The sequence below is a fragment of the Vreelandella profundi genome (assembly GCF_019722725.1).
Lineage (GTDB): Bacteria > Pseudomonadota > Gammaproteobacteria > Pseudomonadales > Halomonadaceae > Vreelandella > Vreelandella profundi.
Map to the genome: position 1 here is coordinate 228,898 of NZ_CP077941.1, position 56,887 is coordinate 285,784.

Genomic DNA, 56,887 nt, shown 5'->3' on the forward strand with positions numbered 1-56,887 from the left:
AGGCTACCCAACGGATATTCGCCAGCTTGATGTGAACGGTAGCGATGTGGTGTTTCCGCCGCCCGAGCGTCTCAAGCAAAAAGGCGGGCGTTAATCGTTGGTGATTGGGTCTTGCCGTGATGGCGCCACCCGTTTGCTAAAGCGTCATTAAGTCGTCACAGAAGTGCCTCGCGGCTGTCATCTGAAGGGGGCAGGATATCGCTATCTTCTGACTATGTTTAAGCGCGCTGATGCGTTAAAAAAACCAGGAGCCCCGAATGCGTTTTTCTGATGCAAGTGCCACCACGATTGATTTATTACGCCATGGTGAACCGGTGGGTGGGCGCATGTTGCGTGGTTCAACCGACCATCCGCTGAGTGAGGCTGGGTGGCAGCAAGTGACGGATGCGGTCATGCGCCATACGGTTGAGGGCCATTTACCTTACGATGCGATTGTTACATCACCGCTAATGCGCTGCCGTGAGTTTGCCCTGTGGCTAGGCGAAGAATTTGATCTACCCGTCCAGGTGGAAGACGATCTTGCCGAGCTACACCTGGGGCAGTGGGAAGGTAAAACCTACGCAGAGGTAACCGCCGTAGAAGGCACCGCACGAATGAGTGCGTTTTGGCACAACCCTGCCGAGATCTCGCCCCCTGATGGCGAGACGCTACAAGCATTTGATGCCAGGCTTGCTGAGGTATGGCGGCGGCTACTTCTCCAGCCGCCGGGTCAGCATGTGCTGGTCGTAGCGCATCTGTTTGTCTGCAACGGCCTGCTGCGGCAGGTTCTTGAGCAGCCGCTTTCGCGAGTGCTGGCAATGGATTTGCCCTATGCGGCGATGAGCCGAATGCGTCATGAACGCCATGCGCTTGGTGAAACCAGCTTTATTGAGTGGATAGGGCGTTAACCATTGTTGGCGGCTAGGCATGCTTTGCGCCATCATGAAGGCAGTTAGCTTACCGGAGCGCCTGTCTATGTCATTGGTTCGCCTGTCGTCTTTACCTTATACGGTCGTATCGCGCAGCGGGTGGCTGCTGCCTTGCCTGTTGATGCTTGTGCTGGCGGGCTGTGCCAGCCGCGAGCTGACGCCGATAGATGCGCCACCCGACCGCGCCGGTATTTCTATGGAGCGTGCGCTCATTCTCTCCCATGCCCAGCAGGCCATTGGCACGCCGTACCGCTTCGGAGGCAATACGCCGGAAGGGCTAGACTGCTCGGGCCTGGTGGAAATGACCTATCGAGCGGCGGGTATTCGTGTACCGCGCACTGCCAATGAGCAATTTCAAGCCTTGCCAAAGGCCGAGGCCCCGCGCCCCGGCGACCTGCTGTTCTTTGGTGAGCGCCGCAAAGCGACCCATGTCGGTATCTATCGTGGCAACGGCCAAATGATTCACGCGCCCGGCAATGGCCGTCGCGTGGTAAGCGTGCCGTTAGAAATCGATTACTGGCAGGCGCGCTTTTTAGGCGCAGCCAGCCCCGCCCCTTAAGTAATCATGCTCTCTGCCGATATAGTATGTTGCAGCGTATACAAACGAGTATGAAACACGATGCGAATATATCGATCGGCCACCGTATAAAGATGCATCCGAAAGAGTGCTCTCTTGCTAATTTGACTCCTTATCCATAGTCATAAACGAGGAGTTCAGGGACATAGGTATCCGTCCTTGGATCAACCAAAGGATCTGACTTTGCCAGCTAAGCTCTCCTCAGTCGAACCTCCACTAACGCGCTCGGCGAGCTCTACAGCTTTTACGGGTGCTACCAAGCTACCTGTTGAATCAGTGTTTTTTTACGCCAATGAAGCCATCATTATTACCGATGCGGAAAACCGTGTACTGGAAGTGAACCCGGCTTTTTGTGAGTTAACGGGGATTTCGCAGCGAGCGGTGCTGGGCAAAAAACCTGAAACATTCAGCATTTTACCGCTAGATGATAGCTGTACCACGCGACTGATGCGTGAAGAGCTGCAGCTGCGTGATCGTAGCAAGAGCCAAGTGAGCTATCGCAGTCATGATGGCCAATTTTATCCTGGAATGATGTCTACTCATCGCGTGCGCGATAAGCGGGGTGAAATAGATCATCATGTTATTGTGCTCGCTGATCTCTCGGCCATTCCTGCCCATGCTCGTCATCTCAACCGGGAGGTTTATTTTGACGCGCTAACAGGGCTGCCTAACTTACAGCTGCTGACGCAGCTGATCCAAGAATCCATGCAGCACGTAGACGCTAAGCAGCTAACGTTGGCGGTATGCTCGCTAGACATCGACTTCTTTAAAAATGTTAATGACCGCTTGGGTTCCTTCGTCGGCGATGCGCTGCTATCCGCATTTTCGCAGCGGATCAGCCATCTATTGTTTGGCGATGATGTGCTGGCACGAGTGGGGGGCGATGAGTTCGTTCTACTGCTGCACCATAGAGTAGACGATACTTTTTTTGCCAAACTGCTGGCATCCATCCGACAGCCGCTAATGATTGAGGGACAGAGCGTTCATCTAACCGCAAGTTTAGGGGTTACGCTCTATCCTGATGACTGCGTCCAAGGCGACATGTTGTTACGTCACGCCAATCAGGCGATGTATCGCGCCAAGCAGCGTGGTCGCGACACTTTTCACTTATTTGATCCTGACCATGACCGCTTATTGCAGGTCCGGCATGAGCAGCGTCAGCGCTTTACTGATGCGCTTAATCACCATGAACTGTGTCTTTATTATCAGCCTCAGATCGATATGCGCGGTGGCAATGTGGTGGGTCTAGAGGCGCTGGTTCGTTGGCAGCATCCTGAAGATGGCTTGCTGGTTCCCGGACAGTTTTTATTTACGATCGATACCACGGCGTTAGAAGTAGGCCTGGGTGAGTGGGTAATTGAGGAGGCGTTGCGTCAATGGACTGAGTGGAATAAGCAAGGTATCTCGCTGCCGATCAGTGTGAATATCAGCCCCACGCACCTGTTGGTGAGTAATTTTAGCCATCGGCTAGGCGAACTGTTAGCACGCCATCCCAATGTGCCCCCCACGATGTTGAAGCTTGAGGTGCTGGAAAGTGCTGCGATGCATGATATTCAGCCTGCTCTGCAAAATATGTCGCGCTGTCGGGCATTGGGAGTGAGCTTTGCGATCGATGATTTTGGCACCGGCTTCTCGTCGTTAACTCATCTGCGTCAGCTGCCGGTTAGCCTAATTAAAATTGATCAGAGTTTTGTGCGCGATATGCTGAGTGACCAAGACGATATGGCGATTGTGGAGAGTGTCATTTACATGGCGAATCGCTTTAAACGGCCCATGCTGGCCGAAGGCGTGGAAACCCTTGAACATGCTAAAGCATTAATGGCTCTTGGGTGCGAGCTAGCGCAAGGCTATGGTATTGCAAGGCCAATGTCCGCTGAAGCCTTGCCAGCATGGGTAGCCCATTGGCCATCGCGCGCGGAGTGGCATTCACTAGCGTAGACACTCCATCATGCACCGTAATGTTGCAGAATTCATACATTAACCACAGCGCTGCACTATGCCAACCATTGATGTGGTCATCAATCTCAATTATGACGAGTGTCTAGCCCACTACGAGGGGCGCATTGCCAATGTGCGTACCCGAAGTGTAGATGGCCGCTGGGTAATATTTCCCGCTGAGGCGATTCGCAGAGTGATCAATCGTGACGGTATACGTGGCATCTATCGCTTAAGTTTTTCTGAGCAGGGCCGCTTTATAAGTATTTCCCCCTTAAACAGACGTTAAACGTTTTCCATCAAACATCTATAGATAGCTATCGCGCATCTATCGTTAGGTGTCGCGCATTGCGCGATCAGGCTAATCGTTCTACTCGCAGATTCTCAATGGTAATACTCAAACAGGCATAACATGGCATTAACATTGCTTGTATAATGTGTTTCTTGGACTTTCAGGCTTACCCGCTTGAAAGCAAACAGTCTGCCTACCCGGCCTGCGCTGTCAGCACATTAGGAGATATACCATGTCTGCCTCACCTGTCACATTAATGGTGGCTCGGCGCGTCGAGCGCGGCCGCTATTTCGATTTTAATCATTGGCTTAACGAAGGGCGGGAGCTAGCGGCTGATTTTGCAGGCTATCTTGGCTCTGGCGTATTGGCGCCACCGGTTGACGATGATGAATATCAGATCATATTTCGCTTTAGCAGCAGCGAGACCTTAGCAGCCTGGGAGCACTCCGCTTCACGCTATGCGTGGCTAGAACGCGGGGCAGGGCTCTATGAGGCGCCCCATGAACATCGCGCTACAGGGCTGGATACTTGGTTTCAAACTAGCGTTAGCAGCATACCGCCACGCTGGAAACAGGCGGTGGCTGTCTGGCTGGCGTTTTTCCCTATCTCGCTGCTGTTTCAATTTTTATTTGGCGGCGTATTAGCCGAGTGGGCGCTAGTGCCGCGGGTAGTGGTGAGCACCTTAATGCTGACGCCTGTCATGGTGTTTGTATTTATTCCGCTGTCTATGCGCTTATTAGCGCCCTGGCTGCAGGGCAAATGGTCACCGCTGGATATGCTGGCGCGCTGGCGTCAAACGTCTCGATCATAATAATGCTGGGTATCGCTGAGATGGTGCTAGTCTTGGTCAACAGGTTCTATGTAGGCTGACCTTGATAGTCGTGGTTTCAAGCAATAAGCGCGATGTACTAGCAGAAATATACTGGCAGAAAAGGATCGCTGTCGCTGGTGCAATGCGTGCGGTTAACTCAGTCCCAAGGAGTATTTATGATTCACGTTCACCATCTGGAAAAATCGCGCTCTCATCGTATTCTGTGGCTACTCGAAGCCCTGGAATTGGACTACGAGCTGGTGGTTTACCAGCGCGATGAGAAGACACAGCAGGCGCCAGCATCACTGAAAAAAATTCACCCGCTGGGTAAGTCGCCGGTGATTACCGATGGTGATCTGACCGTGGCCGAGTCGGGAGCTATCATTGATTATCTATTGCAGCGCTATGGGCAAGGACGGCTGCAGCCTGACCAGGACGATATGCATGCGTGGGTAGACTATCGCTACTGGCTGCATTATGCCGAAGGCTCGTTGATGCCGCTGCTGGTGATGCAGCTTGTGTTTGGTCAGATTCCCAAGCAGTCGCCGTGGCTGATAAAACCGCTGGCAAAAGGCATTAGCGATACGGTGAGCAAGCGCTTCCTGGCGCCTCAGATTAAGCAGCATCTCAGCGTTATTAACCAACACTTATCGACGCACGGTAATTTTGGCGGGCCATGGCCGAGCGGTGCCGATATTCAAATGAGCTTCCCGCTGCAGGCCGTTGCTGCCACTCAGTCGCTGGAGAAATATCCGGCTATTGACGCCTTTGTGTCGCGCATTGAGCAAGATGCGGCGTGGCAGCGGGTGGTGGCGCGAGCCGGCCCGCTCACTATGCCGGGCCAGTGATTCGCCGCCATGGGCTTAACGCTGCTTGGGCCGCTAACGTGGATTAATTGAAAAGCACGAAGCTATCAGCATTGATCCACATGTGAACCAAGATACTAACGATATAGCCGAGCAGGATCACCGGCGACCAGCGTAAATGCCCCATAAACGTATATGACCCTCGTGCCTGCCCCATTACTGCCACGCCGGCCGCTGAGCCAATCGATAGCAGGCTGCCGCCAACCCCCGCGGTTAAGGTGATAAGCAGCCATTGGCCGTGGGACATGTCGGGATCCATGGTGAGCACGGCAAACATTACCGGAATGTTGTCGATCACCGCGGAGACAACGCCTAGCGTAATGTTGGCTGCGGTAGGATTCCAGCCGGTATATAGCGCTTCTGACAGCAGGCCGAGATAGCCCATAAAGCCTAGCCCGCCCACGCACATGACAACTCCATAGAAGAACAGGAGCGTGTCCCACTCGGCGCGCGCCACGCGATTAAAAACATCGAATGGCACCACGCTACCCAACTGTGCCAACTTACGGTTGTCGCCTTCCCGGCTGTAAATCTCACGCTTGCGCTGTAGTGAGCGAGGCAAGCTACGGCGCAGGTAATAGCCAAAGAATTGCAAATAGCCCAGGCCGGTCATCATGCCCAGCACTGGCGGCAGGTGAAGCACTACATGGCAGAGTACCGCGGTGATAATGGTCAATAAAAACAGCGCCACGATGCGCCGTGCACCGCGCTTCATCCATATGTCTTCATGAACGCTGGCGGGTTTTTCATCCTTAATAAATAGACTCATGATGGTGGCGGGAATCAAGAAGTTGACTAGAGCCGGAATAAATAGAATGAAGAAGTCTTGAAACGCGACCATGCCTGCTTGCCACACCATTAGCGTGGTTATATCGCCGAAGGGACTAAAGGCGCCGCCTGCATTGGCGGCAACCACAATATTGATACAGGCCATGTTAATAAAACGCTGATCACCTTCGGCGACTTTTGTCACGACGGCGCACATGAGCAATGCGGTAGTAAGGTTATCGGCAATGGGTGAAAGCACGAAAGCAAGGCCACCCGTCAGCCAAAAAAGAGTGCGGTAGTTGAAGCCTTTACGCAGCATCCATGACCGCAGCGCATCAAACACGTGGCGCTCTTCCATCGCATTGATATACGTCATCGCCACCAGTAAGAACAGCATCAGCTCGGTGAACTCTAACAGCGTCATTCTAAACGCGTATTCTGATGCCTCAGACATGCCATTTTGCACATACACCCAGCCGATAAGCCCCCAAATAATGCCGGCAGCGACTAATACGGGTTTTGATTTGCGCATATGAATCTTTTCTTCTGCCATGACTAACGCATATGCCAAGACAAAAATAGCGACGGCTAAAAAGCCCACGAGCGACGTGGTTAAATCTAATTCACCGGTGACTGCAAAAGCGCTAGGACTGATGCATAACAGTAAGGCTGCTAACGAAAAAAGCCAGCAACGATGTAATCGTGGCTGGCAAAAGGGTTTGCTCAACGTAGGCATGTGAGGTTTTTCCCATGGTTAAGTTATTAGAATTTGTTTAAAAGGGACTCCATGTTATCAGCCTGTGTTGCGGCGCAATACGTTATAAAAGCGAACGAAAGTCGACGTTATTAAAAGAATCGGGTCTTTTTTTAGTAAATTAATCTTTTAGGTAATGGTAACTTCAGAAGTAATGGTTCAGTAAAGTAATTCATTATTTTATAAGCATTATACTAAGTGTTAATAGTTAAATTAAATAAATTTTATTTTTCAGCTGGTTTTGCTAATGGCATTTTTAAAACGCGGCGCGCAGCAACGGATGAGGTGGTTTGATAGCCGATGGCGTTGGAGGACATTCGCCAGGGGGAGTGCCCGATTAAGCGCAGTCGTGCTATTTTGAGGCGCGCCACGCTCACGGCTTGGTAAGATAAAAATGAGGCCGGCTAGAAAGCGGCTACTGGACACGTTGAGGAATAAAATAATGCGCAACCCATTTCGCTCCCTGCACCGCACGCTTGGCATGTCAGTAGCGACATTAGCCCTAGCCAGTGCCGCGTTTTCCGCCCATGCCGAAACGCGTGTTACCTATAAGTCGGCTTCTGCAGGGACCGCCTATTACCAGATGGGCGTAGAGCTTTCTGAGGCGATTCGCCAGGGCACGGATGACGACATTATTCTTACGCTGGAAGAAAGCCAAGGCTCCGTACAAAATGTAATGGAAGTCATGGCCCGTCAGGGTAACTACGTTTTCACGACTCCTCCCGCGCTAGTCGAACAGGCGATGACGGGCGAAGGCCCCTTTGCTGAGCGGCAGAACCCTCGCTTCCAAGAGATACGCGGCTTATTCCCGATCCCGTCTATTACCATGCACTTTGTACTTGCGGGTGATGAAGGCGTCACCGATATTTCCGCCCTGGAAGGTAAGCATCTGTTGATTGGCAAAGGCACGTTTGGTGCCCGTGAGGCGGCGCGTTATCTTGAGCTGTTCGGCCTGGCAGACGACGTTCAAATTGCCGATGCTGCTATTGGTAGTGGCCCTGATGCGCTTAAAAATGGCCAGATTGACGGTTTTGTGACCGCTAGTTCCTTCCCGTCCCCCAACGTGATTGAGACGGCTGCCAGCATGCCGGTGTCTATGGTAAGCCTGACCGACGAGCAAATCGAACAGACCGGTGCGCCGCGTCAAACCATTCCGGGCGGCACTTACCCCGGCGTGGAGCAAGATGTTGAAACGACGTCACTGCCGGTCATTGCCTATACCACCACGCAGATGGATGACGACACCGCGTACCTGCTGACGAAGACGTTCTGGGAGCGTCGCGATGCCATGGCCGAAGAGGCCGCCTGGTGGAGCAGCATTACCCCGGGCATGCTCGAAAATATGCTAGGTAAGCTTCACCCCGGTGCATTGCGTTATTACGATGAAGCGGGTATCGATATACCGGATGCCCTGCGCTAACGCTGTTTGATAGCCCTTTTCGATAGACCCTTTCGTTCCTCTTTCCACTGCCACGGCGCTTGTGCCGTGGCAGTGCTGTATTAATAGGCAACTTGGCATGCGTTTTTCCTTTTCGTCGCAAGCAGCGACGCCCTCCGCAGCGGACAACGCTATAGCATCTGGCTGGATAGCGCTTGGTGCGGTCAGCGTTGTGTTCCACCTAGGGCTGATTTTTTACGGCTTAACGCCTGCGCTGGTGAGCCGGCCGCTGCACATGGCGCTGCTGTTGCCGTGGGTGTTGATCTTTATGGCGAAAACGCCGGCTCAGCGCACCAGCGGTTGGCTTTTAACACTGCTGGGCATTGCGGCGTGCAGCTATATCGCCTTTAACGAAGCGGCGTTGGCCAACCAGTATGGCTTTATCGATACGCATCTACAGATGGCGATAGGTGTGTTTTTAATCGCGCTGGCGCTTGAGGCTGCCCGCCGGGCGATTGGCTGGCCGCTGCCGCTAGTGGCCTTGCTGGCACTGATGTACGGAGCCTTTGGCCAGTATGTGCCCGGTGCCTTTGGGCACCCAGGTATGCCGCTGCAGAGCATGGTCGGCACGCTGACCATTGCCGAAGGCGGGCTGTGGGGGTCATTAACCGGCGTGAGCGTCAGCGTTGTCGCCATTTTTGTGATTTTTGGCGCTGTGCTCAATGCGGGTGAAGCTGGGCAGGGCTTTATGAATTTAGCCAGCGCCGTGGCGGGCCGCCTAACGGGCGGAGCTGCCAAAGTGGCGGTGATTTCATCGGCATTGATGGGGTCCATCTCTGGTTCAGCCTCGGCCAACGTGGCCTCGACCGGTGCGATCACCATTCCTTCGATGGTGCGTTTACGTTATCCACGTTCGCTGGCCGGTGCGGTGGAAGCGGTTGCCTCTTCCGGCGGGCAGATTATGCCACCGCTGATGGGCGCGGGTGCATTTGTGATGGTGGAACTTACGGGTACGCCCTACACGCAGATTATGGCCGCAGCCATGCTGCCGGCGGTGCTGTATTTTCTGACCGTTTGGGTGGGCATTAATGCGTATGCGACTCGGCATGATTTACAGCCAGTCGCTGAGAGTGAACGGCCCCATGCCAAAGAGGTGCTGATTACCTCACTGTTTTTCGCGATACCGTTTGTACTGCTGTTAGAGCGCATTTTTCACGGTGGCTATACCCCGCAGTACGCGGCCAGTATCGCGATTTTTGCAGGTGTTGCGCTGCTGTTGTTCAATGTCAAACTACGCTTTTCGCTGCCTGATTTTGCGCATCGCTTAGCGGAAGCGGCGGTTACCGCCGGACGTCAGATCGCGGTGATAGGCGCCATTATTCTGTGTGCGTCGCTGGTAGTTGGAGTACTGTCGCTGACGGGGTTAGGCGTTAAAATTACCTCGGGTATTTTGTCGCTCTCCAACGACGCCCTGTGGCCGGCGCTGCTTTTGACGGCGTTGGCGTGTTTGATTCTGGGCATGGAAGTGCCGACCACGGCGGCCTACGTAATTTGTGTTTCGGTTGCCGGGCCTGCGCTCACCTCTTTGGGTTTAGAGCCGCTCTTGGCGCATCTTTTCGTGTTTTGGTATGCGCTGCTCTCAACCATTACGCCGCCGGTGTGCGGGGGCGTGTTTATTGCCGCAGGCATGGTGGGCGAGAACTGGCTCAAAGTGGCGTTTAAGGCGATGGCGCTGGGTATTGGGCTGTATATCATTCCGTTGGCGATGGTCGCCAATCCAGAGATCATCCAGCTAGCCTTTAACCCTTCGGGCGCCCTGCTTTACGCGCTGAAAGTGGCGATTGGGTTAACGGCCATTTCGTTTGGCGTTATCGCACGCAAAGCGGTGTGGCATCGCGTGGCGTTAGTCGCAGCGGGAATCATCACCATCTTTGTGATCTAGCCGCAGCGGTGAAGAGGCGGGCAGGGGGCTATTCGCAAACATCACCCAGGTATCTAGCGCAGGGCCAAGTAACTGCACAATACGCAGTTGCTCAGGTGCCAGCGCTAGTACTTCTTCGGCACAGATGCCTGCTTCAAAGCGGCCGTCCAACAAACCTTCTGCTACCGCGACGGTAGTAGGCGTCTCAATGATGGCTGGATAGCTACTTAAATCTGCGTAATAGCGCGTTGCTGGCTGCAGCGCGACGTGGGCGGGCTGAGCAATAGCGCGCTGTGCTAGCAGCGCCAGGGGTTTACTGCCGGCAATAAAGGTGTCCACGGGATAGGCTCGGTGCATGTAGCGGCCGACGCAATCGCTGTGCGCCGCATGGGCGGTGCATTGCAGTACGTGGCTTGCTTGCCCCGTCATAAGCGCTTGGAATGCGTCTTCAAACTGCGTAAAAAGAACCACGCTACCCGCGTCTGAGCAGCGCATCTTAAGATAGCGTTTGGCAATCAGTTCGTGATTGTTACCACTCGGCCCTAGCGTCGCGATTCGCACGTTAATAGTTCTCTGTGAAAAGTTGCTTAAATGAATAAGCCAAAAGCACAGGGTGCTTTTGGCTCAGTGCAATCAGCGAGCAGATGCCCTTAGAAGATAGTAAAGCTTAGCGCTAAATAAGCGGCATAGCCTGCCAGTAGGGCAGCGCCTTCCCAGCGGGATAGGCGCATGCCGGTATACAAAAACAGTACCAACAGGCCTGCAGCGCCCAGCATGACCCACTGATCGAACATCGCCACGCGCGGCGCCAGTGTAAGCGGCTGTAAGAACGCTGAGATACCTAAGATACCAAGCAGGTTGAAAATGTTGCTGCCAAGAATATTCCCAACGGCAACGTCGGCATGACGCCGTAGCGCTGCAATCACGGATACCGCCATTTCCGGTAGCGAAGTACCCACGGCGACGATGGTTAGGCCGATCACCGCCTCAGAAATCCCCATGGCCTGGGCCAAACCAATGGCGCCATAAAGGAGTAACTGCGAGCCACCAATCAGCATGCCTAAGCCGACAATCAGCGCTAGGGCCATCATCCAGCCGGTGGTGGGCAGCTTCGTCATTTCCTCCGCTTCGGAGGTATGCATCTCGGTCGCCGGAACATGCTGGCGGCTTTCGCTTACGTAGGCCCAAACGAGATAGCAGACGAGGCCGGCAAGAAAAATCCCGGCATCAACGCGCCCTAATGCCCCGCTAAACGAAAGCGCTATAAACAGCAGGCTGGCCAAAACAACGACCAGCCCATCACGGCGCAGCGCCAAAGGCTGCACGACCATCGGGCAGATCACCGCGCACAACCCTAAAATCAATAAAATATTGCCAATGTTACTGCCTACTATGTTGCCAATAGCAATGTCCGGCTGCTGGTTCATAGCGGCATGGATAGAAACGACCAGCTCAGGCGCCGAGGTGCCAAAGCCCACCACGACAAGCCCTGTCAGTAAGGGCGAGACACCCACTCTTCTAGCGCCTGCCACCGCGCCGCGAATAAGCGATTCCCCTCCTAGGGTAAGTAGCACAATGCCTGCTAACAAACTAAGTCCATATAGCATGTTCAAGACCTCTTCCTGAGTACCTCCCCGACCGCGAATGACGCGGGGTTCGTCGGGTCAGTAAAACGCGCTAGGCGATCGGATTAATAGTGCCCGGCTCACTGGCAAGATTACTGCTATTTTTATGTCTTTGCTCTTTTTTGCTGCTGTCGTCAGAAAGAAAAAGCTGAAAGGCTTTGACCTAGCTGGATATCCGTGGCAAGGTATGCGCAGTAAGTTAGCAAGCAGCATGGTTCCAGAAACATTCGAATTCTTTCGGTAGTCTGTAATTGTATTCCTTGTTCTACTCACTATTTATCTGGGTAATACCAGGATTTTTACAATTCGCAAATTGCGAAAAGGATTTATAACATGGCAACTGGCACAGTTAAGTGGTTCAACGATTCTAAAGGTTTTGGTTTCATTGCTCCGTCTGACGGCAGTGACGACGTTTTTGCTCATTTTTCTGAAATTCAGTCTGATGGCTTCAAAACCCTTCCAGAAGGTGCTAACGTTTCTTTTGACGTTACCCAGGGTCAGAAAGGCCTTCAAGCTTCAAACATCAAGCTGCTTTCTTAATCCTAGCTAGCTAGTGATTATGTAAGTGTTCGAATCTTTTAGATTCGATAATCGGGCCCCACTTCGGTGGGGCCCGATGCGTTTGTGTGTATCTAAAAATAATTTCTTTTCCATTCTGCAATGCCGCTCCTCTAAGATTAGAATTGATAAAGTGCTGAGGTCGATGCCTTGACTTGGCTAGCATTCATTTTATTTATGATCAGACATAAGGGGTATCACTATGCGTTTATCGCCACTCTTTCTTGGTATGGGCTTATTGATCGCAAGCGGTTTCGCGACGGCCAGCGAAGGGTGCGAGAGCCCTACCACGCAGCTGGAAATGACCGAGTGCTCGGCGCAAGCCTATGGAGCAGCCGATACGGAGCTGAATGAGTCCTACCAGATGCTTGTTAGCCAGCTGAAAGATAATGCGCCCGCGTTAGAAAAGCTGAGGACTGCGCAGCGAGCATGGATTGGTTTCCGCGACGCTGAGTGCGCATTTGAAAGCAGCGCCGTTGAGGGTGGTAGCGCACAGCCGATGGTACGCAATGGATGCCTTGAAAAGGTGACTGCGGCACGCATAGAAAGGCTGCATGAGTACGCTAGTTGCGAGGAAGGGGATCTAAGCTGCTCGCACTGAGTGAGTGCTTCAGCGTGGTGGATGATGATTCTCAGAAGCGACAAAAGCACCCGAGGGTGCTTTGTTGAAGGAGTGTCTGGTGGAGGCGGCGTTCCGTGCAAAGTTATACGGTTTCAAAAGTGCCCCCAATTATGCCCCTTCTTTAGGGCGCTACTATGTTTAACCCGTGCTTTGAGCCCAAGTACGGCATTGAGAAGAGTTTTTCTCAATGAGTGGCCGCCTTTTATCCTGCTATTGGCTCTGGGTTATGGTGCGTCAGGTCGTGAAAGTGAATGCCTGTTGCTTTGATAACGGCGGTCATCGTTCGTAACGTTGGATTGCCCTTAGGGGATAGTGCCCGGTACAAGCTTTCGCGTGACACCTTGGCACGTTCCGCAATAGCGGCCACACCACCTTGGGCTTCAACAACATGGCGTAGCGCCATGAGAAAGGCCGATTCGCCTCCCTCTTCGTCCAGTTCATCAAAGGCGATGCGCAAATAGTCCAGCGCCATATTGGGATCGTCGCGCAGCATATCGACAACAGCAGTATCGTGGCTTTTCATGTCCGTGCTCTCCTTCGGTGGTCGATTAAAAACGCCTTGGCTTGCTCTATGTCGGCTTGCTGGCGTTTCTTGGTTCCCCCGGCTAATAACATCACCATACGGCGGCCTACCTTGGCGTAATAAACGCGGTAGCCCGGCCCGTAATCAATCCGTAGCTCTAGCACACCATCGCCCACCGCTTTGGCATCGCCTGCATTGCCTGCGGCTAGTCGGTTAAGGCGTGTCAACACTCGCATTGCGGCCATTCTGTCTTTAGCTTTTACGGCGCTCAACCATGCCTGGAATGGGTCATGACCGTCAGCGGTCAGGTAGTGCGTAAGCTCTATCATCGGCTCATTGTAGCTTAAAAGCTACAATGGTGGCATCAAGCTCCCAAGACAATTTTATAAAGCCCTTGTTTGGCAATAAAAGGGCTGTGGCGCTTCGTGCTGGCTGGCCAACAAGCCGCAGATTTTGTGCCCTGTCTGTTGCCGCATCGCTGCATGCCCCTGGTAGTGCAGTGCCCAAGCTGCTCAATTATCTGCATTAAACCGTGACAAAATTACAGTAACGCCAGCAGCTTGCCGGGCATGGCCAGGTTGCGCCGTTGGTTATGTTGGGTTGGGTTGTTGTATTGCGTACCCCCGGTGTCAGCCAGCGGGCGGCGCTTAATCTGGGAGCGTTGCATGCTTGTAATGCCTCTGGCTCACAATATCGCAAAGCATGCATACAGGCATACAAGCTGCGCAATGCTGTATGGGGGGGCAGTTCACGGGGCGGGCTTTTCAGTGTCATTCAGACCAATGTGGAAGCATCTGAATTAAGGTAGGAGGTGGAGGGAATTGAAACCTAACTTTTTCCTTATATATTAATGTCTTAACCTATTTTTTGCCTAACTGTTGACTGGCGATAACTTATTTCTACTTTTTAAGGGGGCTTTTTGCCATCTTAAACTAAGCCATTCGAATTCTTGATAGGCCGTAGGTGAAGTCTTGCGTACACCTCTAATAAACTGCTGTGAACGTTCGTAAGTCTTTACAAACGTTGAATATTGAGATTTTTTGACCATTCTCTCATCATAGATCTTTTCCTGGATGCCAACGCTAAGCCTTTCAAAATGGTTAAGGAGGTAGCGTAAATCCTGAGCGTCCTGATCATCAGCTTTGTTTTCAAGGCCTAGAGTGAGCATATTAGTATTTTCACAGCTATCCAATTGGCGCAATCGCTGTATGCATTTTTCTAGGCGCGCGTCAGTGCGTAGCTCCATTAAGTATTCAGCGGTTTGCTTTTTTTTTGCGGTGGCTTTGACGCTTATAACTGAAGCAGTAGCTATGGCTATCCCAACAGCAGTAAGGATTGCTTGTAGCCTTGCTGCGGTGAACCAATCAATGAAATTGCTAAACCATTCTGGCACTTTAAATATCCAAGCAAGGTTCTGTGAAACGAAAAGGAGGTGCCGAGGCACCTCCTTGTTAGCTTAGCTAATTGATTAGACGCATGATGGCATGTTACAGCCCATCATTTTCGTCGAGAATTTTTGCGATAGACGCTGTGCAATTGGGTAGGGTTTTCATGATTACGACTCCTTAGTGATATAGGTAACTTCTAAAGTTACGCTGATCTACGTCAGCTACGACACCTATTTGCGTAACGAGTTTCTACCATTTCGGGTACTCAAGCTACACAGACCGTGTAAAAAGACTTTACATCAAAAATGAACGTTATGCGAAATAAGTTACGTTAATTCTTAGGTGCTGTCTGTATATGTTACGTCTGCACAATGTAATTGGTTCCCTTATGTTGTGTATTTATACAGCTTGTATCATCTATATTACCTTTCATTTTACTCCGTAATAGGCTGCCGTAGCTAGCATTCCAGCTTGGCTGGTAGCGGTGGGTATCCACCCTGCATAGATCCTTGCAGTAGTCACCACACTAGCATGCCCCATCTGCTTAGATGCCCATGCTAGCGCCCCGCCTGCACTGACCATCATGCTTGAGTAGGTGTGGTGGGTTTGGTAGGGGCGCCGGTGCCGGACGCCGGCGCTTTAGTACGTGGGTCCATAGCGTTTTGCGTATCGTCTTGTAGCCGCCTGTCTGCGGCTCGCCGGTGCGTGGGTTAATTAACACGAGGCCGCTGGTGTGAGGGTCTTTTTTCAAGGCCTCAGGCGCGCGGGAATAGGTCGATCTTGTGCGGGTGCTGGCGGTGGTCTTGGTAGTTGCTGCCTCTCATCTGGGTGTCTGGGTGAAGGAGGCTTGTAGCCGTTTTTGTCGCCAGTCGATATCCCCACCCAAGGGCCATTAGTTCTGAGGTGCGCAGGCCTGTCCAGAATGCGCGCTAACTCAGTGGCACACTGTCGCTTGACAGGATTGTCAGGGTCGCGGCTTGTCTACATTTTATTCTGTATGCCCAAACTACAGGCACAAAAAAAGCACCCGAGGGTGCTTTTGTCGAAGGAGTGTCTGGTGGAGGCGGCGGGAATTGAACCCGCGTCCGCCAGCACGCGCCTATTGGCTCTACATGCTTAGATTCCGTCATTTAGTTTAGCGCGACTGACTCCGACGGTCAGGATTCAGCAACGCGAGCCTTCTAAAGTTTAACGGTTGGCGAGAAGACACCACCAGCCGCGGTCCTATCAGCTTTGGCTCATATCCCCGCAGAGATGAATAGGCACATCACCTTGGGGCCAGACAAGAAGCTAACAGTTTAAGCTGCTAGCGCGCCTTGAGCGTAGTTTTCGTCATTTGCGACTATTTTTTCGTGATGTGGGATTTACGAGATACATCACGCTCTCGGCATGCACCGCAAGGGTTGTCACCGGCGTCGAAACCATGTCGCCCCCTTATTACAGGTGAGCATTCTAACGTGCTCACTTCCAATTGACCAGTTATGCCTTGGTATGTTCCCGCATGATTCGCCCTTTTTGACGATTCCAGTCGCGATCTTTTTCAGTGGCGCGCTTGTCGTGCAGCTGTTTACCAGTCACGAGCGCCAGTTCGCACTTCACCTTGTTACGTGTCCAGTAAAGCTTTAAGGGCACGCAGGTGTGGCCTTTGTCCTGGGTGATCGAAAAGATTTTGGCAATCTCTTTGCGATGCAGCAGCAGTTTGCGGGTACGCGTTGGGTCAGCAATTTCGTGAGTGCTGGTGGTATTGAGCGGCATGAAATGGCTACCCAATAGGAACGCTTCGCCGTTACGCACCAAGATGTAGGTGTCGGTGAGCTGGGCTTTTCCTGCGCGCAGGCTTTTGACTTCCCAACCAGCCAGCACTAATCCTGCCTCGAAGGTCTCGTCGATATGGTATTCAAACCGCGCCTTCTTGTTCTGGGCGATAACGCCGCTGCCAGATACTTTGCTTTTACCTTTCTTAGTGGCCATGGAACCTCATATTTAATCTGTCAGTGGCATCCCCTTCGTTATTGGGGGAGGCGTGATACCATTTAAGATCTGAAAAATATTTCCCATGATACGCTTTGGGCACTGTGAAGTCAGCGGAGAGGTCAATGCCAACCGTCAATCGTTCCGCCTTAGTGCGGCACACCCCCCAGAAAATGTTCGATCTAGTCAACGACTTTGAGCGCTACCCTGAGTTTTTACCAGGGTGCCGTCAAGCGCGTCTGGTAGAGCATGATGATGTGCATCTCATCGGCGAAATGACCCTTGGTCGCGCCGGTGTTGAACAAACGATTACCACCCGTAATGATCTTTTCGAGCCTGAGCGGATAGAAATGTCGCTAGTAAAAGGACCGTTTAAGCAGCTCAAAGGTCGCTGGATGTTTACTCCTATGGGGGAGGGCGCCTGTAAAGTCAGCCTGGAAATGGAATTCGAATTTGCCAACCGGTTTTTAGGCATGGCCTTTGGAAAGATCTTTCAACAAATAGCGGGGCAGCTCGTTGATGCCTTCACCAAGCGCGCTAACGAGCTATATGGCCGCTGAAACGCTCACGGTTGAAGTAGCCTATGCCTTGCCGCACAAGCAGCGCCTGGTGGCTCTACGGGTGCCTGAGGGAACCACTGCGCGCCAAGCCGTTGAGCGTGCCGATTTGCCCGCGCTGTTTCCCGAGCTGCCCAGCGACACGTTCGCACAAGCGCCGCTGGGTATTTTCGGTAAAGCGCTGCGCAGCCCCGAAAGCCAAGCCCTGCGTGAGGGCGATCGGGTCGAGGTATATCGGCCACTGGCGATCGACCCTAAGGCGGCTCGCCTAGAGCGCGCAAAGCGCCAAGCGAGCGACCAGGGCGCTATCCCCGCATCAAAGCGGTGAGGCGGGCTGCGTGCTTATGGGGGCTACGTTTGGCGTGCTTTCATCAGGCTGCATAAGCATGGGGTTAGACCCTTCGGTTGCGGGCCCCATGTTGCTTTCCACGTCTATTGGCAGCTTTTTGGACAAATCACCTTCTTGCTCAATGTTTGCTAGACGGCCCTGTGGATCGAAAGCAAGGGTGACGCGGCGCTGCTCGACATCGCCATAGGCTTTGTCTACGCGGTATACATAGTCCCATTGGTTAGCGTCGAAGGGCGCTTCCAGCAAGGGTCTGCCCATCACATAAACTACCTGTTCTTGGGTCATGCCCGGCTGAAGCTGGCTGACCATCTCTTGGGTGACCAGGTTGCCTTGGGGGATGTCGCGCTTGTAAACGCCGACGTAGCTGCAGCCACTAACAACGGTAAGGGCGACGGAAAGTGTGATGATTCGAGTCAATTTTTGCATTTGGGCCTGTTCTTCACTATCGTGGTTTCGGTTGATCATACCCGACCTAACCTGTTACTGCGAAGAGCGACCATGGCCGATCAGAACCATGAATTACGCAAAGCCGGTCTGAAAGTGACCCTGCCGCGCGTCAAGATACTTCAAATTCTCGAAAATGTTTCGGGCCAACACCACCTCAGCGCTGAAGAAGTGTACAAAACACTGATTGATGCGGGCGAAGACGTTGGCTTGGCAACCGTGTACCGCGTATTGACTCAATTTGAGTCGGCGGGCTTGGTTATTCGTCATAATTTTGACGGAGGCCACGCGGTATTTGAGATGACTCAAGAGGACCATCATGATCATATGGTGTGCCTTGAAAGCGGCGAAATCATTGAATTTGTAGATGAAATCATTGAGCGTCGTCAGCAAGAGATTGCCGAAGAGCATGGCTACGAGTTAGTAGATCATGCGCTGGTGCTTTATGTTCGCCCGCGCGGGTCTGACGTAACGCGCCAGGACAGTGGCCCGACGAATAGAAAATAATATTCGTAGGTCGGATCTGTTTGTGAAGAGAAAGCACAAGCGCCCTGCCTATTTGGTCGAATTCCCTAAGCATGGAATTCGCCAAGTAGGCAGGGCGCTTTCTTGTTTGTGTAGATTGTTTGTGCAGATTGTTTGTGTAAAGCGTCGCGCTAATGTTGAAAAATGCGTCCGGTTTAAAAAATTAGTGCGGCGGACGCTGGCTGGCGTGAAGCATCTCGCGGGCGTGTGCGAGCGTTTGATCAGAGAGCGTGACACCGCCAAGCATGCGCGCTAGCTCGCTGATACGGCCGCGTTCATCGAGCAGTGCCATTTGAGTGAGAGTGGTGTCGCGTTTTGCCTGCTTTTCGATATGCAAGTGTTGATGCGCCTGTGCCGCCACCTGGGGCAGGTGAGTAACAGTCATTACCTGGCCGTTTTGGCCTAGCTTGCGCAGCAGTTGACCCACAATTTCTGCGGTGGCGCCCGAAATTCCTACGTCTACTTCATCAAACACTAGGCTAGGCACGGTTGAGTGCGTTGCGGCAACCACTTGGATCGCCAAGCTAATCCGCGATAGCTCACCACCGGAGGCCACTTTGGTAAGCGGTCTCGCGGGCTGGCCTGGGTTGGCGCTGATCAAAAACTGCACGCGGTCCAGGCCTTCTGGGCTGGGCGCGTCTTTCGCAATGACGTCTACTTCAAAGCGCGCTTTGCCCATGGCTAAGTAGCCCAGCTGCTGCTGGACCTCTTTGCCCAGGCGAAGCGCGGCTTTTTGACGGCTATCGCTAATTTTCTTGGCTTCTAGGCGATAGCGCTCACGATATTCGACGACTTGAGCGCTTAGGGCTTCAAGATCATTGCCACCTTCATTGAGCTGTGCAACGTCTCGCTGTAAATCAGCATGCAGGGCGCAGAGCTCTTCAGGGGCAACATGGTGTTTGCGGGCAATCCGATGGACGTCGGTCATTCTTTCCTCGACCCAGACGAGCCGTTCAGGGTCTAGCTCGGTGGTGCTGGCGAGGCGATTTAGCTCGCTAGACGCTTCTTCTACCTGAATACGCGCGTCGCTGAGCATGGCGAGCGTATTGGCCAAGGTGCCTTTGTCGCTGCCTGGCAGCGCGCTTAAATGTGCGAAGGCTTGATTTAACAATGACAGCGCGCCGCTTTCATCACCGGCGCAGCAGTCGGCGGCAAATTGCGTTTCGCGCAGGGTTTCTTCGGCATGGGCGAGCGTGTGCTGCTCTTCTTCTAAGGTTGCCAGCTCACCTTCCGCTAACGCCAGCTGGTCGAGCTCTTCAACTTGATAGCGCAGTAGCTGGCGTTTGGCCTCTACTTCACTGCCTTTTTCGCTGAGTTTTTTAAGCTGGCGGCGCGCGTTGCGCCACTCACGAAACGTCTCCGCTAATTGAGAGGTTGCGCTATTTAATCCGGCATAATCATCCAGCAAAGCCAGATGCGTCTCTTCGCGCATTAGCGCATGGTGAGCGTGCTGTCCGTGTATTTGGATAAGCTGCTCGCCGAGCGATTTTAGATCCGAGATAGTGGCGGGATGACCATTGATCCATGCTTTGGAGCGACCGCTGGCGGTCACAACGCGACGCAGCAAGCACTCGTCAGAAGGGAGGTCGCGTGTGGTTAGCCACTCAATGGCGGCGGGCAGGTGCTGAATGTCAAAGCGTGCAGAGAGGTCGGTGCGTTCGCGTCCGTGGCGCACGCTGCCAGCATCGGCACGTTCGCCCAGGCACAGCCCGAGGGCGCCTAAGAGAATCGATTTGCCCGCCCCGGTTTCCCCGGTAATGGCAGTCATGCCACCGGTTAAGTCGAGCTCTAAGTGATCGACAATGGCGAAATCTTGAATAGCTAGCTGAGTGAGCATGACGCCTCCTGAGGCGGTATGGCGCAGAAGCTGGATACTTATCCAATAGTTGTTGATTTATACAGTAGTTAATAACTCACTTCAATGCACCTCTTGAGATGGCGTTTATGGCCCCCATATAGCGTGCATAGCTAATTATGAACTTGTCTCTTTGCGCGCAACTCGGTGTAGAAGCGCCTTACTTTTTAGGAGCACAACATGGCGAAAGAACCGCAAACTCCATTGGATGACGAACTGAACCGCCACGAGCATGAAGCAGACGGCGCTGAACAGGCGGCTGAAAAAGCCGCCGAAGAGCGCTTGCTGGAAGGCGAGCTGGAAGGGCTGATTAACGACGAAGAGCCGTTAGACGGCAGTCTTGATAACCCTGAAGCTGAAATGCTAGCCGCTAAGGTCGATGAGCTAGAGCAAAGCTTAGCCGAGGCTAAAGACCAGGCGCTGCGCGCCGCTGCCGAAGCGCAAAACGTTCGTCGTCGTGCCGAGCAAGAAGCCGACAAAGCCCGCAAGTTCGCGCTCGAAAAATTTGTCAAAGAGCTGCTGCCAGTGGTGGATAGCCTTGAGAAAGCGCTGGAAAACATGGAAGAAGGTGCATCTGATGTGCACCGTGAAGGCGTGTCCATGACGTTAAGAATGCAGCTGGATGCGCTCAATAAGTTTGGCGTTGAGAGCATTGAGCCCCATGGCGAGCCTTTCGACCCTCAGATGCATGAGGCGATGGCCATGGTGCCCAATCCGGAGCTTGATCCTAATACCGTGATGGATGTCATGCAGAAGGGTTATTTGCTTAACGGACGCCTTGTGCGCCCGGCGATGGTCATCGTGAGCCAGAAAGCCAATTAAGCAATTGGCGACACAAGGTGTGAAAAAAACCCCTTGAAAAACTAGCGGCGGCCCCCAGATATAGGGCAACCCCGCGGGGAAACCCGCAGTTATGTTTTAATTTTTTGTTTATAACTACCAAATTCGAGGTTATTGCTATGGGACGTATTATTGGTATCGACCTGGGCACCACCAACTCTTGTGTGGCCGTGCTTGATGGTGACAGCGCTAAAGTTATTGAAAATGCTGAAGGCGGCCGTACTACGCCTTCTATCATCGCCTATACCGACGATGGTGAAACGCTGGTCGGTCAGGCCGCCAAGCGTCAAGCAGTTACCAACCCAGAAAATACGCTGTACGCCATTAAGCGTCTGATTGGCCGTCGTTTTAAAGACGACGTTGTCCAGAAAGACATCAAAATGGTGCCTTACAAAATCGCCGAAGCAGACAACGGTGATGCGTGGGTTGAAGTAAAAGGCAAAAAAATGGCACCCCCGCAGGTTAGTGCGGAAGTGCTGAAGAAAATGAAAAAGACCGCCGAAGACTACCTGGGCGAAGCAGTGACCGAAGCGGTTATTACCGTACCGGCCTACTTTAACGACAGCCAGCGCCAGGCGACTAAAGATGCCGGCCGCATCGCGGGTCTAGACGTTAAGCGCATTATCAACGAGCCGACCGCTGCCGCACTGGCCTACGGTATGGACAAATCGCGCGGCGACAAAACCATCGCGGTTTATGACCTGGGTGGCGGTACTTTCGATATTTCTATCATCGAAATTGCTGATGTTGACGGCGAAACTCAGTTTGAAGTGTTGGCCACCAACGGCGACACCTTCCTGGGCGGCGAAGATTTCGACTTGGCGCTGATTAACTACTTGGTTGACCAGTTCAAAGCGGATAGCGGTATTAATCTTTCCGGCGACAACCTCGCTATGCAGCGCCTGAAAGAAGCGGCTGAGAAAGCTAAAATTGAGCTGTCTAGCGCGCAACATACCGACGTCAACCTGCCGTACATCACGGCTGATAACACCGGCCCGAAACACCTTAACGTTAAAGTGACACGCGCTAAGCTTGAGTCGCTGGTAGAAGATCTGGTTCAGCGTTCGCTTGAGCCGTGCAAAATGGCGCTGAAAGACGCTGGTTTGTCCGCTTCTGAAATCGACGAGGTCATCTTGGTCGGTGGCCAGACGCGTATGCCGATGGTGCAGAAGAAAGCCGCTGACTTCTTTGGTAAAGAAGCCCGCAAAGACGTTAACCCTGACGAAGCGGTTGCCGTAGGTGCAGCGATTCAGGGCGGCGTATTGGGCGGCGACGTTAAAGATGTACTGCTGCTTGACGTGACGCCGCTGACCCTGGGTATCGAAACCCTGGGTGGCGTAATGACGCCGCTGATCGATAAGAACACCACTATCCCGACCAAGAAGACGCAAACCTTCTCGACCGCGGATGACAACCAAACGGCGGTGACTATTCACGCCGTGCAGGGTGAGCGTAAACAGGTCTCGCAGAACAAATCGCTGGGTCGTTTTGACCTTGCCGACATTCCGCCTGCACCGCGCGGCGTGCCGCAGATCGAAGTCGCTTTTGACTTGGATGCTAACGGTATCCTCAACGTGTCGGCGAAAGACAAGGCGACGGGTAAAGAGCAGTCCATCATTATCAAGGCCTCTAGCGGCTTGTCAGATGAAGAAGTCGAGCAAATGGTGCGCGACGCTGAAGCACACGCGGAAGAGGACAAAAAGTTCGAAACGCTAGTGCAGCTGCGCAACCAGGCTGATGGCATGATTCACGCCACGCGCAAAACGTTGGAAGAAGCTGGTGATAAAGCGACTGATGACGAGAAGCAGGCCATCGAGACCGCTATCACTGAGCTGGAAGAAGCCGTCAAAGGCGACGATGTCGATAACATTCAGAAGAAGCTGGATGCGCTGACCGAAGCCTCTGGCCAGCTAGCTCAGAAGATGTACGCCGAGCAGGCAGAAGCGGCGCAGCAAGAGGGCGGTGAAGGCGCTGAAAATGCCAGCACCAAGCCGGAAGATGATGTCGTTGATGCCGAGTATGAAGAAGTTAACGACGATCAGAAAAAGCCGTAAGTAACGTCTTTCTGACAAGCAGTGCGGTGACGCGGGAGCCTACTCCCGCGTTGCTGTTTCCGCAGCCAAGACGCGCGTCGTTAAATGTGTGTTAAAAGGCGCAGTGAAATGCGCAGCTAACCAGGAGGCGTAGGGCCTATGTCCAAACGCGATTATTACGAAGTCCTGGGTGTTGAAAAAGGGGCCGATCAGAAACAGATCAAGCAGGCCTATCGCCGTCTGGCGCAAAAATTCCACCCTGATAGAAATCCGGACGATAACACCTCAGCAGAGAAATTCCGCGAGGTGTCTGAAGCCTATGAAGTGCTCAGCGATGGCGAAAAGCGCGCTGCTTATGACCAGTTCGGCCATGCGGGCGTTGACGGTCAGGGCGGCGGTTTCGGCGGCGCGGGTGCGGGTGCCGGCGATTTCAGCGATATCTTTGGCGATGTGTTTGGCGATATCTTTGGTGGTGGCGGTGGTCGTCGCCGTGGCCCGAACGCACCTGCTCGCGGTTCAGACCTACGCTACAACCTAGAGCTGGACCTGGAAAGCGCGGTGGCTGGCACCACGGTCGATATTCGCGTGCCGCGTCATATTGAATGTGATCGCTGTGATGGCGGTGGCGCTGAGCCCGGTTCTTCTAAAGATACGTGCCCTACCTGTCATGGCCACGGCCAGGTGCGCATGCAGCAGGGCTTCTTTGCCGTGCAGCAAACGTGCCCGACGTGTCACGGCTCTGGTCAGCACATCAAGGTGCCCTGCCATAAATGTAATAGCGAAGGGCGCGTGCGTGAAACGCGGACACTCTCCGTTAAGATTCCGCCCGGCGTAGATACCGGCGACCGCATTCGTTTAAACAGCGAAGGCGAAAGCGGCGTCAACGGTGGGCCGCCAGGCGATCTTTACGTTCAGGTATCGATTAAGCCGCACCATATCTTCCAACGTGACGGTAAGCACCTACAGTGCGAAGTGCCGATCAACTTTGTTGATGCTGCGCTAGGCGGCGAGCTTGAAGTGCCGACGCTCAATGGTCGTGTGAAGCTGAAGATTCCGCCTGAGACTCAAACCGGAAAGCTTTTCCGCTTGCGCGGTAAAGGCGTTAAGCCGGTACGTGGCGGCGTCGCTGGCGACCTGCTGTGCAAAGTGGTCGTGGAAACACCGGTGAAACTCAACGATGAGCAGCGTGATTTACTGCGCCAGCTTCAAGAGAGTTTCGACGGCAGCAACCGACATAGCCATTCACCTAAGAAAAGCGGCTTCTTCGATAGCGTGAAAAGCTTCTTCGAAGATATGAAGCCCTAATCTGAGATGATGGGTCTACGCTAGGTATCTGGTTCAAAAACCCTCGGTTCGTCCGGGGGTTTTTGCTGTTTAGGAAATGCTACGCGTCATGGATAATCTTCAAGATAAAGTTTCTCTGGGCATCTGGCTGAGGATTCTCTCAGGCATGCTGTTCACGGGAATGCTGGTGTGCATTAAAGCCGTGAGTGATGACGTGCCGGTAGGGCAGTCGGTATTTTTCCGCTCGCTGTTTGCATTACTCCCCGTGGTGATTTTTCTCATGCTGCGGCGGGAATTTCCCCGGGGGCTGGCCACGCGCCGCCCACTCGGCCATGCACTGCGTTCAGGGTTGGGGGCGGCGGCAATGTTTGCCTCTTTCGCCGCCGTTGCGCTACTGCCCGTGGCTGAGGCGACGCTGCTGGCCCAGCTTACGCCGGTCTTTATGGCGTTAGGTGGCGTGCTGCTACTGGGTGAACGGTTCTCGCTCTATCGTATGGGGGGCGTGGCGTTAGCACTTGCCGGGGTGGCGGTGCTTATCCTGCCTGGGCTGAATGCAAGCGCCGGGGGTGGGCAGGCGACCGGATATGCGTTAGGCGCGCTCGGTGCGCTGTTAACGGCGGGAGCGCTATTAACCGTCCGGCGAATTTCGCGAACCGAAAGTGCGGCTTCGATTGCATTCTACTTTATTGTGGTCGCGACGCTGGCTGGGCTTGCCACGCTTCCGTTGGGGTGGGCCGCATTGACGCGGGTGGAATTTGTGCTGTTAGTGCTGTCGGGCCTGTTTGGCGGCGCTGCCCATATCGCGATGACATTAGCGCTGCGCTATGCCGAGGCGTCGCGGTTGGCGCCTTTTGAATATATTGCCCTGGTGTGGCCTGTGCTCGCCGACTGGGTGCTGTTCTCAACGCCGGTATCCAGCGGCTTTTTGATAGCGCTACCGCTGATGTTAAGCGGGGTAGCGCTAGCGGCGATGGAAGGGCGGCGGCTTAGGTTGACGGCTAAATGGCTGCTTCGACGATAAGCTGCGGCTGGCCTTTCGAGCACGGTTCAATTCGGGCCGTGACTTTATATACTTGCTGCAACAGCGCTGGCGTAATCACTTCAGCGGTGGGGCCGCAGGCAATCAGGCGACCATTTTCCAGCAGCATAGCCGCGTCGGCGAAGCGTAGCGCATGCCCCAGGTCGTGGAGTGCCACCAGAATCAGCATCTGGCGCTCGTCGGCCAGCCGGCGCAGCACCGTCAACAGACTAATTTGCCGGTTAAGGTCGAGTGCCGAAGTGGGCTCATCCAGCATCAGAATCTCCGGCTCTTGCACCAGCGCTTGGGCGGCGCTGACCAACTGGCGCTGGCCGCCGCTAAGGTCGCCAATATCGCGCTCGCCAAGGGCCGCAATCGCTAGCTCGTCCAGTGCGCGATCCACCTGGGCTAAATCCTCAGGCTGCACTTTTAATCCACGCCCCTGCATGCGCGCCAAAAGCACCGATTCGTATACCGTGAGTACCGCTTTAGCGCCCGTGTCTTGGGGCATATAGCCCACCGGCCGCTCGGCGCTGGTGCCGCTAATTGTCACCTCGCCTTCGCCTTTCAAGAGCCCTAAAATGCGCCTAAAAAGCGTCGATTTACCCGCCGCATTGGGGCCCAGCAGCGCCACAATTTGCCCGCCTTGAAAGCAGGGCGTGGTGATCTCTTGCAAAATAGGGCGTCGCCCATAGCGGGCGGATACGCGGCTCAGTTGTAGCGTTACCATGAGGCCTTCTTGTGGTTAAGCACTAGAAATAGAAAGAAGGGAATGCCCACTAGCGAAGTGATAATGCCAATGGGGATGATGGTGCCGGGGATAATGATCTTGGAGATAACCGAGCCCACCGAAAGGATGAGCGCGCCGCACAGCGCCGAACCGGGCAGGAAGAAGCGCTGATCTTCACCCAGCAAAATGCGCGCAATATGCGGGCCCACCAAGCCAATAAACCCGATGGTGCCGACAAACGCTACCGCGATAGCAGCGAGTAGCGACACCAGCACCAGCACTTCTAAGCGCAGCGCGCGCGGGTTGACGCCCATGCTCTCGGCTTTGGCATCGCCCAGGCGCATAGCGGTCAGTGCCCAGCCGTGCCGGGCAAGCAGCGGCATCGACAAAGCGAGAATGCTGAGGGCGATCCAGAACTTGGGCCAGGTGGCTTTGGTCAAGCTGCCCATGGTCCAGAATACCACCGCGGATACCGCCTCCTGGCTGGCAAAGAACTGAATCAGTGCCATCAAAGAGTTAAAGATAAACACCATGGCGATGCCGAGCAGCACAATCGTCTCTACCGTCACGCCGCGCTTTAGGCTTAAGGCATGAATTAAAAACGCGGTAAACATGGCCATCACGAAGGCGTTGATAGGCACCACAAACTCAATGGCGGCGGGCACAATAGCCACCCCAAAAGCGAGGCCCAGCGCGGCGCCAAAACTAGCCCCGGCGGAAATTCCCAGGGTAAACGGGCTAGCGAGCGGGTTGCTCAGAATGGTCTGCATCTGCGCCCCGGCAACTGACAGGCTGGCGCCTACCACCAGAGCCATCAGTGCTACCGGCATGCGGATTTCCCAGACAATCACCCGCGCCTGCTGGCTAACGCTGCCCGGCGTGAATAGTGCCGCGATGACTTCGCCCAGGCTGTAGCGGGCGGGGCCGAGGGCCAGGTCAACGCAGAGGCTAAAAAACAGCGCTAACACCAGTGCAGCCAAGATCAGTTGGCGGCGGAAAACCTGGCTATGGTAAAAGGCGCGCCCCTGTGAAAGGCGCTCTGTTACCTCCGTTTCCGTTATCCTCGTATCAGTCGTCATGGAGCGATATCCAGTAGCCGGGCTCATAGTCGATGGGCAGGAAGCGTTCGTGCAGTTCTTCCATAGTGGCTTCCGGGTCCAGGTCTTCAAATAGCTCGGGGTGTAGCCACTTGGCTAATTGCTGTATCGCCACGAAGTAGTAAGGGCTGTTGTAAAACTGGTGCCAAATAGCGTGGAAGTTGCCAGATTCAACGGCCTTAATGCCGGTCATTGCGGTGCGCTCGGTAAGCGCTTCCAGCTTGGCGTGAGCCTGTTGCATATCTGAGCCAGGCCCGACGCCCACCCAGTCGCCGCCAGGTACGTAGGCATCCCAGTTGCCGCCGGTAACAACGACATGGTCAGGATTGGCGGCAATGATTTGCTCCGGGTTAAGGTTGCCGAAGCTGGCGGGAATAATGCCCTCGGCAATATTGGTGCCGCCAGCGAGGGTGACATATTCGCCAAAGTTGGCAGGCCCAAAGCTCATGCAGCACTCATCGGAGTAGCCGCCGGCGCGGTCGATAAAGACGCTTGGGCGATCGGGATTTGCCTCGGCAATCACATCAGTGACGCGCGCCAGCTGGGTCTCGGCAAACTCGATGAAGGCGTTGGCCGCCGCTTCATCGTCCATGATCTGGCCGATGATACGCATGGACGCAATAGTGTTTGCCAGCGGATCTTCACGAAAGTCTACATAGATAATAGGAATGCCCAGCTGTGCCAGTTTTTCATCGTAAGCGGCGTCCTCTGTGGCCGCTTTCGCTTCGATATTCATCAGTACTACGTCGGGGTTAAGAGAGGCTGCCTGCTCCACATCGAAGGTGCCGTCTTTAAAGCCGCCAAAGGTGGGGATCGCTTCAATTTCCGGGAAGCGCTCGAGATAGCGGGCGTAGTTGTCTGGGTCTGCCTGAGAGAAATCCTCGCGCCAACCGACGACATGGGCAAAGGGGGCTTCTGGCTCGAGCAGTCCCAGCAGATAAATTTGCCGCCCCTCGCCTAAAATAACGCGCTCTGCAGGGGCGTCTAGGGTGACTTGGCGGCCGGCGATATCGGTAATGGTGATGTCATCAGCCATCGCCGTGGCGCAGAAGCCAGACGTAATGAGAGTGCCAAGCAGGAATTTTAAGCGCTGAAAGCTGAGCATTTTTTTCTCGGTGGTCGGTGTTGATAAAAATTGGGGTTAATTAACGAATCGATGTTGGTAAGTCACGCGACAGATAAACAGTGAAGAGGCTTTTCTGGCGCGTTATCGTGATCTGATCGCATTAGAGATGCAAATTATATTATAACTGATTCTCATTGTTTTTTGTGGGGTGTGATTTTTTGTCTATCTGTGATGGTTTCGCCGCATAAATTGCCGTGAAGGCACGGCGTTTTTCCATCCATAATGCTAATGTTAGAGCGGCTTGAAGCGTGTGAGTACTTACAAAATGGAGCAGTGCTATGCCTTTATCTCGTGCAAAGATTGAAACCGCGTCGGCCGAGCGTTTGATCAACCGCTTATGTAAACACTGGGCGCATAAGCTGGACGTTGAGCAAGATGACCAGCAAGGCAAGGTCACGTTTGCGACGGGCACCTGCTTAATGCGCGCGGAGTCCGGGACGTTATTGATCGCCATTGAAGCGTTGGAAGAGGAGCACCTGGATGAGCTTGAAGGCGTGGTTGAGCGTCATCTAATCCGTATGGCGGGCGATGAAGAGATAGTCGTTGTGTGGGAGAACTGAGCGAGTCAAAGAGCCTGCGTGCGTCTGCTATAATCGCGGCCAATAGTGAGCGCTTTTTTTAAACATTTACTCGTTAAGTCGTAGCACAGGAGTCCGCATGACCCGAATTGCCATTGTAGGCGTAGCTGGCCGAATGGGCCGCACGCTGGTAAATGCGATAGAGCTAGAGGCGGATGCGACGCTGGCAGGCGGCGTTGTAGCGCAAGGCAGTTCCTTGAAGGGTGCTGATATTGGTGAGCTTGCCGGTGTGGGTAAGCGCGGCGTCGTTGCGGTCGATTCACTTGAATCGATTGTCGATGACTTTGATGTGCTCATTGATTTCACGACGCCCCAGGTCACGCTAGCCAATTTGGCATTCTGCGCCGACCACGGCAAGCGCATTGTGATTGGCACTACGGGGATGAGCGATGATGAGCTGGCAACGCTGGATAGCTACCGCGATCGCGTGCCCATGGTGTTTGCGCCCAATATGAGCGTCGGCGTCAATCTTACCCTAAAGCTGCTCGAAACCGCTGCTAGGGCGCTGGGCGATGAAGGCTATGATATTGAAGTGATTGAGTCGCATCATCGCCATAAGGTCGATGCCCCATCAGGCACTGCGATCAAAATGGGCGAAGTCATCGCCGCGAGCCTTGGGCGTAATCTGAAAGAACACGGGGTGTTCGAGCGAGTTGGCCAGTGCGGCCCGCGCACCGACAAAGAAATCGGCTTTGCCACCGTGCGCGCAGGCGATATTGTCGGCGAGCACACGGTGATGTTCGCCACCGAAGGCGAGCGTATTGAAATTACCCACAAGGCCTCCAGCCGCATGACCTTTGCCAAAGGCGCGGTACGCGCTGCCCGCTGGATCGCGGATAAAGAGAACGGCCATTACGATATGCAGGATGTGTTGGGGCTGGCTTAAGGCATTGCCGCCGTTTTTAGCAAAGCCCCTTCGCTAGGCGTTCTATGATTAAGGGGTAGTCTTAGGCCCAAAATTCCTGTAACATTTCAAAAATTTTGGCCGGGTGGCTAAGAGAACTCAGACGGCGCGCTTGTTGCGTTGGCCAGCCCAAAGCCTGCCCGAGTCCGCTTTCATATTTACGTTAAGTAAGCGGCTCTGAAAGGGCATCGAACAACAAGCGGGATGAAACCGATTCTTTTTATCGGCTTCGTCCCGCTTTTTTACGGCCCTTATTTCAAAGAAGTTTTAATGCAGAAATTGCTGAGCCTGCGCCCAACAGGCTCCCACCAGCATGGGAGGATCTTGTTTTGAATAACACCGCATTGAGCAAACCCGCAATATTGGCTCTGGAAGATGGTAGCGTTTTCCATGGAATCGCCATTGGCGCGGATGGACTAACAAGCGGTGAGGTGGTGTTCAATACGGCCATGACCGGCTACCAAGAAATCCTCACTGACCCTTCCTACACCCGCCAAATCGTTACGCTCACCTATCCTCATATCGGCAATACCGGCATTAATGCCGAAGACATTGAGTCTGGGTCGATTGCGGCGGCGGGCTTGGTGATTCGCGATTTGCCGTTAATGGTCAGCAGCTTTCGCTCTGAGCAGTCGCTGTCGGACTATCTGAAAAGTCAGAATGTATTGGGCATTGCCGATATTGATACTCGCCGCCTAACGCGCATTCTGCGCGATAAAGGTGCCCAGAACGGGGCGATTTTGGCGGGTGCTGACGCCGAAGGCGATGGCGCCGTAGCGAGGGCACTAGACGCTGCCAAGGCATTTCCTGGCCTGAAGGGAATGGATCTAGCTAAAGAGGTGTCGTGCAAAGCCCCCTATGAGTGGACAGAAGGCGAGTGGACGCTGGGCCAAGGCTATGCCGATACCACGCAAGGCGAGCGCCCTTACCACGTGGTGGCGTTTGATTATGGCGTTAAATTCAACATCCTGCGCATGCTGGCTGCGCGTGGCTGTCGGCTTACCGTGGTGCCGGCGCAAACGAGCGCTGCTGACGTGCTGGCCATGAACCCTGATGGCGTCTTTTTGGCCAACGGCCCGGGCGACCCAGAGCCCTGCGATTACGCCATTAAAGCCATTCAAGAGGTGTTGGAAGCCGATATCCCACTGTTTGGGATCTGCCTGGGCCATCAGCTGCTGGCGCTCGCCTCCGGTGCGAAAACGCTCAAGATGAGCCATGGCCACCACGGCGCTAACCATCCGGTGCAAGACCTGGACACTGGCAAGGTGATGATTACCAGTCAAAATCACGGCTTTGCGGCAGATGAAACAACCCTGCCTGCCAATTTGCGGGCAACGCATCGTTCGTTGTTCGACGGCACCCTGCAAGGCATAGAGCGCACTGACCGAGCAGCGTTCAGCTTTCAGGGCCACCCAGAGGCGAGCCCCGGTCCGCGAGACGTCGCGCCGCTGTTTGATCGCTTTGTGGCCATGATGCAGGCGCGTCGCTAACGCAAAATGCTTTTGCCTCGCTGTCGCATCACTTTATCGCCGTCTTTTGTCGCTCATCGTCATCATTTTTTGTGGGAACCGTTATGCCTAAGCGTACCGACATCAACAGTATTTTAATCATTGGCGCTGGCCCGATTGTTATCGGCCAGGCCTGCGAATTTGACTACTCCGGCGCTCAGGCGTGTAAAGCGCTGCGCGAGGAGGGTTACCGCGTTATTTTGGTTAACTCCAATCCCGCGACCATCATGACCGACCCGGCGATGGCTGACGCCACCTACATTGAGCCGATTACCTGGCAGACGGTGGAAAAAATCATCGAAGCCGAGCGCCCGCAGGCTATCTTGCCCACCATGGGCGGTCAGACGGCGCTTAACTGTGCGCTGGAATTAGACCACCATGGCGTGCTCGCAAAATACGGCGTTGAAATGATCGGTGCTAACGCCGACGCGATCAATATGGCCGAAGATCGCGACCTGTTTGACCAGGCGATGAAGCGTATCGGCCTGGAATGCCCCAAGGCCAAAGTCGCGCACAGTATGAGTGAAGCCTGGGAGATTCAGGCTGAGCTGGGCTTTCCAAGTATTATTCGCCCTTCCTACACCATGGGCGGCTCCGGCGGCGGTGTGGCGTACAACAAAGAAGAGTTTGAAGAAATCTGTACGCGCGGTTTTGAGCTTTCGAACAACCACGAGCTGCTCATTGATGAGTCGCTGCTGGGTTGGAAAGAGTATGAAATGGAAGTTGTGCGCGATAAAAACGACAACTGCATCATCGTCTGCGCGATCGAAAACTTCGACCCGATGGGCGTGCACACCGGTGACTCCATTACCGTAGCGCCTGCGCAAACGCTGACCGATAAAGAATATCAGATCATGCGCGACGCCAGCCTGGCCGTACTGCGCGAGATTGGCGTAGAAACTGGTGGCTCCAACGTGCAGTTCGGCATGGACCCGAAGACTGGTCGCCTGGTTGTTATCGAGATGAACCCGCGGGTGTCTCGCTCCTCGGCGCTGGCCTCTAAGGCGACCGGCTTCCCGATCGCGAAAATCGCCGCTAAGTTGGCGATTGGCTACACGCTGGACGAGCTGCAAAACGATATTACCGGTGGCCGTACGCCGGCGTCCTTTGAGCCGTCGATCGACTACGTGGTTACTAAAATTCCGCGCTTCACCTTTGAAAAATTCCCGCAGGCCAATGATCGTTTAACCACGCAGATGAAGTCAGTGGGCGAGGTGATGGCAATTGGCCGCACCTTCCAGGAGTCGCTGCAAAAAGCATTGCGTGGCCTGGAAACCGGCAACGATGGCCTGGATCCGATCATTACTGACTTCACGCCTGACAACATGGCGATTATTCAGGGCGAGCTGCAGGCCGCCGGTGCCGAGCGTATTTTCTACGTGGCCGACGCCATGCGCTCAGGGATGAGCGTTGATGAGGTCTTTGCACTGACCAATATCGACCCTTGGTTCTTGGTGCAGCTTGAAGATTTAGTTCTCACTGAAAATGCCGTTGCTAAGCGCTCGCTGCCCGATCTTTCTGCCCGCGAGCTTTATCAGCTTAAGCGAAAAGGCTTTGGCGATGCGCGTCTGGCAAAACTGTTGAGCGTGAGCGAAAAAGACTTTCGTCAAACGCGTCAGGCTGCCGGTATTCGCCCTGTTTACAAGCGCGTTGATACCTGTGCCGCTGAGTTCGCATCGGACACCGCCTATATGTACTCCACCTATGAAGAGGAGTGCGAGGCGGATGTGACTGATCGTCAGAAAATTATGGTGCTGGGCGGTGGGCCCAACCGTATCGGTCAGGGTATTGAGTTTGACTACTGCTGTGTACACGCCGCTATCGCCATGCGTGACGACGGTTATGAAACCATCATGGTCAACTGCAACCCAGAAACGGTGTCTACCGATTACGACACCTCTGATCGTCTCTATTTTGAGCCGGTGACGCTGGAAGACGTGCTCGAAATTGCAGATAAAGAGAAGCCGGTCGGCGTTATCGTGCAGTTTGGCGGCCAGACGCCGCTGAAACTTGCCCGTGAGCTGGAAGCCGCTGGCGTACCGATCATCGGTACCACCCCGGACGCCATCGACCGTGCAGAAGACCGCGAACGCTTCCAGGTGATGATCGATAAGCTTGGTCTGAAGCAGCCGCCTAATGCGACAGCGCGTAGCTTTGCAGAAGCGTTTGATAAAGCCGAGGTGATTGGTTATCCGCTAGTGGTGCGCCCAAGCTACGTGCTTGGCGGCCGCGCCATGGAGATCGTTTACGACGCCTCTGAGCTTGAAAACTACATGACCCACGCGGTGAAGGTCTCTAACGACTCGCCGGTACTGCTGGATCACTTCCTGAGTGCGGCGATCGAGATCGATATCGATGCGGTGTCAGATGGCCAGCAGGTTGTGATTGGCGGCATTATGCAGCACGTCGAGCAGGCGGGCGTTCACTCTGGTGATTCGGCCTGTGCTCTGCCGCCTTACTCGCTGCCTGCCGATGTGCAGGACGAAATGCGCGACCAGGTGAAGCAAATGGCCGTTGAGCTGGGTGTTAAGGGTTTAATGAACGTTCAGCTGGCTTGGCAGGATGGCGAGATTTACGTGATCGAAGTGAATCCGCGTGCCTCGCGTACCGTACCTTTTGTGTCTAAATGCATCGGTATTTCGCTGGCACAGATTGCCGCTCGCTGTATGGCGGGTAAAACGCTGGCGGAGCAGGGCTTTGAGCGCGAAATAATCCCGCATTTTTATAGCGTGAAAGAAGCGGTCTTCCCGTTCAATAAGTTTCAGGGCGTGGATCCGATTTTATCGCCAGAAATGAAATCAACCGGCGAGGTTATGGGCTCTGGTGATACCTTCGCTGAGGCGTTCTTCAAAGCGCAGTTAGGCGCGGGTGAGGCGATTCCTGCGCTTGACGGTTCGCGTAAAGCCTTCCTTTCCGTGCGCGAGCCGGACAAGACGGGGATTATCGAAGTCGGGCGTTCTCTGTTAGCATTAGGTTTTACACTATGCGCAACACGCGGAACAGCGGCTGCTTTGGAAGCTGCTGGGCTTGCCGTGGAGCACGTCAACAAAGTCTACGAAGGTCGTCCCCATATCGTCGATCTGCTCAAGAACGACGAAATTGCCTACATCGTGAACACTACTGAAGGTCGTCAGGCGATTAACGACTCTTCGGTCATTCGCCGTACTGCTCTCTCGCGCAAGGTGCCCTATGCGACCACCTTGGCGGGCGCTAATGCTGTTTGCATGGCGCTTGAGTACGGTAGGGAAATTACGGTGCGGCGCCTTCAGGATCTGCATGCAGGAGCAAATAAATGAACAAGGTCCCGATGACAGTTGCGGGGGAAAGAAGCCTTCGTGAAGAGCTTGATCATCTGAAAACCGAAGCTCGCCCCCAGGTAATCGCGGCCATCGCTGAAGCGCGTGAGCACGGCGATTTGAAAGAAAACGCCGAGTACCATGCCGCTCGCGAGCAGCAAGGATTTATCGAAGGGCGTATTCAGGAGATTGAAGGCAAGCTCTCCGTCGCCCAAGTGATTGATGTCGCTAAGTTACCAAAAACTGGCAAGGTCATTTTTGGCGTTACCGTGTCGATGCAGAATCTAGACACCGATGCAGAAGTCACTTACCGGATCGTTGGTGAAGACGAGGCGGATATTAAATCCGGACGTATCTCGGTGACATCCCCTATTGCTCGTGCCCTGATCGGCAAAGAAGAAGGCGATATTGTGGTGGTTAGAACACCGGGTGGCGATGTCGAGTACGAAGTCGGTAGCGTCGAATATATTTAATAAAAAACGCCCCTCAGCGAACGAGTGCGCTGAGGGGCGTTTGATATGCCGTTACGTGCTATTTTTTGCGTGCTAAGTCGTTACGAACATAGCAGGCGGCGCGTCAATTTAATGCGCAGCCCGTTTAGCGATTAGTAGCGGCCGTGGTGATTCTCAAAGCGGGTAACATTAGACAGCTTCGGATTTACCTGTGGGTTCCTGCGATAAAGCAGAGCCATTTTACCAATGGTTTGCACAAGGTCAGCACGGCTGTTGGTGATTAATTCGGCTATCATAGCAGCACGTTCATCACGTTCAGGAAGAGCGAGCTTCACTTTGATCAGTTCGTGATCGGTGAGCGCGCGGTTAAGTTCTGCGAGCAAATTTTCGGAGACGCCGTTCTCAGAAACGGTGACCACAGGGTTAAGGTGGTGGCCAATGCTACGAAATGCTTTCTTTTGTGCCTGTGACAAGCTCATGGTATCTTGCGGTATCCCGGTTAGCGCTTAACGCACCATCTTACGGTGAAACGCCATCGAGTGAAAGCGATCGCGTAAACGCGCCCCTCTCTTATTCTAGTGTTAGATTTTCACATGCAGCAAAAGCCCCCAAGTCGTAAGCATTCGGTAAGCAAGACCAGTAATAACTGGAAGAAGGAGCATTTCGACGACCAGTACGTCAAGCAGAGCTGGCAAGACGGGTATCGTTCTCGCGCTAGCTACAAGCTGCTTGAGTTGGATGAAAAGGATAAGCTACTTCGCCCCGGCATGACGGTGATCGATCTGGGCGCTGCGCCCGGTGGGTGGAGCCAGATCGCTGCGGAGAAAGTAGGGCCTGAGGGTGTTGTTATCGCCTCCGATATTCTGGAGATGGATGCCCTGGCCGGTGTAGACTTTATCCAGGGCGATTTCACAGAAGAGGCGGTGCTTGAAGCGATACTAAAACGCCTTGATAATCGTCGTGTAGACCTTGTGATGTCTGACATGGCCCCCAATATGAGTGGAATGGCTGCGATTGATCAGCCCCAGGGGATATATTTAGTGGAGCTGGCGTTAGAGCTGGCGCGCGAAACACTGTCACCCGGTGGTCGGTTTTTAGCAAAGGTATTCCAAGGTGAGGGGTTTGACGCCTACTTGAAGGAGCTGCGCGGAAGCTTCAGCAAAGTGGTGACTAGAAAGCCAGATGCGTCGCGGGCACGCTCTCGTGAGGTGTATTTTCTGGCAGAAGGTTTTCGCCGTTAACTGGCCTTGTGACGATTCTTATAACAGGGGCAAGTGGCTGCGTGGTTCATAGCCAAGATTTATTAGCGCAATTGCCTGATAGGCAAATGCAACGCGTGTCACATTAGACGCAGCCAATGCGCGTGACACAGATGGCCCGAGGCAGAACACGCTTTGGCAATGGTTGAGTACTTGATGCTGATGTGCGGCCTTAGCGGCTGCGTTTATTTGGCATCAGGGTTTAACTGACGGATTCTTGTAATGAGGGTAGCCCCTTGAATGATATGGCGAAGAACCTGATTCTGTGGTTGGTCATCGCGGCCGTCTTACTGACAGTGTTCAATAATTTCAGTACGGAAAGCGCACCGCAAAGCACAAATTATTCCCAATTTGTGCAGCAGGTGCAAAACCAGCAGGTGCGTAGCGTGACGATTGATGGTTACACCATCAACGGTGAGCGTACGGACGGCTCTCAGTTTCAGACGATTCGCCCTTCGGCGGAAGATCCTAAGCTAATGGACGACCTGCTAAGCAATAACGTCACGGTCGTGGGTAAGGCGCCAGAGCAGCAAAGCATCTGGACGCGTCTGCTGATCGCGAGCTTCCCGATTCTGCTGATTTTGGGCATTTTCATGTTCTTTATGCGCCAAATGCAGGGTGGAGCCGGCGGTGGTAAAGGCGGCCCAATGAGCTTTGGTAAATCGAAAGCTAAGCTGCTCTCCCAGGATCAGATTAAAACGACCTTTGCCGACGTGGCGGGTTGTGATGAAGCTAAAGAAGAAGTAGAAGAGCTGGTCGACTTTCTGCGTGATCCAACTAAGTTTCAGCGCCTGGGCGGTATGATTCCGCGCGGCGTGCTGATGGTGGGGCCGCCGGGTACCGGTAAAACGCTGCTGGCAAAGTCGATTGCCGGCGAAGCCAAAGTGCCGTTCTTCTCTATCTCAGGCTCTGACTTTGTTGAAATGTTCGTCGGCGTGGGTGCGTCTCGTGTGCGCGACATGTTCGAGCAGGCTAAGAAGCAAGCACCATGCATTATCTTTATCGATGAAATCGATGCCGTGGGCCGTTCGCGCGGTACCGGTATGGGCGGTGGTAACGACGAGCGTGAGCAGACGTTGAACCAGCTGCTGGTCGAGATGGATGGCTTTGAGGCTAACGAAGGCATCATCGTGATTGCGGCCACCAACCGTCCGGACGTGCTTGATCCTGCGCTGATGCGTCCAGGCCGTTTTGACCGTCAGGTAACCGTGGGCTTGCCAGATATTCGTGGTCGTGAGCACATTTTGGGCGTTCACCTGCGCAAAGTGCCGCTTGCCGAAGACGTTAAGCCGCAGCTGATTGCTCGCGGTACGCCGGGCTTCTCCGGGGCCGACTTGGCTAACCTAGTCAACGAGTCTGCGCTGTTTGCCGCGCGCCGTAACAAGCGTGTTGTCAGCATGGAAGAGCTGGAGCTGGCCAAGGACAAGATCATGATGGGCGCTGAGCGCAAATCGATGGTCATGACCGATAAAGAGAAGCTTAATACGGCTTACCACGAGTCTGGTCACGCCATTATTGGTTTGGTTGTGCCGTCTCATGATCCGGTTTACAAGGTGACGATTATTCCTCGTGGCCGAGCGCTGGGCGTGACGATGTTCCTGCCTGAGGAGGATCGCTACAGCCTTTCACGCCAACAGATTTTGGGGCAAATCTGCTCGCTATTCGGTGGCCGTATTGCCGAAGAGATGACGCTGGGCCCGAACGGCGTGACGACCGGCGCTTCTAACGACATCAAGCGCGCGACCGAGCTGGCCCATAATATGGTCGCTAAGTGGGGTCTGTCGGACGCTATGGGGCCGATCATGTATGACGAGGACGAGTCGCATCAGTTCCTCGGCGGCCCGGGTCAGGGTGGCAGTAAGATGAAGTCTGGCGATACCACCACACGCCTTGATAAAGAAGTTCGCAAGATTATTGATGACTGTTACGAGCAGGCACGTCAAATTTTGGCCGATAATCGCGATAAGCTTGATGCGATGGCTGAAGCGCTGATGAAGTACGAGACCATCGATGCTTCTCAGTTGAAGGACATCATGGAAGGCCGCGATCCGCGTCCGCCGGAAGGCTGGAATGACGGCGACTCACCTGGTGGCGGCACGCCTGTCAGCGGTGAAAAGCCTAACGTTCCGACGGGTGACGACGTTGCTTCTGGCCCGCCTGATAGCGACGCTGAAGAGGATGACGACGATACGCCGCGCCGTCGCCCCTCAGACCCGTTGGGCGGTCCGGCAGGGCCATAGTGGTAGCGTAGAATGAGCCAAAAGGCGCCCCGTCAAGGGGCGCCTTTTTTGTTATGCTATGCACATACGACTGCCACGTTTCTTTTATTGACTAGGCTGTAGCATGAAATCAACTTTGGACACATATCCTCAGCGCGTCGCTGGCGGTGATTTACAGCTGCGTTGCGGGCGTCATCGGCTGGATTTATCCTTCCCGCGTGTGATGGGTATATTAAACGTGACGCCGGACTCTTTTTCCGATGGTGGGCAGCACGTAGCGCTAGATGATGCGTTACGGCATGCCGAGCAGATGCTGGCAGAAGGAGCGGCGATCATTGATGTCGGTGGCGAGTCGACGCGCCCCGGCGCTCTAGCGATTAGCTCCCAGGAGGAGCTGGATAGAGTGGCGCCGGTGGTAGAGCGCTTGGTTCGCGAGTTGGATGCGCTGGTCTCAGTGGATACTAGCTGCCCGGCCGTGATGCGCGAGGCGAGTGGGCTGGGCGCTGGGATGATTAATGACGTACGTGCGTTAGAGCGCGAGGGCGCGCTGCTGGCGGCGATGGGTAGTGGCTTGCCGGTGTGTTTGATGCATCGCCAGGGCGAGCCTCAGGATATGCAGCAGGCGCCGAATTATCAGCAGCCTGTGGAGGTCGAGGTGGCCGAGTATTTGGCGCGGCGGGTGGCCGAATGTGAGGCGGCCGGCCTGCGTCGGAATAGGCTGTTAATCGACCCTGGTTTTGGTTTTGGAAAGACCGTTGAGCACAATCTGCGCTTGTTAAAGCATATGGATACTCTTCGTGCTCTGGAGCTTCCGCTGCTGGTGGGTATGTCGCGCAAAAGCATGATTGGCAAGGTATTGGGTCGCCCGGTAGAAGAGCGTCTGTTTGGTGGCGTGGCGCTGGCGGCGATGGCGGTGGAGCGGGGCGCGAATATTCTTCGCGTGCATGATGTCGCTGCAACGGTTGATGCAGTCAATATGACCTGGGCGGTGCTGCAAGAAGGCTGCGAGCCGCCGTTTGAGCAGACTATAAGTAAGGAGTTTGGGGCATGACAAGGCGCTATTTTGGTACGGATGGTATTCGCGGCACCGTGGGCAAAGCGCCCATTACCGCTGATTTTATGCTAAAGCTCGGATGGGCCGCCGGACAGGTGCTGCGTCGTGATAAGGGCCGAACGCGCGTACTCATCGGCAAAGATACGCGGATCTCTGGCTATATGTTTGAATCCGCGCTTGAGGCGGGGCTTTCTGCCGCTGGAGTTGATGTATCGCTGTTGGGGCCTATGCCGACGCCGGGTATTGCCTATCTAACCCGCACGTTCCGTGCCGATGCCGGGATTGTTATTTCAGCATCGCATAATCCTTTTGACGACAATGGCATCAAGTTCTTCTCGGCAGAGGGCAAAAAGCTGCCTGATGAAATGGAAGATCGTATTGAGGCGATGCTAGAGGCGCCATTAACCACGGCTGAGGCCGCTCAGCTGGGTAAGGCAACGCGTATTGATGACGCCGCGGGTCGCTATATTGAATTTTGTAAGTCGACGCTGCCTGACCGGCTCAGCCTGCACGGCCTTAAAGTAGTGTTGGACTGTGCTCACGGCGCTACTTACCATATCGCACCCAATGTTTTCCGTGAGCTGGGGGCCGACGTCTCGACGATTGGCGCCTCGCCGAACGGGCTCAACATCAACCAGCAGGTGGGTTCAACGCATCCTGCTGCGCTGCGTGCTGCGGTCATTCAACAGAGTGCTGATTTAGGCATTGCGTTTGATGGCGATGGAGACCGCTTGCTGCTGGTAGACGCAGACGGCCGTGAAATTGATGGCGATGATATTCTTTATCTTATTGCTCGAGATCGCCACGAGCGCGGTTTGCTCGAAGGGGGCGTTGTTGGCACCCTGATGTCCAATTTCGGATTAGCCATGGCGCTAGATAAACTGGGCATACCCTTTGAGCGTGCCAACGTCGGCGATCGCTTTGTGATGGAGCGCATGGCCACGAACGGCTGGGAGTTAGGCGGCGAATCTTCGGGGCATATTGTCTGCGGCCACGTGCAAACGACCGGCGACGGTATCGTATCGGCGCTGCAAGTGTTGGCGCTAATGATGCGAGAGCAAAAGAGTCTGCCGACGCTGCTAAAAGAGCTTGAAAAAGTCCCGCAAGCGCTCGTCAACGTGCGCTTGCCCGCCGGTACCAACGCAAAAGAAGTGATGGCGTCGGCCCCGCTTCAGCAGGCGGTTGCTGCATTGGAACAAGCGTTGGGCGATGAGGGTCGCGTATTGCTTCGGCCTTCCGGTACAGAACCTTTGATTCGTGTGATGGTCGAGGGGCGTGCCCATCTGGACGTGGATCAATTGGCGAACGACCTGGCCGCTCAGGTGAAGGCTTTGCTGGATTAATGACGCCGTAAACTGAGTCTGTGCTTGTAACAGCGGTTGTCTTGACAAGGCCGCTCCTATACCATTTCGCTCCACCTTGAGTGAGGACAATCGATGCGTACGCCTTTAATTGCCGGTAACTGGAAAATGAACGGTTCCGTGGCGTTGATCAATGAGTTCGGCCAGGCCTTCTCCGCCGCCGTATCGCCAGCGAAAGTAGATGCCGTTATTATTCCGCCGTTTCCTTATTTGGATGCGGCGCGTCATGCGTTTGAAGGAACAATGCTGGCACTGGGCGCGCAAACATTGAACCCTCTTCACTCGGGGGCACATACCGGCGAAGTCAGCGGTCGTATGCTCAAAGAGTTTGCGGTGTCCTATGTACTGGTAGGGCATTCGGAGCGCCGTCAGCTCTATAAAGAAAGCGATGAGCAGATTTTTGCCCGCCTGTTGGCAGCCTTAAGCGTCGAACTTACGCCGATTCTCTGCGTGGGCGAGTCTCTTGAGGAGCGCGATGCAGGGCGCACGATGGATGTCGTGCTTCGTCAGGTCGGGCATGTGATGTCGCGCTTAGAGCCCGATCAGCGCAAGCAGGTCGTCATTGCCTACGAACCCGTTTGGGCCATTGGCACGGGGCGCACGGCGACACCCGAGCAGGCGCAAGACGTAATGGCGGGCATTCGCGCCTACCAGGCCGGTTTTGATAAAGCGCTCGCCGAGCAGCTGCGGTTGCTGTACGGCGGCAGTATGAATGCAAGTAATGCGGCGGAGCTGCTTGCTCAGCCGGATATAGACGGCGGTCTAGTGGGCGGAGCCTCACTTAAGATCGATGATTTTTATGCCATTTGTCAGTCAGCAGGATAACGCCATGCAAGTTGCAATACTTATGATCCATGTGGTGATTGCGATCGCCCTAGTGGTACTCATTCTGCTTCAGCAGGGTAAAGGTGCCGAAGCCGGTGCCGCCTTCGGAGGCGGTGCGTCACAAACGGTCTTCGGCTCGCGCGGTAGCGGTAACTTTTTGTCGCGCACGACAGGGCTTCTTGCTGCCGGGTTTTTCGTTACCTCAATGGCGCTAGCTTACTTTGCTACCCAGGCTGGCCAGGCACCGGAAGCAGGCATCCCAGACTCACGTTTGATCGAGCAGCAGCAGAGCGTACCAACGCTTGACGATAGGCCTGCAGGTGTGGATAATACCGCGCCAGTGCTAGAGGAAAGCAGCGACTAAGTAGTTGATGACTTAGCAGTAGCTGCTTCTTTAGACTCCCCTGATGCCGAAGTGGTGGAATTGGTAGACACGCTATCTTGAGGGGGTAGTGACCGTATGGTCGTGCGGGTTCAAGTCCCGCCTTCGGCACCATCTGTTTGGCTGACTCGTCAGCTTTTCAGAATGTCTATTTTTGTCTTAGAGTGCTTAGATTGGCTCCCAAGTCGAAAAAGACAGTTTCAAGTAAGTGGTTCTTGGAACAAGTAGTTCTTGACGTAAGTAGATTAAGTGTCTATTATCGTCGACCTAGATTGATGCGGGGTGGAGCAGTCTGGTAGCTCGTCGGGCTCATAACCCGAAGGTCATCGGTTCAAATCCGGTCCCCGCTACCATTTCCTAGTAGCATGTAAGTAGAATAGATTGTCTTCTCATGTTGTTATTTGAATACAGTCAGGCCTGGCAAGTTTGGCCGTCACATGTTGTTAAGATGGTACCCAAGGTTTCTTTTAAAAAGCCCCTTCCAGTGAAGGGGCTTTTTGTTAGTAGCTTTTGGTTAGCCGGCGCTTTTGTGAACAAGAGTGCTTTAAAGCGGATGTCGTCCGGATAGCCGGAGGCACATTTCCGAGTAACGCCAATCAGTCGCCTCGCTTTTCTTATAACTCCTGGCCAGGTGTCTGATTCAACGGCTATAGGAGCTTTGTCTGTGGCCACTAAACACGCTGCGCTTCATGCGCTGATCGAACCTGTCGTTGCCGCCATGGGCTTTGAACTATGGGGCATTGACCATCTTTCCCAGGGCAAAAACTCGCGGCTGGTAATTTATATCGAAAGCGAGAATGGCGTCAGCGTGGAAAATTGCGCAGATATTAGCCGCCAAGTCAGTGCCGTTATGGATGTGGAAGACCCCATTGCCGGTGAGTACCGGTTGGAAGTTTCCTCGCCAGGCATGGCACGCCCCCTGTATTCCCTGGATCAGTTTACCCGCTTTCAAGGTCACCACGTCGCGCTGAAACTGCGCACTGCCTTTGACGGGCGGCGCAAGTATCAAGGGCTGCTGGTGGGTGTTGAGGGAGATGAAGTGCTGTTACAGCTGGACGGCGAAGAGTACTGCTTTCCAATTGAAAGTATTGATTCTGCTCACATTGTACCGCAGTTCGACAATTGACCGAGTGGCGGCGCTGCCGGCAGGCTGCCGGGGTGATGCACATAAGGATAGGTTTTCTGGCGAGGCATACGCATGAGTAAAGAAATTTTAATGGTCGTTGACGCGATCTCCAATGAGAAGGGCGTCCCGCGTGATGTCATCTTCGAAGCGGTAGAAGCCGCTCTTGCGAGCGCGTCACGCAAGCGTTTTGATAAAGAAGAAGCCAATGTGCGCGTGCATATTGATCGCCGCACCGGTGAGTACGAAACCTTCCGCTTCTGGACAGTCGTGGAAGATGATGAATTCGAAACGCCTGATTACGAAATTAAAGAGACCATCGCCGAGCAGCGCGATCCGCCGCTTAAGTTAGGCGACGTGGTTGAAAAAACCATCGAAAGTGCGTCTTTTGGCCGTATTGCCGCGCAGACCGCTAAGCAAGTGATCGTGCAAAAAGTGCGCGAGGCTGAGCGTGCAGAAGTGGTGCGTCAGTACGCTGATCGTGAAGGCGAGCTGGTTGCCGGTATTGTTAAAAAGACCACTCGTGATGGCCTAATCATCGATTTGGGCGAAAATGCGGAAGCATTTTTGCCACGCAATGAAATGATTCACGGCGAGCGCTACCGCATGAACGAGCGGGTGCGTGCGCTGTTAGTTAAAGTAGATGCTGAGGCTCGCGGTGCACAGCTCCAGCTGTCGCGCACATGCCCTGAGTTCATTATTGAACTGTTTAAAATCGAAGTGCCTGAGATCGCTGAGCAGCTGATTGAGATCAAAGGCGCTGCGCGCGACCCCGGCTCACGCGCTAAAATTGCAGTAAAGACCAATGATCGTCGTATTGATCCCGTGGGTGCCTGTGTCGGCATGCGCGGTTCACGCGTTCAAGCCGTTTCATCTGAGCTGCAAAATGAGCGTGTCGATATCGTGCTTTGGGACGACAACCCCGCTCAATTGGTGATCAACGCCATGGCGCCGGCCGACGTTGGGTCGATCCTGGTAGATGAAGACGCTCACGCGATGGATGTGGCAGTGGCGCAAGATAATCTTGCCCAGGCCATTGGCCGTAGCGGTCAGAACGTGCGTTTGGCCTCTGAACTGACCGGCTGGCGTATCAACGTCATGACCGAAGAGGAAGCTGAGTCCAAGCGCGATCAAGAAATTGATAGCCTGGTCAACTCTTTTGTCCAGCACCTTGAAGTGGATGAAGACGTTGCCCGCCTGTTGGTGGAAGAAGGGTTCACAACCCTAGAAGAAGTCGCCTACGTGCCGCTGGAAGAAATGCTCGAAATCGAAGAGTTCGATGAAGATTTGGTCGAAGAGCTACGTGCACGTGCGAAAGACGAGCTGCTGACGATGGCGATTGCCTCGGAAGAAGCGCTAGACGGTGCCCAGCCAGCGGCCGATCTGCTGGAAATGGAAGGCATGGAGCGCCATCTGGCCTTCATTCTGGCCAGCCGCGGCATTGTTACCATGGAAGATCTCGCCGAGCAGTCTGTCGACGATCTGGTCGATATCGAGGAGTTGGACGAAGCGCGCGCAGCGGCATTGATCATGACTGCCCGTGCGCCCTGGTTTGAAGTCGATGACGCATCGGATTCGAACACACAGTAAACAGGTCTCGGGCTGAGGAGGGTCACTATGTCAGATATGACAGTTAAAGATTTCGCAGTAAAGGTGGGCCGTGATGCGCCCCGCCTATTAGAACAAATGAAAGAAGCGGGTTTGAAGCACGCTTCTGAAAGCGATGCTGTGTCTGAAGAAGATAAGCAAAAGCTGCTGAGTTTTTTGCAGAAAAGCCACGGCGGTAGTGATACGGCTGAAGCAGGTAAAAATCGCATCACGCTGACGCGTAAAACACGCAGTCGCATCAATACCGGCGAGCGCGGCAAAACCATCGAAGTGCAGGTACGTAAAAAGAAAACTTACGTTAAAAGCGCTGAAAATGAAAAGCCGAAAGCGGCCGAGCCAAGCTACACCGGCCCGCGCCAGCTGGTAGGCGATATGGCTGAGGCCGAAGCTGAGCGTAAAGTGTTGAATGCTCGCCAGGCTGAAGAGAAAGCCGCCGCGCAGAAAGCCCAGGCAGCTAAAACCGCTGAAGAAGCCGCTAGTAAGAAAGCCGCTGACGCTAAGCCGAAAGCACCTGCTGCCGCGAAAGCGCCGGCGACGCCTGATATCGAAGTGCCGAATCTTGAAATCGACGACGCGCCGTCGGGTGAAGATATGCCGCCAGCGCCGCCGAAAGAAGGCCGCACTGACCGTCGTACTGCTCCGCCTAAGAAAGCGGCAGCGAAGAAAGGCCGTCGTGACGATGAAGATCGTGGCGATCGCGAAGAGCGTAAACGCGGTGGCGCCGGCAAGAAAGTAAAACGTGCCGAGCAGCGTCGCGGTGGTCGCCGTGGTGGCAATCAGACTGGCAATGGCAAGCATGCTTTCCAAAAGCCGACCCAGCCGATCGTGCGTGAAGTGTCGATCCCTGAGTCTATCAGCGTGGCGGAATTGGCCGACAAAATGTCGATCAAGGCCAACGAAGTTATCAAAGCCATGTTCAACATGGGCGCAGCGGTCACCATCAACCAAACCATTGATCAAGATACAGCAGCGATCGTGGTAGAAGAGATGGGCCATACGCCGAAGCTCGTGAAAGATGACGCGCTGGAAACGGAAATGCTGGAAGGCATCTCCTACGAAGGCGAAGAAATTACGCGTTCGCCCGTCGTTACCGTCATGGGTCACGTTGACCACGGTAAAACCTCGCTGCTGGATTATATCCGTAAAGCGAAGGTCGCCACCGGTGAAGCGGGTGGTATTACCCAGCACATCGGTGCCTACCACGTGGAAGATAACCACGGCGGTGTGACCTTCCTGGATACTCCTGGCCACGCGGCGTTTACCGCTATGCGTGCCCGCGGTGCCAAGGCGACTGACGTCGTTATCCTGGTCGTAGCTGCGGACGATGGCGTGATGCCTCAGACGATTGAGGCTATCGAGCACTCTAAAGCCGCTGAAGTACCGATGGTGGTGGCGGTGAACAAGATCGATAAGCAGGGTATTGATCTGGACCGCATCAAAAACGAGCTTTCCCAGCACGGCGTGATCTCTGAAGAGTGGGGCGGTGATACCCAGTTTGTTCACGTGTCTGCTAAGACAGGTGAAGGCATGGAAGAGCTGCTGGAAGCGATCCAGCTGGCCTCCGAAGTGCTTGAGCTAAAAGCCGTGCCTTCTGCGCCCGGTAAAGGTGTGGTAGTTGAGTCACGCCTTGATAAAGGTCGTGGTCCGGTCGCTACCGTGCTGGTTCAAAACGGTACGCTCAAGAAGGGTGATATCGTTCTAGCAGGCCTGCACTATGGTCGTGTCCGTGCGTTGACCAACGAACTTGCCCAGCAAGTTGATTCGGTTGGCCCGGCTATGCCGGTAGAAATTCAGGGCTTGGGCGGCACGCCGGATGCCGGTGATGATTTCATGGTAGTGGCCGACGAGAAGAAAGCGCGTGAAGTCGCTAACTTCCGCCAGGGCAAATACCGCGAAGTGCGCCTAGCGCGTCAGCAGAAGGCCAAGCTGGAGAACATGTTCAGCCAGATGGGCCAAGACGTAGTGGCCAAGGTCAATATCGTCCTCAAAGCCGACGTTCAAGGTTCACTGGAAGCAATCAAAGGTGCCTTGGAAGAGCTCTCAACGGAAGAAGTTGAAGTGGCCGTGGTGTCCTCGGGTGTTGGTGGTATCACCGGTACCGATGCCAACCTGGCGCTAGCGTCTGAAGCCATCGTTGTCGGCTTTAACGTCCGTGCTGACGCCGCTGCCCGTGAGATTATCGAGCGTGAAGGCTTGGATCTACGCTACTACAGCGTCATCTACCACTTGATCGATGAGGTCAAACAGGCGATGAGCGGTATGCTCGCACCTGAGTGGAAAGAAGAAATCGTGGGTATTGCTGAAGTGCGCGATGTGTTCCGTGCACCGAAGATTGGCGCGATTGCCGGCTGTATGGTTATTGAAGGCAGCGTGCATCGTAATAAGAAGATTCGCGTACTGCGTGATGACGTCGTTATTTACGAAGGTGAGCTCGAATCGCTGCGTCGCTTCAAAGATGATGTACAAGAAGTGCGCAACGGTATGGAGTGTGGCATCGGCGTGAAGAACTACAACGATGTTCAAGTCGGCGACAAGATTGAAGTCTTCGACCAAGTGAAGGTCGAGCGTAGCCTGTAAGGTTACGAGGAGCTAATCATGCGCGAATTTAAGCGTACCGACCGGGTAGCCGACCAGCTCCAAAAGGAGCTGGCGGTACTTATTCAACGCGAAGTGAAAGACCCGCGCTTAGGCATGGTCACGGTCAGCGGTGTCACCGTTAGCCGCGACCTTGGCTACTCCGATGTATATGTCACCCTACTGGGTGAGCAGGAGCCTGAGCGTATTAAAGAGAATCTGCAGGTACTTAAACGTGCCGCTGGTTTTCTAAGAAGCCAAATTGCTAAGCGCATCAAGCTGCGTCATGTTCCGGAGCTGCGCTTTCATTTCGATGAAAGCGTGGTTCGTGGTCAGCATCTCTCCTCATTAATTGATGAGGCGGTGACGACTGACCGCGCGCGCTATCAGGACGATGGCGATGACGATTATCAAGACAGTGACCAAGACAGCGGCACCGAGCAAAGTGAGGAAACTCGCTAGTGGCACGTCAACGTCGCGGCTTGCCGGTTAACGGCGTACTGCTGCTGGATAAGCCCAAAGGGCTTTCCAGCAATCATGCGCTGCAGCGTGTTCGTCGTTTGTTTCAGGCCCAAAAAGCCGGTCATACGGGCACCTTAGATCCGATGGCAACCGGCTTATTGCCGATTTGCTTAGGAGAAGCTACCAAGTTTTCATCGCATTTGCTGGAAGCCGATAAGGTATATCGCACGCGTGTAGAGCTTGGCGTGATGACCGATACCGGCGATGCAGAAGGCAGGATTATTGCGCAGCATGACGTACCCAGTTTAACCACCGATGACGTGGAAGCAGTGCTGACACGCTTTCGTGGTGAGATTGACCAAGTGCCGCCCATGTATTCTGCCCTCAAGCATCAGGGCAAAAAGCTTTATGAGCTGGCCCGCGAAGGCAAGCACGTAGAGCGTGCAGCGCGGCGTGTAAGCGTGTATGATGCGCGCCTATTATCGTTTGACGGCACTGCTTTTGAGCTGGAAGTAAGCTGCAGTAAAGGCACTTACATCCGCACGTTAGCTGAAGATATTGGCCAAGCGTTGGGCTGTGGTGCGCACATCAGCCAGTTAAGAAGGCTTAAAACAGGGCCTTTTTTAGCCGACGCGATGTGGACACTAGAGGCGCTAGAAGCATTGGCCGATCAGGCCGCTTTGGAAGCTGAGCTAATGCCGGTGGATGTGTTGGTCAATCACTTACCGTCATTAACGGTAGATGACATCGCGCATTCGCGTTTGGCCTATGGCCAGCCCGTTACGCTCGAAACCGGCGCCTTAGCCCCGGACGACGTAGCCAGACTTTATTATGCCGAGACGTTTATCGGCCTTGGTGTAGTGAAAGGTGCCCAGGAAGTAGCGCCTAAGCGACTGTTAAGTACCGTCGCTATCTCGTAAACAGCGTTGCAAGGATGCCGCCGTCTACGTAAAAAATGGTAAGACGAAGATAGTACGATGAAAATAGAACGAGCAAGAACGTAAGGCGAGTATTGCAATTCGCAAATTGTAAGTCGCAAACAGTAGATTGAGACTGCAAATATGCGTGGTCTCACCCATTCATTTTTAGGCATATTGCTTACTGGAGATACAGATGGCTTTAACCGCTGAGAAGAAGGCCGAGATCGTCACCGAATACGGCCGCGGCGATAACGATACCGGTTCCCCTGAAGTGCAGGTTGCACTGCTGAGCGCCAACATCAATGGCCTGCAGGATCACTTCAAGACCAACAAGCAGGATCACCACTCACGTCGTGGTCTGATCCGCATGGTTAACCAGCGTCGTAAGCTGCTGGATTACCTAAAGCGTAAAGATTTCGAACGCTATCAGTCTCTGATTCAGCGTTTAGGTCTTCGCCGCTAAGCTTTACTGGCAAAGATTGAGAAACGGGCAGCTCCTTGTGAGCTGCCCGTTTTGCGTTGGGAGGTAGGTCATTGAGTGTCAGTGTCAGTGTGCGGAAACCTGCACAAACGTCGATTTTAATCGTGCGGATTCCCAGCCATTGGCGGGTGTGGGCCTTTCGACGTTTGTCGCGTGCAAAATTTTTAACTGTTTGAAATAAAGAAGTAAAGAAGTGGACGGAATGTAGTTTGCAAAAGTGTTTGTGAGGTACTGAGGTGTCTGGACGTAATACACCCTAGATTTTACAAACGACTCCGTGGATGGAAATAACACCAATGAAAACACCCCTCGCCAGCATTGGCATTCTTGCGATAACCGCGCTAATCCCAGCTTCAGCTATGGCCGACACCGAAAACCAGTCCAATGCCCTCGGCTCACCAAACCCGCAGCAAATCCTTTACGTAGGCAATAGTTACCAGTACTACAACAACAGCCTGCACAACTACGTCAAGCGTATGGCGGAAGCCGCCTACCCGGATACTGCTGATCAGCTCAAGAGCAAGTCTGTGACCATTTCAGGCGCTTATCTATCGCAGCACGAAGTAAAAAGCTATCTGTTCCCCGGGGTCTTGGGGTTTCCTAACCCGTTTGATGTTGTTGTCCTACAGGGGCACAGCGCGGCTGCATTGAGCGACGAGAAGCAGCAGGAATTTCGTGATGCTGTTCTGCGGCATCATAATGCCATTGAGGCGACGGGGGCAGAAACCGTGCTCTACATGACGCCTGCCTACAGTGAAGATCATGATAGTTACGATGCCGGCATGACCGACAAGATCGAAGAGCTGTATACCTCTATGGGTAATCAGATCGGCGCTCCGGTGATTCCCGTCGGACTTGCTTTTCAAAATGCCTACGAGCAACGCCCAGAGTTGGCCTTGCATGTTGATTACGACGGCAGCCATCCCTCGGCAGAAGGCAGCTATCTAGCCGCTGCCACCGTGTTTGCCACGTTTTATGACAAATCGGTAGTCGGTAATCCTTACACTTACTATGGCCGTATCGACGAAGATACGGCGGCCTTTTTGCAGCAGGTCGCCGAAGACACGGTAGCCGAGTACAACCGCCGCTAACGCGATAATACCCAAGCCTTGTTTAGTGAATGCCTACTGCCTGGGTGCATCGACTGCTGGCCTGCACTTCTATCTGAGTGCGTTGATTACAAGCTGGGCTACGATCTGCTAAACAACTCTGTCAGCACGCGTGATGCCTATATATCTAGCCTATTTAGTCGGGCGCGGGTGATGCTTAATTACACGCTCTGGGACACCCATAATCGTTCTGTCTCCTTCAGGGGGCCAGATGATGGCGATACGCTCTCCGCTCTATTGCAGTTAGTGTTCTAATAAGGTCGCTTACAATGTTCCAAAGGGTGGCGTACGCCACAAAGTTTTATCCGTATGACAAACGGGCAGCTCCTTGTGAGCTGCCCGTTTTTTATGTATTGGCTTGCCTAAAGAGGGAACTGGTAGCCCTATCGCGTTCCAGCGCCTAGAATGGTATCGAGTCAAAACGACCTAAACGAATAGACAAGTAGATATTGATAATGCTGAAGGAAGTCGCTGTGAATCCGGTAAAGAAAACATTCCAGTACGGTCGTAGCACCGTCACGCTCGAAACCGGGCGTATCGCTCGCCAGGCTAGCGGCGCTGTCATGGTTACTATGGACGACACTGTCGTGCTATGTACCGTGGTCGCCAGAAAAGAAGCTAACCCGAGCCAGCCCTTTTTCCCCCTCTCGGTACATTACCAAGAGAAAACCTACGCGGTGGGTAAAATTCCTGGCGGCTTCTTCAAGCGTGAAGGGCGACCCACTGAAAAAGAGACGCTGACCTCGCGTCTGATTGATCGCCCCATTCGCCCGCTGTTCCCTAAAGGCTTTATGAACGAAGTGCAGGTCGTCTGTACCGTTCTTTCTACCGATCGCAACCACGATCCGGATATTGCTGCACTGCTGGGTACTTCAGCAGCGCTGAGTATCTCTGGCGTGCCTTTTAAAGGCCCGATTGGCGCTGCGCGCGTTGGCTTTAACGAAGAGCAGGGCTATTTCCTCAACCCGACGGTTGAAGAGCTGGCGACCTCTGAGCTCGACATGGTCGTTGCCGGTACTGAAAAAGCCGTATTGATGGTTGAGTCTGAAGCCAAAGAACTGCTTGAAGATGAAATGCTCGGCGCCGTGCTGTTTGGCCACCAGGAAATGCAGGTCGCGATTACGGCGATCAATGAACTGGTCGCCGAAGCAGGCAAGCCACGCTGGGAGTGGAAGGCCGCTCAAGAAAATGCGGAATTAAAAGCTGCCATGAGCGATGCGTTTGAAGGCAAGGTAGGCGATGCTTATCGCATTACCGATAAAATGCAGCGTCAGGATGCGCTAGCGGCGCTGAAAGATCAGGCGGTTGAGCAGCTGGTCGCCGTTGAAGGCGAGCCTGTTAACGATAAGTTTACTAAAGATGAAGTGAAAGGTGCTTTCGCGGGTCTTGAAAAACGCGTCGTGCGCTCACGTGTGGTCAAGGGCGAGCCGCGTATTGACGGTCGTGATAACCAAACGGTGCGCCCGCTGGCCATCGAAGTGGGTGTGCTGCCGAAGACTCACGGTTCGGCCGTATTTACTCGCGGTGAAACGCAGGCCATTGCCATTGCCACGCTGGGCACGCTGCGTGACTCTCAGCTGATTGAGTCGTTGGAAGGCGAGCGTAAAGACCGCTTTATGCTGCACTACAACTTCCCTCCTTATTCGGTTGGTGAAGCTGGCTTCATGGGTGGTCCGAAGCGTCGCGAAATCGGTCACGGCCGCTTAGCGCGCCGCGGCGTTCAGGCAATGCTGCCTTCTGCTGACGTTTTCCCGTATACCATCCGCGTGGTATCTGAAATCACCGAGTCTAACGGCTCAAGCTCAATGGCTTCAGTCTGTGGCTCTTCATTGGCCCTGATGGATGCAGGCGTACCGCTGAAAGCGCCGGTAGCCGGTATTGCCATGGGCTTGGTGAAAGATGCTGACGGCTTTGCAGTATTGACCGATATCCTGGGTGACGAAGACCACCTCGGCGATATGGACTTTAAAGTCGCCGGTTCTGAAGAGGGCATTACTGCCCTGCAGATGGACATCAAGATCGAAGGCATCAACGAAGAGATTATGGAGCTGGCACTGCAGCAAGCACTGGCTGCGCGGCTGAGTATTCTTGAGCAAATGAATGTCGTGATCAGCCAGAGCCGCACCGATGTCTCTGACAACGCACCGTCCATGGCGACGATCAAAATCGATCCTGACAAAATCCGTGATGTCATTGGTAAAGGCGGTGCGACGATTCGCAAAATTTGCGAAGACACCGGCGCCTCGATCGATCTTGATGATGATGGCACCGTGCGTATTTACGCGGAAGACAAAGCCGCCGCGAAGCGTGCCATTGATACCGTGCTGGCAATTACCGCTGAAGCGGAAATTGGCAAGCTCTACAACGGTAAGGTCGTACGTATTGCTGACTTCGGTGCCTTTGTGAACATCATGCCGGGTACCGATGGTCTGGTGCACATCTCGCAGATCGTTGCTGAGCGTGTTAACAACGTGCGCGACTTCTTGAACGAAGGCGATGACGTGATCGTGAAAGTGCTCGATATCGACAACCGCAATCGCGTGAAGCTGTCGATGAAAGAGATCACCGAAGAAGAGAAGACTGCTTTCGCAGCGCAAGAAGCGGAAACTGATACTACGATTTAACATGCAGGTCGCTAAATCGTAGTTCGGTTTCTGATGCCGCCCTCGTAGCCTCTGGTTACGAGGGCGGTGTTGTTTGATGGGCACGCCTATATTGTCAGCAGCAGTAAGAGAGAGTCGCTATGGAGCAGGAACAAGCGCCGCGCTGGAGGGCGGTGGTGGCCGTGATGATCGGTATTTTTTTATTGGTGACCGCTGAGCAACTGCCTATTGGGCTATTGTCTCAAGTGGCCTCGGCGATGGGCGTGACGCCCGGCATGGCGGGGTTAATGGTGACCGTGCCCGGCGTTATTGCGGCTTTTTCAGCGCCGCTACTACCGGTTGCCGTAGGGCGCTTGGATCGGCGCGTCATGCTCACGCTGCTAATGATGGTGATGGTGCTGGGCAGTGTGCTGACGGCGCTGGCGAGCAGTTTTGCGCTGCTGCTTGCCGCGCGCGTGCTGGTTGGGCTGAGTATTGGAGGATTTTGGGCGATCGCCGGAAGCATTGCGCCACGCCTAGTGCCTGAAGCTAAGGTGCCGAAAGCCATGACGCTGATTTTTGGTGGCGTAGCGGCGGCGTCAGTACTCGGTGTGCCGCTTGGCACGCTGTTGGGAGATCTTAGCAACTGGCGGGTTGCCTTTGGCGCGCTAGGTGGCTTCAGCCTGTTAACGGCCATCGCGCTCTGGTGCTGGCTACCGCCACTACCGCCAAGAGAGCCTGTGCGTTTGCGCGTACTGGCGCAGCAGCTGAGTAATCGCGGCGTGCGGGTGGCTGTGCTCACAACGGGGTTTGTGGTGGTGGGGCACTTCGCTGCCTATACCTTTATTAGCCCTATCCTGCAGGAAATTAGCGGTATTTCTCAGCGCCATGTGGGCAGCCTGCTACTGCTTTACGGCGCAGCGGGTATTTTGGGCAATATAGCGGCAGGCGTATTTGCCGGGCGCCACCCGTATCGTGCCGTGCTGGCCATCCCCAGTCTGCTACTACTGGTTGTCGCGGCCTTCCCATTGCTGGGCATTCAACCGCAAAGCGGCGTTATCCTGCTGATGATGTGGGGGGCGGTATTCGGCAGTGTATCGGTGAGTATTCAGACCTGGATTCTACGCACCGCGCCGAATACGGAAGCCGCCACGGCGTTGATGGCCTTTGCGTTTAATATGTCGATCGGCCTGGGAGCGATGCTGGGCGGGCGAATCGTCGATGGCACTAGCTTGCCCATTGCCATGTGGGTCGCATCGATATTCTTTCTGATGGGCGCACTGCTGGTGTTGAGTACGCCACCTAAGGTGGTGGGTGTAAAAACCCGCTGACGGCAAGGCTAAAAAAGCCCTCATCGATTGATGAGGGCTTGAGGCTAGCTAAACGCTTGCTTATGCTCAGGCGTTAAGGGCGCTCAATGGCAAGCGCCACGCCCTGACCGCCGCCGATACACAGCGTTGCCAGGCCTTTCTTGGCGTCGCGGGCGATCATTTCGTGCAGCAGTGTGACTAACACGCGACAGCCGGAGGCGCCGATGGGGTGGCCGATAGCAATGGCGCCACCGTTAACATTTACCTTGCTGACATCCCAGCCTAGCTCTTTATTAACGGAAAGAGCCTGGGCGGCGAAGGCTTCGTTGGCCTCGATAAGATCAAGATCATCCAGGCTCCAGCCAGCTTTTTCTAAACAGCGGCGGGTGGCCGGTGCCGGGCCGATGCCCATAATCGCAGGGTCTACCCCGGCGTTGGCATAGGCGGCAATGCGCGCCAGCGGCTCAAGGCCTAACTGCTTGGCTTTTTCAGCGGAGCAGAGCATAACCACCGCCGCACCGTCGTTCAGCCCCGACGCGTTACCAGCGGTGATCGTACCGTCTTTCTTAAACGCGGGGCGCATGCCGCTAAGTTTATCGGCCGTGACTTCTCGCGGGTTTTCATCGGTATCAAAGACCAGCGGATCGCCTTTACGCTGGGGAATTTCCACCGGCACGATCTGGCCCTTAAACTTACCTTCTTTGATCGCCGCTGCGGCCTTCTGCTGAGACGACGCCGCGAATTCATCCATCGCTTCACGAGTGATGCTGTATTTTTCGGCTAAATTCTCAGCGGTAATGCCCATGTGATAGTCATTGAACGCATCCCACAGACCATCGTGGACCATAGAATCAATGGCTTTCCAGTCACCCATGCGCTGTCCGGTGCGTGAGTTGGGTAGCACGTGAGGTGATGCAGACATGTTCTCCTGGCCACCAGCCAGAATGATGTCAGCGTCGCCACAGCGGATGGCCTGAGCCGCTAGGTGCAGCGCTTTAAGACCTGAGCCGCAGACTTTATTGATGGTCATGGCTGGCACCGAGTCTGGCAGGCCTCCTTTAATCGCCGCTTGGCGGGCCGGGTTCTGGCCTACGCCGGCGGTAAGCACTTGGCCTAGCAGCACTTCGTCAACTTGATCAGGGGCAACGCCGGTAGATGCGAGGATATCTTTGATCACCAGCGCGCCAAGGTCGCTGGCTGGAATGCCCGCGAGAGAGCCTCCGAATGCGCCCACGGCGGTGCGGCGTGCCGCAACAATGACTACTTCTTGCATAAAATGACTCCTGGAGTAAATAACAGACAGTCTGATGCCAGATGCCCGGTAGGCGTACTCTGTCAGCCGACACTCTCAGCCGTCCTTTCAGAATAGAGGAAGGGTATGCGTTGCGGCAATACGCATTTATAAGCAAATAAAAGCGGGCCACGTCAGTGCCCGCTGCTTAATCCGTCTAGCGCCTTCTACTTAGGCTAACTGCACCGGAATAATGTTGCTGGTGTGGCTGACGTCATTACCTTCTTGAAGGTAAACCAGCGCGGGCTGATGGCTGGCCAGTTCGGCTTGTGAGTAGTGAGCATAGCTGCAGATAATGATGCGATGGCCGGGAGCCGCCAGGTGGGCAGCAGCACCGTTGATCGAGATTAGTTTGGAGCCTTCCTCACCACGAATGGCGTAGGTCGTGAAGCGCTCGCCATTTTCGACGTTATAAATCTGAATCTGCTCATTTTCATGAATGCCGGCTAAATCCAACAGGTCGCCGTCGATAGCGCAGGAGCCTTCGTAATTAAGAACCGCGTGGGTGACGCGGGCCATGTGCAGCTTGGCTTTGAGCATAATGGTATGCATGTGAGATCCTTTATTTCCCTGTATTTGTTTATTTTGTGGCGGTGTTGATGACGCTAGCCGGTAGCTCAACGCGCAGATTGTCGATTAAGCGTGCCGGGCCGAGCTTGGCCGCCGCCAGCAGCATCGCGTGACGAGTGGCACCGCTGATCGGGCCGAGCATGAGCTCACGCAGTTCAAGATAGTCCGGCGTAAAACCAGCGTTGCTGAGCGCGGCTGTGCCTTGCTGCAAGGCGGCCTCTATCGGGTCGCCGCGCTCCAGGGCATCGCGCAGTGAACACAGAG

At 54.3% G+C, this 56,887-nt stretch carries 55 protein-coding genes, 2 tRNA genes and 1 other RNA gene (2 of these 58 running past the window's edge); 40 read left to right on the top strand and 18 right to left on the bottom strand.

From position 1 onward, the window contains the following. The 7 genes from KUO20_RS01085 to KUO20_RS01115 all read left to right on the top strand — a co-directional run. A protein-coding gene (locus KUO20_RS01085; protein ID WP_235041095.1) for a metallophosphoesterase family protein crosses the window boundary here: on the top strand, positions 1–94 show its final stretch. 1,838 nt of this gene lie to the left of the window's left edge; only the last 94 of its 1,932 coding nucleotides appear in the window; the start codon falls outside the window, past its left edge; it ends in the stop codon at positions 92–94. Between the two features lie 163 nt (positions 95–257). Next, entirely contained in the window at positions 258–887 is a 630-nt protein-coding gene (locus tag KUO20_RS01090) for a histidine phosphatase family protein (RefSeq protein ID WP_235041096.1), read from the top strand. A 67-nt stretch (positions 888–954) separates the two neighbouring features. Further along, the gene (locus KUO20_RS01095) at positions 955–1,467 is read left to right on the top strand and encodes a C40 family peptidase (RefSeq protein WP_235041097.1); all 513 of its coding nucleotides are present in this window, start codon (positions 955–957) and stop codon (positions 1,465–1,467) included. A 201-nt stretch (positions 1,468–1,668) separates the two neighbouring features. Beyond that, the gene (locus KUO20_RS01100) at positions 1,669–3,423 is read left to right on the top strand and encodes a putative bifunctional diguanylate cyclase/phosphodiesterase (protein ID WP_273543243.1); all 1,755 of its coding nucleotides are present in this window, start codon (positions 1,669–1,671) and stop codon (positions 3,421–3,423) included. Between the two features lie 58 nt (positions 3,424–3,481). Further along, positions 3,482–3,709 (top strand): DUF2835 family protein, encoded by a 228-nt coding sequence (locus tag KUO20_RS01105; RefSeq protein WP_235041098.1) that lies wholly within the window; start codon positions 3,482–3,484, stop codon positions 3,707–3,709. 235 nt (positions 3,710–3,944) lie between these two features. Beyond that, positions 3,945–4,523: a putative antibiotic biosynthesis monooxygenase gene (locus tag KUO20_RS01110; RefSeq protein ID WP_235041099.1), complete on the top strand. Its 579-nt coding sequence runs from the start codon at positions 3,945–3,947 to the stop codon at positions 4,521–4,523. A gap of 176 nt (positions 4,524–4,699) precedes the next feature. Beyond that, positions 4,700–5,371, top strand: a complete 672-nt coding sequence (locus KUO20_RS01115; RefSeq protein ID WP_235041100.1) for a glutathione S-transferase — start codon at positions 4,700–4,702, stop codon at positions 5,369–5,371. A gap of 43 nt (positions 5,372–5,414) precedes the next feature. On the opposite strand, the gene nhaD is transcribed toward KUO20_RS01115, so the two are convergent. Further along, positions 5,415–6,893, bottom strand: coding sequence for a sodium:proton antiporter NhaD (gene nhaD, locus KUO20_RS01120; protein WP_235041101.1), 1,479 nt, complete (start codon positions 6,891–6,893; stop codon positions 5,415–5,417). 460 nt (positions 6,894–7,353) lie between these two features. Here nhaD and KUO20_RS01125 point away from each other — a divergent pair, with 460 nt between their 5' ends. Together KUO20_RS01125 and KUO20_RS01130 are read left to right on the top strand one after the other, a co-directional pair. Beyond that, a complete protein-coding gene (locus tag KUO20_RS01125) occupies positions 7,354–8,331 on the top strand; it encodes a TAXI family TRAP transporter solute-binding subunit (RefSeq protein WP_235041102.1) in 978 nt (325 codons plus the stop codon). 97 nt (positions 8,332–8,428) lie between these two features. Continuing rightward, positions 8,429–10,231: a TRAP transporter permease gene (locus KUO20_RS01130; RefSeq protein ID WP_235041103.1), complete on the top strand. Its 1,803-nt coding sequence runs from the start codon at positions 8,429–8,431 to the stop codon at positions 10,229–10,231. On the opposite strand, the gene KUO20_RS01135 is transcribed toward KUO20_RS01130, so the two are convergent. Both KUO20_RS01135 and KUO20_RS01140 read right to left on the bottom strand, forming a co-directional pair. After that, a complete protein-coding gene (locus KUO20_RS01135) occupies positions 10,193–10,771 on the bottom strand; it encodes a hypothetical protein (RefSeq protein ID WP_235041104.1) in 579 nt (192 codons plus the stop codon). The genes KUO20_RS01130 and KUO20_RS01135 overlap by 39 nt on opposite strands. Before the next feature lie 89 nt (positions 10,772–10,860). Next, a complete protein-coding gene (locus KUO20_RS01140) occupies positions 10,861–11,817 on the bottom strand; it encodes a calcium/sodium antiporter (protein ID WP_235041105.1) in 957 nt (318 codons plus the stop codon). 351 nt (positions 11,818–12,168) lie between these two features. Here KUO20_RS01140 and KUO20_RS01145 point away from each other — a divergent pair, with 351 nt between their 5' ends. Together KUO20_RS01145 and KUO20_RS01150 are read left to right on the top strand one after the other, a co-directional pair. Continuing rightward, positions 12,169–12,375 carry a cold-shock protein gene (locus KUO20_RS01145; RefSeq protein WP_007111857.1) on the top strand — a complete coding sequence of 69 codons (207 nt, stop codon included), beginning with the start codon at positions 12,169–12,171 and terminating at the stop codon, positions 12,373–12,375. Between the two features lie 220 nt (positions 12,376–12,595). Beyond that, positions 12,596–12,994 carry a lysozyme inhibitor LprI family protein gene (locus KUO20_RS01150; RefSeq protein ID WP_235041106.1) on the top strand — a complete coding sequence of 133 codons (399 nt, stop codon included), beginning with the start codon at positions 12,596–12,598 and terminating at the stop codon, positions 12,992–12,994. A 223-nt stretch (positions 12,995–13,217) separates the two neighbouring features. Here the strand turns inward: KUO20_RS01150 and KUO20_RS01155 are convergent, their stop codons facing one another. The 6 genes from KUO20_RS01155 to smpB all read right to left on the bottom strand — a co-directional run bounded on the left by KUO20_RS01155 (position 13,218) and on the right by smpB (position 16,897). Then, on the bottom strand, positions 13,218–13,538 hold the full coding sequence (locus tag KUO20_RS01155) for an addiction module antidote protein (RefSeq protein ID WP_235041107.1): 321 nt from the start codon (positions 13,536–13,538) through the stop codon (positions 13,218–13,220). Next, the gene (locus KUO20_RS01160; protein WP_235041108.1) at positions 13,535–13,867 is read right to left on the bottom strand and encodes a type II toxin-antitoxin system RelE/ParE family toxin; all 333 of its coding nucleotides are present in this window, start codon (positions 13,865–13,867) and stop codon (positions 13,535–13,537) included. The genes KUO20_RS01155 and KUO20_RS01160 overlap by 4 nt, the downstream gene beginning before the upstream one ends. A 212-nt stretch (positions 13,868–14,079) precedes the next feature. Beyond that, positions 14,080–14,205 carry a hypothetical protein gene (locus KUO20_RS16755; protein ID WP_273543244.1) on the bottom strand — a complete coding sequence of 42 codons (126 nt, stop codon included), beginning with the start codon at positions 14,203–14,205 and terminating at the stop codon, positions 14,080–14,082. Positions 14,206–14,409: 204 nt separating this feature from the next. Further along, the gene (locus tag KUO20_RS01165) at positions 14,410–14,931 is read right to left on the bottom strand and encodes a DUF4760 domain-containing protein (protein WP_235041109.1); all 522 of its coding nucleotides are present in this window, start codon (positions 14,929–14,931) and stop codon (positions 14,410–14,412) included. A gap of 1,050 nt (positions 14,932–15,981) precedes the next feature. Beyond that, positions 15,982–16,360: a transfer-messenger RNA gene (gene ssrA, locus KUO20_RS01170) on the bottom strand. 45 nt (positions 16,361–16,405) lie between these two features. Continuing rightward, positions 16,406–16,897 (bottom strand): SsrA-binding protein SmpB, encoded by a 492-nt coding sequence (smpB, locus tag KUO20_RS01175; protein WP_235041110.1) that lies wholly within the window; start codon positions 16,895–16,897, stop codon positions 16,406–16,408. Positions 16,898–17,022: 125 nt separating this feature from the next. Between smpB and KUO20_RS01180 the strand changes: the two genes are divergently transcribed. Continuing rightward, complete coding sequence (locus KUO20_RS01180) at positions 17,023–17,457, top strand: type II toxin-antitoxin system RatA family toxin (RefSeq protein ID WP_235041111.1); 435 nt, start codon at positions 17,023–17,025, stop codon at positions 17,455–17,457. Next, positions 17,447–17,782 carry an RnfH family protein gene (locus KUO20_RS01185; protein ID WP_235041112.1) on the top strand — a complete coding sequence of 112 codons (336 nt, stop codon included), beginning with the start codon at positions 17,447–17,449 and terminating at the stop codon, positions 17,780–17,782. Before KUO20_RS01180 ends, KUO20_RS01185 begins: the two co-directional genes overlap by 11 nt. On the opposite strand, the gene KUO20_RS01190 is transcribed toward KUO20_RS01185, so the two are convergent. After that, positions 17,771–18,229, bottom strand: a complete 459-nt coding sequence (locus KUO20_RS01190; RefSeq protein WP_235042393.1) for an outer membrane protein assembly factor BamE — start codon at positions 18,227–18,229, stop codon at positions 17,771–17,773. The genes KUO20_RS01185 and KUO20_RS01190 overlap by 12 nt on opposite strands. A 72-nt stretch (positions 18,230–18,301) precedes the next feature. Here KUO20_RS01190 and fur point away from each other — a divergent pair, with 72 nt between their 5' ends. Further along, entirely contained in the window at positions 18,302–18,754 is a 453-nt protein-coding gene (fur, locus tag KUO20_RS01195) for a ferric iron uptake transcriptional regulator (protein WP_096276274.1), read from the top strand. 181 nt (positions 18,755–18,935) lie between these two features. Here fur and recN read toward each other — a convergent pair whose 3' ends face one another. After that, a complete protein-coding gene (gene recN, locus KUO20_RS01200; protein WP_235041113.1) occupies positions 18,936–20,609 on the bottom strand; it encodes a DNA repair protein RecN in 1,674 nt (557 codons plus the stop codon). Positions 20,610–20,807: 198 nt separating this feature from the next. Between recN and grpE the strand changes: the two genes are divergently transcribed. From grpE to KUO20_RS01220, 4 genes are all read left to right on the top strand, one after another. Then, on the top strand, positions 20,808–21,449 hold the full coding sequence (grpE, locus tag KUO20_RS01205) for a nucleotide exchange factor GrpE (protein WP_235041114.1): 642 nt from the start codon (positions 20,808–20,810) through the stop codon (positions 21,447–21,449). Positions 21,450–21,586: 137 nt separating this feature from the next. Further along, entirely contained in the window at positions 21,587–23,521 is a 1,935-nt protein-coding gene (gene dnaK, locus KUO20_RS01210; RefSeq protein WP_235041115.1) for a molecular chaperone DnaK, read from the top strand. A 138-nt stretch (positions 23,522–23,659) separates the two neighbouring features. Next, a complete protein-coding gene (gene dnaJ, locus KUO20_RS01215; protein WP_235041116.1) occupies positions 23,660–24,805 on the top strand; it encodes a molecular chaperone DnaJ in 1,146 nt (381 codons plus the stop codon). A gap of 88 nt (positions 24,806–24,893) precedes the next feature. Beyond that, a complete protein-coding gene (locus tag KUO20_RS01220; RefSeq protein WP_235041117.1) occupies positions 24,894–25,805 on the top strand; it encodes a DMT family transporter in 912 nt (303 codons plus the stop codon). On the opposite strand, the gene KUO20_RS01225 is transcribed toward KUO20_RS01220, so the two are convergent. The 3 genes from KUO20_RS01225 to KUO20_RS01235 are packed head-to-tail and all read right to left on the bottom strand — an operon-like array spanning position 25,783 to position 28,734. Next, positions 25,783–26,532: an ABC transporter ATP-binding protein gene (locus KUO20_RS01225; RefSeq protein WP_235041118.1), complete on the bottom strand. Its 750-nt coding sequence runs from the start codon at positions 26,530–26,532 to the stop codon at positions 25,783–25,785. The genes KUO20_RS01220 and KUO20_RS01225 overlap by 23 nt on opposite strands. Further along, positions 26,526–27,611 carry a FecCD family ABC transporter permease gene (locus tag KUO20_RS01230; protein ID WP_192535995.1) on the bottom strand — a complete coding sequence of 362 codons (1,086 nt, stop codon included), beginning with the start codon at positions 27,609–27,611 and terminating at the stop codon, positions 26,526–26,528. Before KUO20_RS01230 ends, KUO20_RS01225 begins: the two co-directional genes overlap by 7 nt. Then, a complete protein-coding gene (locus KUO20_RS01235; protein WP_422823093.1) occupies positions 27,601–28,734 on the bottom strand; it encodes an ABC transporter substrate-binding protein in 1,134 nt (377 codons plus the stop codon). Before KUO20_RS01235 ends, KUO20_RS01230 begins: the two co-directional genes overlap by 11 nt. A 299-nt stretch (positions 28,735–29,033) precedes the next feature. Between KUO20_RS01235 and KUO20_RS01240 the strand changes: the two genes are divergently transcribed. The 5 genes from KUO20_RS01240 to greA all read left to right on the top strand — a co-directional run bounded on the left by KUO20_RS01240 (position 29,034) and on the right by greA (position 35,514). Further along, positions 29,034–29,315, top strand: coding sequence for a DUF2218 domain-containing protein (locus tag KUO20_RS01240; protein ID WP_235041119.1), 282 nt, complete (start codon positions 29,034–29,036; stop codon positions 29,313–29,315). A gap of 97 nt (positions 29,316–29,412) precedes the next feature. Further along, positions 29,413–30,219 (top strand): 4-hydroxy-tetrahydrodipicolinate reductase, encoded by an 807-nt coding sequence (dapB, locus tag KUO20_RS01245; RefSeq protein WP_235041120.1) that lies wholly within the window; start codon positions 29,413–29,415, stop codon positions 30,217–30,219. A gap of 362 nt (positions 30,220–30,581) precedes the next feature. After that, positions 30,582–31,727 carry a glutamine-hydrolyzing carbamoyl-phosphate synthase small subunit gene (carA, locus tag KUO20_RS01250; RefSeq protein WP_235042395.1) on the top strand — a complete coding sequence of 382 codons (1,146 nt, stop codon included), beginning with the start codon at positions 30,582–30,584 and terminating at the stop codon, positions 31,725–31,727. An 83-nt stretch (positions 31,728–31,810) separates the two neighbouring features. Then, a complete protein-coding gene (carB, locus tag KUO20_RS01255) occupies positions 31,811–35,041 on the top strand; it encodes a carbamoyl-phosphate synthase large subunit (RefSeq protein WP_235041121.1) in 3,231 nt (1,076 codons plus the stop codon). Further along, positions 35,038–35,514: a transcription elongation factor GreA gene (greA, locus tag KUO20_RS01260; protein ID WP_235041122.1), complete on the top strand. Its 477-nt coding sequence runs from the start codon at positions 35,038–35,040 to the stop codon at positions 35,512–35,514. The genes carB and greA overlap by 4 nt, the downstream gene beginning before the upstream one ends. A 131-nt stretch (positions 35,515–35,645) precedes the next feature. On the opposite strand, the gene KUO20_RS01265 is transcribed toward greA, so the two are convergent. Next, entirely contained in the window at positions 35,646–35,972 is a 327-nt protein-coding gene (locus KUO20_RS01265) for a YhbY family RNA-binding protein (RefSeq protein WP_235041123.1), read from the bottom strand. Positions 35,973–36,086: 114 nt separating this feature from the next. Between KUO20_RS01265 and rlmE the strand changes: the two genes are divergently transcribed. The 17 genes from rlmE (at position 36,087) to KUO20_RS01350 (ending at position 54,783) form a co-directional block, all read left to right on the top strand. Then, on the top strand, positions 36,087–36,734 hold the full coding sequence (gene rlmE / locus KUO20_RS01270; RefSeq protein WP_235041124.1) for a 23S rRNA (uridine(2552)-2'-O)-methyltransferase RlmE: 648 nt from the start codon (positions 36,087–36,089) through the stop codon (positions 36,732–36,734). Between the two features lie 254 nt (positions 36,735–36,988). After that, positions 36,989–38,992: an ATP-dependent zinc metalloprotease FtsH gene (gene ftsH, locus KUO20_RS01275; RefSeq protein WP_235041125.1), complete on the top strand. Its 2,004-nt coding sequence runs from the start codon at positions 36,989–36,991 to the stop codon at positions 38,990–38,992. A 103-nt stretch (positions 38,993–39,095) separates the two neighbouring features. Further along, complete coding sequence (gene folP / locus KUO20_RS01280; protein ID WP_235041126.1) at positions 39,096–40,022, top strand: dihydropteroate synthase; 927 nt, start codon at positions 39,096–39,098, stop codon at positions 40,020–40,022. Next, positions 40,019–41,368, top strand: a complete 1,350-nt coding sequence (gene glmM / locus KUO20_RS01285; protein WP_235041127.1) for a phosphoglucosamine mutase — start codon at positions 40,019–40,021, stop codon at positions 41,366–41,368. Before folP ends, glmM begins: the two co-directional genes overlap by 4 nt. 93 nt (positions 41,369–41,461) lie before the next feature. Further along, complete coding sequence (gene tpiA, locus KUO20_RS01290; RefSeq protein ID WP_235041128.1) at positions 41,462–42,211, top strand: triose-phosphate isomerase; 750 nt, start codon at positions 41,462–41,464, stop codon at positions 42,209–42,211. A 4-nt stretch (positions 42,212–42,215) separates the two neighbouring features. Next, a complete protein-coding gene (gene secG / locus KUO20_RS01295) occupies positions 42,216–42,575 on the top strand; it encodes a preprotein translocase subunit SecG (protein WP_096276235.1) in 360 nt (119 codons plus the stop codon). 45 nt (positions 42,576–42,620) lie between these two features. Next, positions 42,621–42,707 (top strand) — tRNA-Leu (locus KUO20_RS01300). Between the two features lie 162 nt (positions 42,708–42,869). After that, positions 42,870–42,946, top strand: a tRNA-Met gene (locus KUO20_RS01305). A gap of 311 nt (positions 42,947–43,257) precedes the next feature. Then, positions 43,258–43,719 carry a ribosome maturation factor RimP gene (rimP, locus tag KUO20_RS01310; protein ID WP_235041129.1) on the top strand — a complete coding sequence of 154 codons (462 nt, stop codon included), beginning with the start codon at positions 43,258–43,260 and terminating at the stop codon, positions 43,717–43,719. A gap of 72 nt (positions 43,720–43,791) precedes the next feature. Beyond that, a complete protein-coding gene (gene nusA / locus KUO20_RS01315; RefSeq protein WP_235041130.1) occupies positions 43,792–45,306 on the top strand; it encodes a transcription termination factor NusA in 1,515 nt (504 codons plus the stop codon). A 27-nt stretch (positions 45,307–45,333) separates the two neighbouring features. Further along, positions 45,334–47,901 carry a translation initiation factor IF-2 gene (infB, locus tag KUO20_RS01320; RefSeq protein WP_235041131.1) on the top strand — a complete coding sequence of 856 codons (2,568 nt, stop codon included), beginning with the start codon at positions 45,334–45,336 and terminating at the stop codon, positions 47,899–47,901. 18 nt (positions 47,902–47,919) lie between these two features. Continuing rightward, positions 47,920–48,360, top strand: a complete 441-nt coding sequence (gene rbfA, locus KUO20_RS01325) for a 30S ribosome-binding factor RbfA (protein WP_235041132.1) — start codon at positions 47,920–47,922, stop codon at positions 48,358–48,360. Continuing rightward, positions 48,360–49,280, top strand: a complete 921-nt coding sequence (truB, locus tag KUO20_RS01330; RefSeq protein WP_235041133.1) for a tRNA pseudouridine(55) synthase TruB — start codon at positions 48,360–48,362, stop codon at positions 49,278–49,280. Before rbfA ends, truB begins: the two co-directional genes overlap by 1 nt. A 193-nt stretch (positions 49,281–49,473) precedes the next feature. Next, positions 49,474–49,743, top strand: coding sequence for a 30S ribosomal protein S15 (rpsO, locus tag KUO20_RS01335; RefSeq protein WP_007111823.1), 270 nt, complete (start codon positions 49,474–49,476; stop codon positions 49,741–49,743). 314 nt (positions 49,744–50,057) lie between these two features. Beyond that, on the top strand, positions 50,058–50,852 hold the full coding sequence (locus KUO20_RS01340) for an SGNH/GDSL hydrolase family protein (protein ID WP_235041134.1): 795 nt from the start codon (positions 50,058–50,060) through the stop codon (positions 50,850–50,852). A 473-nt stretch (positions 50,853–51,325) separates the two neighbouring features. Beyond that, positions 51,326–53,494, top strand: a complete 2,169-nt coding sequence (gene pnp, locus KUO20_RS01345) for a polyribonucleotide nucleotidyltransferase (protein WP_235041135.1) — start codon at positions 51,326–51,328, stop codon at positions 53,492–53,494. 119 nt (positions 53,495–53,613) lie between these two features. Beyond that, positions 53,614–54,783, top strand: a complete 1,170-nt coding sequence (locus KUO20_RS01350) for an MFS transporter (RefSeq protein WP_235041136.1) — start codon at positions 53,614–53,616, stop codon at positions 54,781–54,783. A 73-nt stretch (positions 54,784–54,856) separates the two neighbouring features. On the opposite strand, the gene KUO20_RS01355 is transcribed toward KUO20_RS01350, so the two are convergent. The 3 genes from KUO20_RS01355 to panC form a co-directional block, all read right to left on the bottom strand. Next, on the bottom strand, positions 54,857–56,035 hold the full coding sequence (locus KUO20_RS01355) for an acetyl-CoA C-acetyltransferase (RefSeq protein WP_235041137.1): 1,179 nt from the start codon (positions 56,033–56,035) through the stop codon (positions 54,857–54,859). 189 nt (positions 56,036–56,224) lie between these two features. Continuing rightward, positions 56,225–56,605 (bottom strand): aspartate 1-decarboxylase, encoded by a 381-nt coding sequence (gene panD, locus KUO20_RS01360; RefSeq protein WP_235041138.1) that lies wholly within the window; start codon positions 56,603–56,605, stop codon positions 56,225–56,227. A gap of 28 nt (positions 56,606–56,633) precedes the next feature. Then, positions 56,634–56,887, bottom strand: the 3' portion of a protein-coding gene (gene panC / locus KUO20_RS01365; protein ID WP_235041139.1) for a pantoate--beta-alanine ligase. 619 nt of this gene lie beyond the right edge of the window; only the last 254 of its 873 coding nucleotides appear in the window; its start codon lies beyond the right edge, outside the window; it ends in the stop codon at positions 56,634–56,636.

Coding starts and splice junctions, on each gene's coding strand:
- KUO20_RS01090 (WP_235041096.1), top strand. CDS start 258: ATGCGTTTTTCTGATGCAAGTGCCACCACGATTGATTTATTACGCCAT.
- KUO20_RS01095 (WP_235041097.1), top strand. CDS start 955: ATGTCATTGGTTCGCCTGTCGTCTTTACCTTATACGGTCGTATCGCGC.
- KUO20_RS01105 (WP_235041098.1), top strand. CDS start 3,482: ATGCCAACCATTGATGTGGTCATCAATCTCAATTATGACGAGTGTCTA.
- KUO20_RS01110 (WP_235041099.1), top strand. CDS start 3,945: ATGTCTGCCTCACCTGTCACATTAATGGTGGCTCGGCGCGTCGAGCGC.
- KUO20_RS01115 (WP_235041100.1), top strand. CDS start 4,700: ATGATTCACGTTCACCATCTGGAAAAATCGCGCTCTCATCGTATTCTG.
- nhaD (WP_235041101.1), bottom strand. CDS start 6,893: ATGCCTACGTTGAGCAAACCCTTTTGCCAGCCACGATTACATCGTTGC.
- KUO20_RS01125 (WP_235041102.1), top strand. CDS start 7,354: ATGCGCAACCCATTTCGCTCCCTGCACCGCACGCTTGGCATGTCAGTA.
- KUO20_RS01130 (WP_235041103.1), top strand. CDS start 8,429: ATGCGTTTTTCCTTTTCGTCGCAAGCAGCGACGCCCTCCGCAGCGGAC.
- KUO20_RS01140 (WP_235041105.1), bottom strand. CDS start 11,817: ATGCTATATGGACTTAGTTTGTTAGCAGGCATTGTGCTACTTACCCTA.
- KUO20_RS01145 (WP_007111857.1), top strand. CDS start 12,169: ATGGCAACTGGCACAGTTAAGTGGTTCAACGATTCTAAAGGTTTTGGT.
- KUO20_RS01150 (WP_235041106.1), top strand. CDS start 12,596: ATGCGTTTATCGCCACTCTTTCTTGGTATGGGCTTATTGATCGCAAGC.
- KUO20_RS01155 (WP_235041107.1), bottom strand. CDS start 13,538: ATGAAAAGCCACGATACTGCTGTTGTCGATATGCTGCGCGACGATCCC.
- KUO20_RS01160 (WP_235041108.1), bottom strand. CDS start 13,867: ATGATAGAGCTTACGCACTACCTGACCGCTGACGGTCATGACCCATTC.
- KUO20_RS16755 (WP_273543244.1), bottom strand. CDS start 14,205: ATGCAACGCTCCCAGATTAAGCGCCGCCCGCTGGCTGACACCGGGGGT.
- smpB (WP_235041110.1), bottom strand. CDS start 16,897: ATGGCCACTAAGAAAGGTAAAAGCAAAGTATCTGGCAGCGGCGTTATC.
- KUO20_RS01180 (WP_235041111.1), top strand. CDS start 17,023: ATGCCAACCGTCAATCGTTCCGCCTTAGTGCGGCACACCCCCCAGAAA.
- KUO20_RS01185 (WP_235041112.1), top strand. CDS start 17,447: ATGGCCGCTGAAACGCTCACGGTTGAAGTAGCCTATGCCTTGCCGCAC.
- KUO20_RS01190 (WP_235042393.1), bottom strand. CDS start 18,229: ATGCAAAAATTGACTCGAATCATCACACTTTCCGTCGCCCTTACCGTT.
- fur (WP_096276274.1), top strand. CDS start 18,302: ATGGCCGATCAGAACCATGAATTACGCAAAGCCGGTCTGAAAGTGACC.
- recN (WP_235041113.1), bottom strand. CDS start 20,609: ATGCTCACTCAGCTAGCTATTCAAGATTTCGCCATTGTCGATCACTTA.
- grpE (WP_235041114.1), top strand. CDS start 20,808: ATGGCGAAAGAACCGCAAACTCCATTGGATGACGAACTGAACCGCCAC.
- dnaK (WP_235041115.1), top strand. CDS start 21,587: ATGGGACGTATTATTGGTATCGACCTGGGCACCACCAACTCTTGTGTG.
- dnaJ (WP_235041116.1), top strand. CDS start 23,660: ATGTCCAAACGCGATTATTACGAAGTCCTGGGTGTTGAAAAAGGGGCC.
- KUO20_RS01220 (WP_235041117.1), top strand. CDS start 24,894: ATGGATAATCTTCAAGATAAAGTTTCTCTGGGCATCTGGCTGAGGATT.
- KUO20_RS01225 (WP_235041118.1), bottom strand. CDS start 26,532: ATGGTAACGCTACAACTGAGCCGCGTATCCGCCCGCTATGGGCGACGC.
- KUO20_RS01230 (WP_192535995.1), bottom strand. CDS start 27,611: ATGACGACTGATACGAGGATAACGGAAACGGAGGTAACAGAGCGCCTT.
- KUO20_RS01235 (WP_422823093.1), bottom strand. CDS start 28,734: ATGCTCAGCTTTCAGCGCTTAAAATTCCTGCTTGGCACTCTCATTACG.
- KUO20_RS01240 (WP_235041119.1), top strand. CDS start 29,034: ATGCCTTTATCTCGTGCAAAGATTGAAACCGCGTCGGCCGAGCGTTTG.
- dapB (WP_235041120.1), top strand. CDS start 29,413: ATGACCCGAATTGCCATTGTAGGCGTAGCTGGCCGAATGGGCCGCACG.
- carB (WP_235041121.1), top strand. CDS start 31,811: ATGCCTAAGCGTACCGACATCAACAGTATTTTAATCATTGGCGCTGGC.
- greA (WP_235041122.1), top strand. CDS start 35,038: ATGAACAAGGTCCCGATGACAGTTGCGGGGGAAAGAAGCCTTCGTGAA.
- KUO20_RS01265 (WP_235041123.1), bottom strand. CDS start 35,972: ATGAGCTTGTCACAGGCACAAAAGAAAGCATTTCGTAGCATTGGCCAC.
- rlmE (WP_235041124.1), top strand. CDS start 36,087: ATGCAGCAAAAGCCCCCAAGTCGTAAGCATTCGGTAAGCAAGACCAGT.
- folP (WP_235041126.1), top strand. CDS start 39,096: ATGAAATCAACTTTGGACACATATCCTCAGCGCGTCGCTGGCGGTGAT.
- glmM (WP_235041127.1), top strand. CDS start 40,019: ATGACAAGGCGCTATTTTGGTACGGATGGTATTCGCGGCACCGTGGGC.
- tpiA (WP_235041128.1), top strand. CDS start 41,462: ATGCGTACGCCTTTAATTGCCGGTAACTGGAAAATGAACGGTTCCGTG.
- secG (WP_096276235.1), top strand. CDS start 42,216: ATGCAAGTTGCAATACTTATGATCCATGTGGTGATTGCGATCGCCCTA.
- nusA (WP_235041130.1), top strand. CDS start 43,792: ATGAGTAAAGAAATTTTAATGGTCGTTGACGCGATCTCCAATGAGAAG.
- infB (WP_235041131.1), top strand. CDS start 45,334: ATGTCAGATATGACAGTTAAAGATTTCGCAGTAAAGGTGGGCCGTGAT.
- rbfA (WP_235041132.1), top strand. CDS start 47,920: ATGCGCGAATTTAAGCGTACCGACCGGGTAGCCGACCAGCTCCAAAAG.
- rpsO (WP_007111823.1), top strand. CDS start 49,474: ATGGCTTTAACCGCTGAGAAGAAGGCCGAGATCGTCACCGAATACGGC.
- KUO20_RS01340 (WP_235041134.1), top strand. CDS start 50,058: ATGAAAACACCCCTCGCCAGCATTGGCATTCTTGCGATAACCGCGCTA.
- pnp (WP_235041135.1), top strand. CDS start 51,326: ATGCTGAAGGAAGTCGCTGTGAATCCGGTAAAGAAAACATTCCAGTAC.
- KUO20_RS01350 (WP_235041136.1), top strand. CDS start 53,614: ATGGAGCAGGAACAAGCGCCGCGCTGGAGGGCGGTGGTGGCCGTGATG.
- KUO20_RS01355 (WP_235041137.1), bottom strand. CDS start 56,035: ATGCAAGAAGTAGTCATTGTTGCGGCACGCCGCACCGCCGTGGGCGCA.
- panD (WP_235041138.1), bottom strand. CDS start 56,605: ATGCATACCATTATGCTCAAAGCCAAGCTGCACATGGCCCGCGTCACC.